Below are 56,893 nucleotides of genomic sequence, written 5' to 3'. Positions count from 1 at the left end.
CCAGCGTCGCGGCCAAGGCTGCAAGGTCGGCTCGGGCCTTGTCGTAAAGGCCGCTGTGGAAGGATTCGATATCGGCGTGGGAAGCCCCTGCCCGCAGCATGGCCTGCTGGAAGGGCTCGGGCACGTGCGCCACGTGCACCAGGCGCACCGCCGCTGACGGGGCGAGCCTGCGTGCAGCCTGCAGGGCCGCTGTCGATTGTGGGGAAAAGTCCATCGCGACAGTCAGCTGCCGATACGGCAACTCGGGCAGGCTGCGCACCACCAGCAGCGACACCGCCAGGCTTCGCACCACGCGGTCGACAGTGGTACCAAGTGCCCGCCCCTTGAGCATGCGCGCTCGAGTGCCCGGCCCCATCACCACCAGGTCCGCGCCAATCGCTTCGACAACGTCCACGATGACCACGTGTGCCGGGCCGAATTCGACCAGGATCTCCGGATCGGCAATGCCGTCAAGCAGGTTGGCAAGCGCTTCGCGCGCCTGGCGCTGCAGCAGTCCGCGCAGGCCATCCTCGGCGCAACCATACGCTGCGGCAGCCTGTCCAAGGCCTTCTGTTTCAAGCACGTGCAACAGCACCAGCCGGGCCGAATGCGCCTGCGCAAGCTGCAGTGCGCGCATCAACACCGCTTCGCTGTCACCTTCCAGGTCCAGCGCAGCCAGGATCGTATCCATGCTTGGAATCCCCATCCCCTGAGCAGGTCAGCGAAATCATTGTGGCGTCAGATCTGCAGGGCGGAAGGAATTGGCGGAGAGAGTGGGATTCGAACCCACGAACGGTTTCCCGTTGCCGGTTTTCAAGACCGGTGCCTTCAACCACTCGGCCATCTCTCCGTTGTTCCTGTCCCTGCCCAGCCTCGGTTCCAGCGGCATGTGCCGTTGCGGTTGTCCGGCGCCTGAGCGCGGCTATTGTCGCACGACAACGCAGTTTTTCTACGCGGCCTGTTCTTCTTCGCCCTTGCAGTTGAGGCTGGACTGTTCGATCAGGCCCGGCATGTATTCGGCGAGGTGATCAATGAACACGCGCACTGCCGGCAGCAGGCCCCGGCGTGACGCGAACACCGCGTGGGCGATGCCCTGCGGAAGGCGCCACTCGGGCAGCACCACTTCCAGCTCACCGTTATGGACGGCGTCCGCACAAACGGTTTCCGGCAGCATGGTGACTCCCAGGCCCTGCTTGGCCAGGCTCATCAGCATGGGGAAATCGAAACCGGAGATCCGCGGTTTGAGATCGATCCGCCGGGTTTCGCCGTTGCGCTGCAGTTCCCAGCGCTGACGCACTTCATCCTCGGCCATGGTCATGGTGGTGTGCTCGGCCAGGTCTTCCGGTTCAGTAGGCCGTCCTGCCCCGTCCAGATACTTGGGGCTGGCCACCAGCAATTCCTGGATCGGGCCGAAGCTGCGCATGATCAGGCTGCCGTCGTCGTCGAACTTCGTGCGCACCCGGATCGCAATATCGAAGCCTTCGTTGATCAGGTCCACGCGCCGGTTGCTGATGTGCATCTGCACGCGCACCTGCGGATTGCGCGCCAGGAAATCCGGCAGCACCTTGGGCATCAGTTCCTGGGCGATATTGACCGGAACGCTGGCCCGCACCACGCCGCGGGGCTCGGCGCTGAGACGGTCGACCACTTCACGTGCGGCCTGGGCCTCGGCCAGCATCGACTGGGTATGGCGGTAGACGCTCTGGCCCACATCGGTCACTGCAAAGCGGCGGGTGGAGCGCTGCAGCAGACGCACGCCCAGCTCGCTTTCGAGCTGGCTGATTCGCCGGCTCAGGCGTGACTTGGGAATGCCGGTGGCGCGCTCGGCGGCGGCGAAGCCGCCATGGTCAACCACCACGGAGAAGTAATAAAGATCATTCAGATCCTGCATGGCGGCCCTTCAAATAGAACGATGCGGTTACTTTAAAGGTTTTTGTCCCGATTTTACAGCGCACGAGCCGCTGTGACCGCCTGACTCCCTTCAGGCGATGCGTTCCTGCCCGCCCATATAGGGCCGCAACGCTTCGGGCACCTCGATGCTGCCGTCGGCCTGCTGATAGTTCTCCATCACCGCTACCAGGGCCCGACCCACGGCAACGCCCGAGCCGTTGAGCGTGTGCACCGGCTCGGGCCGGCCGGAGTCCGGATTACGCCAGCGCGCCTGCATCCGCCTGGCCTGGAAATCACCGCAGTTGGATACCGACGAGATCTCGCGGTACTTGTCCTGCGAGGGCAGCCAGACTTCCAGATCCCAGGTCTTGCAGGCGGAAAAGCCCATGTCGCCGGTGCACAGCAGCATCCGCCGGTACGGCAGACCGAGCTTCTCCAGCACCACCTCGGCGCAGCGCACCATGTGTTCGTGTTCCGCCTGGCTGGTTTGCGGCGCAGCGATCGTTACCAGCTCCACCTTTTCGAACTGGTGCTGGCGGATCATCCCGCGCACATCGCGCCCGTGGCTGCCGGCTTCGGCGCGAAAGCACATGGAGTGGGCGGTCATCCGCAGCGGCAGGCGGTCCGCATCCACGATGTCATCGCGCACGATGTTGGTCAGCGGCACCTCGGCGGTAGGCACCAGATAGCGCTTGCTGTCCCCGACCGCGGTGGCGAACAGATCATCCTCGAACTTGGGCAGCTGGCCGGTACCGGTCATGGACTCGGCGTTGACGATCACCGGCACGTTGGTTTCCTCGTAACCATGCTCGCCGGTGTGCAGGTCAAGCATGAACTGCGCCAGGGCCCGGTGCAGGCGCGCCAGCTGGCCGCGCAGCACGGTAAAGCGGGCCCCGGAGAGCTTGGCCGCGGTATCACCGTCCAGCCAGCCATTGCGCGCGCCGAGATCGACGTGGTCGCGGATCGCGAAATCGAACTGGCGCGGGGTACCCCAGCGGTGCGCTTCGACGTTGCCGTCTTCGTCCGCACCGGTGGGCACGTCATCGGCAGGCAGGTTGGGGATTTCCAGGGCGATCCGTTCGATAGCCTGGCGCTTGGCCTGCAGCGCCTGCTCGTTGGCTTTGAGCTCTTCGCCGAAGCCGGCCACCTCGGCCATCAGGGCAGCCACGTCGCCGCCCTGCGCCTTGACCTTGCCGATCTCCTTGCTGCGGGTATTGCGCAGGTTCTGCAGCTCCTGGGTCCGCACCTGCAGCTGCTTGCGCTCCGCCTCCAGTGATTCGAGTGCACCCACGTCCAGCGTGAAGTCGCGCGTACGCTGCAGGCGTTCGGCAAGTGCGGGGAGGTCGTTGCGCAACAGGTTGGGATCGAGCATGGCGTTGAGGGTTTGATCCAGGGCCGGCCATTATCGCCCGAGAGTGCTCCCGGTGCCGAACCGCCAACGTGGCCTGTGCCAGAATCGCGGCATCTTCAGCTTGCGACGTGCCCATGCCTGATCCAGCCAGCAGCCCCCGCCCCGCGAGACGACGACCGAGCCCGTGGCTGATCGTGCCTGCGGCGGTAGTGGTCGGCCTGCTGCTGTTTGTCGTGGTGTGGCTGGTCCAGCGCGAGCCCGCGGACACGACTGATCCCACCTTGGCCGCGGATACCGCGGCCGAACAGGCTGCCACCGGATCCACTCTTCCAGCGCCGCAGGTGTCGGAAGAGATGACGGCGGACGCGGCGGGCGACGATGACAGCGACGGCGGGGTATTCATCCTGCCTCCTGCACCAGCGGAACCGCCCCGCGGCATCGCCGGCGACCCGCCGGCCCTGCCGGCACCCGCTCTTGAACAGCCCGGCGTTGATCCTGCTGCTGGCGGCCATGCGACCACGATCGGCCCCCGTCCGGTCCACAGCCCTGCGCCCACCTACCCGCGCTCCGCCCTGCGCCGAGGGCTTTCCGGCGAGGTCCTCGTCCGGGCACAGGTGGGCGTGGATGGTCGGCCACGGCAGGTGGAGGTGGCACGCAGCAGCTCCCACCGGGTGCTCGATCAGGCCGCACTGCGGGCGGTGCGCGGCTGGCGGTTCCAACCGGCGATGCAGGACGGACAGCCTGTGGCGGAGCCAGTGGAGATTCCCGTCCAGTTCAATCCATGAACCTGCCTGAAGCGGAACCTGCCACCAGGGCAGCGTCATGACACGATCGCAACATGCGCTGTGGAAGGCTGCACTGATGTGTGCCCAGCTGCAATCAGACCGTGTCCCAGCCGCCAACTGAACCCGCCCCGCAAGGTCAGGCGGCTCCGCCTGCCGGACAGACATCCAGCAGCACCCGATCACTGATCTGGTTACTGCTGCTGATCGCAGTGCTCGCGGCCCTCTGGTATTTCTACGGCCGCACGGAGCAGGGACCGGAAGCCCTGCCCGCCGAAGCGCCGATCGAAACCGTCGTGCCTGCCCCGGTGGCGGATGAAGATGGCGATGAGACCGGCGCAGAGACCGCTGCGGAGCAGTCTGCTCCGCCGCCCAGAGCTCCGGCCAGGTCATCCCCGGCGGCATTACCCGATCGATCCGCCCAGCCCACCCAGCAGGTACAACCGGCCTATCCGGCGGCGGCCCTGCGTGTGCACGAGGAAGGCACGGTATTGCTGCGCGTCGAAGTGGACGCCCAGGGGCAGCCCGCGTCGGTGGAAATCCAGCGCAGCAGCCGCTCCCGGGAGCTGGACCGCGCCGCCCGGGAGGCAGTCAGCGAATGGACCTTCCTGCCTGCAATCGAGAACGGTCAGCCGGTGGCATCCACGGTCACGGTGCCCGTGGACTTCAGGATCGGGGATCCGTAACCAGGCCAAATCCGGCGGCGGTGGCCATCCGGGCAAAATCGGGAAATGACGTCGCCACGTTGGCGGTATCGCCGATGTGTACCGGCCCGCTTGCAACCTGCCCCGCCACTGCGAACGCCATCGCCACCCGGTGATCGCCGTGGGCGATGACGGTCCCGGGCCCGATGCTGCCGCCGTGGATGCAGGCGCCATCAGGCGTTTCATCCACCTGGATACCAAGCGCACGCAGGCCGCTGGCCATCACCGCGATGCGGTCCGATTCCTTGACCCGCAGCTCGGCCGCTCCGCGCACCGTGGTGTGGCCGCGGGCACAGGCAGCGGCGATGAACAGCGCCGGGAACTCGTCGATCATGTCGGCGACGTGTTCGGCTGACACCTCGATGCCCTGCAGCGGCGCGTGACGGACCAGCAGATCGGCCACCGGCTCCCCGCCCTGCTCGCCCGCCGGCGTTTCGGCTATGTCGGCGCCCATGGCGCGCAGCACGTGCAGCAGACCGGTGCGCCGCGGATTCATGCCGACGCGACGAAGACGGAGTTCGGAGCCCGGCACCAGCGTGGCCGCCACAATGAAGAACGCCGCCGAGGAAAAGTCGGCGGGCACCATCACGTCGGTGGCATGCAGGCGGTGGCCACCGGGCAGGCTCGCCTGCCCGGGCTGGAACTCCACCGGCCAGCCAAACGCCGCGAGCATGCGCTCGGTGTAGTCGCGGGTGGGCCGCGGCTCGCGGATCCGGGTAGTTCCGGTGGCATACAGCCCTGCCAGCAGGATCGCGGACTTTACCTGCGCACTGGCAACTTCCGTTTTAATATCAATCGCCTGCAGGTCACTGTTACCGTAAATCCTCAGTGGCGGGAGATCGCCGTCAACGGTATCAATGCGCGCCGCCATGCGTCCCAGCGGCGCAGTCACCCGGCGCATTGGACGTTGGGACAGCGAGGCATCGCCGCTCAATACGCTGTCAAACCGCTGGCCGGCAAGCAGCCCGGCCAGCAGCCGCATGGCGGTGCCCGAATTGCCGCAGTCCAGCACCTGCCGCGGGGGCTGCAATCCATCCATGCCGACGCCGTGGACCACGCGCACGCCTTCCCCGGGCGCGTCGATCCGTACGCCCATTGCGCGGAAGATCTCTTCGGTGGCCCGGGCGTCTTCACTCTCCAGGAAGCCGCTGATCCGCGAGCATCCATCCGCCAGCGCCGCGAGCATGATCGCCCGGTGTGAGATCGATTTGTCCCCGGGCATGTCGAGCTCGCCGCGCAGCGGCCCGCCGGCTTGCGCCACCCAGTGCTGCAGGCCGGCAGGCCCGCTCAAGGCACTGCCACCGGGTAGGAGCCGAGCACGCGGGCTTCGCCGGCAAAGGAGTCGATTTCATCCAGCGCATCGCGCAGCGGCGATTCATCCGCATGCCCGGACACCTCGATGAAAAACGCGTACTGCCACAGCGCACCGTGCGCCGGCCGTGACTCGATCCGATTCATGCTGATCCCGCGCCGCGCCAGCGGCTCCAGGATCCGGTAGAGGGCACCCGGCTGGTCGCGGATGAAGACCAGCAGCGAGGTGCGGTCGTTGCCCGACGGCGGGAACGACGCGCGCCCGATCACCAGGAATCGCGTGGTGTTGTCGTCGCGATCCTCGATTGGGCCCGCCACCACTTTGAGTCCGTAGACATGGGCCGCGTTCTCGCCTGCGATCGCAGCCGCATCGTCCGCATTGCGCGCGCGGCGGGCCGCTTCGGCGTTGCTGGCCACGGCGTGTTTTTCGGCCTCCGGCAGATGCTGGCGCAACCAGCCCTTGCACTGCGCCAGTGACAGGCCGTGCGAATAGACGCGCTCGACATCTTCCACCCGGCCGGTGCGCGAGAGCAGGTACTGATGCACGCGCAGCTCAACTTCACCGCAGATTTTCAGCGGCGAAGTGAGGAACAGATCCAGGGTGGACTGGATGGTGCCCTGTCCGGAGTTTTCCACCGGCACCACGCCGAAGTCGGCGTGTCCCGCCCCCACCTCGTCAAACACCTCTTCCACGCTGGCCATCGGCAGGCCCTTGGCCGAATGGCCGAAGTGCTTGTGCACCGCCTGCTGCGAAAAGGTGCCTTCCGGGCCCAGATAGCCAACCTTCAGCGGCTCCTGCTGGGCCAGGCAGGCGGACATGATTTCGCGGAACAGGCGCACCAGCACTTCGTCCGACAGCGGACCCTCGTTGCGGTCCACCACCCGCCGGAGCACCTGGGCCTCGCGCTCCGGACGGTAGTAATCCACCGCCGCCGCCAGCTTGCCCTTGGCCTGGCCCACCTGCCGCGCCCACAGGGCACGTTCGGCAATCAGCGCCTGGATTTCGCGGTCGATGCCGTCGATCTGCTCGCGCACCGCGGTCAGGTCACCCTTGCCGGGTTCTGCGGCGGTCTGTGTACCGGTCTCTTCAGTCATGGACTTACGCTTACCCTCGGCGCTGCTGGAAATCACACATGAAGTCGGCCAGCGCCTGCGCACCCGCCACCGGCATTGCGTTGTACATCGAGGCGCGCATGCCGCCGAGCACGCGGTGCCCCTTGAGCGAGATGAGGCCAGCGTCGCGCGCCTCGTCAAGGAACACCTGCTCCAGCGCCTGGTCGTGCAGGAAGAAGGCCACGTTCATGCGCGAGCGCACGGCCGGTTGCACATGGTTGAGGTAGAAGCCGTCCGAGCCGTCGATCGCGTCATAGACCAGCCGGGCCTTGGTCTGGCTGCGGCGCGCGAATTCCTCCACGCCGCCCTCGTCCAGCATCCAGCGCACGGTCAGGCCCAGCAGGTACCAGTTCCAGGTGGGCGGCGTGTTGAGCATGGACTCGGCCGCCAGCTGCTTGCCGTAATCGAAGATATCCGCCCGCGGCTGGCCGGCACGCTCAAGCAGATCACGACGCACGATGACCACGCCAATGCCCACGGGCCCCAGGTTCTTCTGCGCGCCGGCATAGATCAGGCCGTAGCGGGATACGTCCAGCGGTTCGGAGGCGATCGACGAGCTGAAGTCAGCGAACAACGGCACATCGCCAACGTCCGGCGTATCGCGGAACTCCACCCCGTGGATGGTTTCATTGGCGGTGATGTGCACGTAGGCAGCGTCCGGTGATAGGCGCCAGCTGTCGCGCGCGGGGATCGATCGGAAGCCGTCTTCTTCGCTGCTGGCCGCAATCCTCAGGTCAACATAGGGCGCGGCCTGCTTGAGCGAGATCTGGCCCCAGTGTCCGGTCACCACGTAGTCGGCCGGCTGGCCGCGCGAGGCGAAATTCAGCGCCATCAGCGCCTGCTGGGTGGTTGCGCCACCAGCGGTGAACAGCACCGCGTAATCGTCCGGAATGCCCACCAGTTCGCGCAGGTCGCGCTCGGTGGTTGCCGCTACTTCCATGAACTCGGGACCACGGTGGCTCAGCTCCACGATGGACGCACCGGCGCCACGGAAGTCGAGCATCTCGCGCTGCGCCTGTTCCAGTACCGGCTGGGGCAGTGCGGCAGGGCCGGCGCTGAAGTTGTAGGCACGGGTCATGGTTTCTCCTTCGCTGTGGCTGAACATTCGCCCAGCTAGTATGCCGCAGTGCAACAGATGCGCCATGCCACCAGGGCAAGCACGCCATGCTGGCATCGCACATGGCAACCGGACATCAAGATGAAGCTGCGAACCGCCCTGAACATTCCCGCCAACGAAATCACCGATGAAGCCGTGTGGCTGCAGCGACGCCGGATGGTGGCGGGCCTGGCGGCCCTTCCCGCGCTGTCCCTGGCCGGATGCAGCAAGGCCGAGCCCCCGCCCCCACCGGCCCCGGCGCCCGCAGCCGGCCAGGTGAGCGAAGGCTTTTCCACCAGTGAGGAATTGACCCGCTGGGAAGACGCCACCGGCTTCAACAACTTCTACGAGTTCGGCACGGACAAGCTGGATCCGTCGCGTGCAGCGCGCACCCTGCGCACCTCACCGTGGCAGGTGGAAGTGGCCGGCGAATGCGAGCGGCCGGGCGTGGTGGACCTGGACGGACTGCTGCAGGGCCTGCTGCCGGAAGAGCGCATCTACCGTCTGCGCTGCGTGGAAGGCTGGTCGATGGTGATTCCCTGGCTGGGCGTGCCACTGGCCAGCGTGCTGCGCCGTTTCGAGCCGAATTCCCGCGCACGCTACGTCGCGTTCACCACGCTGGCTGATCGCGAGCAGATGCCCGGCTTGCAGCGACGCGTGCTGCGCTGGCCCTATCGCGAAGGGCTGCGCATTGACGAGGCCATGCATCCCCTCGCCTTCCTCGCCACCGGCATGTACGGGCAGCCGCTGCCGCAGCAGAACGGAGCGCCGCTGCGCCTGGTGGTGCCGTGGAAGTACGGCTTCAAGAGCATCAAGTCGATCGTCGAAATCCGCTTCAGCGAAGACATGCCTGACACCTCATGGAACCGGATGCAGCCGCGTGAATACGGGTTTTTCGCCAACGTCAATCCAGCGGTGGACCATCCGCGCTGGAGCCAGGCCAGCGAGCGCCGCATTGCCGGCACCACCTCGCGGCTGATCGCCAACCGGATCGACACCCAGCCCTTCAACGGCTATGGCGAACAGGTGGCTTCGATGTATTCGGGACTGGACCTGCGCAAGTGGTATTGAGCCCGGGCCGGGCCTCGCGAACCAGAGCCACTCCACCGTCAATTGTCGCTGCCAAGGCGCTGGTACACGCGCTGGCGCTGGCGCCGCTGGCCCTGCTGCTGTGGCAGGTCTGGCTGGTTGCGAACGGCACGGATATCGACGCGCTCGGCGCCGACCCGGTCGCTGAAATCGAACACCGCACTGGCACCTGGGCATTGCGCATGTTGCTGATCACCCTGGCAATCACTCCGCTGCGCCAGATCACCGGGCTAACTGCGTTCATGCGCTTCAGGCGCATGCTGGGGCTGTACGCATTTTTCTACGCCAGCCTGCACCTGGCCGCCTTCCTGGTACTGGATCTGCGCGGCTGGTGGGCAACGGTATTCGAGGAAATCCTGCACCGGCCGTACATCACCCTGGGTTTCCTGGCCTGGCTGTCGCTGCTGCCGCTGGCGATCACCTCCACCAAGGGCTGGATGCGGCGACTTGGCCGCACCTGGGCGCGACTGCACCGGCTGGTCTACGCAGCGGCGGTACTGGCCGTGCTGCACTTCTGGTGGATCGTCAAATCCGACCTGCGCGAGCCGCTGATCCATGCCGCCATCCTTGCCGCCCTGCTGGGTTGGCGGCTGTGGCACCGATACGCCCGGCGCCGCGGCAGGATTCAGCCTGCGCCGTAGAGCAGCAGCAGGGCCAACAGGCCTGCGATCAACAGCGCAGCCAGCAGCACCAGGGGCAGACGCCACAGCGAGGGCTGGCGGTCATTGCCGCTGTGCGGCGCCTCCGATTCGAACGCCTCGCCCATCAGCAGAGGCTCCTGGGGCGCATCGCGCCTTGGCGCCTCAACGACAAAACGGTACTGGTTGTCGAACACCACCTGGTCGCCCGGCTGCAGCACCGCATCGTGCACGCTTTCACCGTTGACCAGGCTGCCCTCTTCCGTGCCCAGGTCACGCAGCCACACCTGCCCCTCGACGATTTCCAGCCGGGCATGGCGTTCGGCGAACGCCGGATCATCGATCTGGATATCGGCACCCGGAACGCGGCCCACCAGTCGTGGCACATCAAGGGTGAAGCTGCGTCCATGGTGGCGCCCACCGAGCCCGCGCAACACCATCCTCGGGTCAGGCGATCCGCCGCGGGCGGGCGGTCCATCGCGCGGCGGCGACTCAGGTGGATGCGCGCCGACCAGGCGCACCTCGTGGCCGTCCACGAACACAGAATCGCCGACCCGGAGCATGGCAAGGCGGCTGATCTCACGGCCATTCACATGCACGCCGCGCCTGCCATTGCCGACGGTGAGCCACACCCCTCGGCGGTCCACGCAAAGGCAAACGATCGCCTCATCACCCTCGGGCACCGGGCCAAGCCCGGCAGCGACCCGACCCAGATGGTGCATGCCGATCGCGAGTGGCAGGTCCGCCACTGCATCGGATGAAATGAATCGAAGTCTGGCTGCGCTCATGCGGGCAGAATCTATCACGCCACTTACGCATCGGATCGCTAGAATGTCGGATCAGACAGGAAGCTTTGGAAAAATACATGGGCGATATCGATATCCGTCACCCCCATTCGCTGCCGATGCCGCGTGCACATTCGGCGCTTGAGGACGCGATGACACGTCTGTCGGAGAAATTCGACATCACCTATGCGTGGGACGGCGATGCGGTCGATTTCAGCCGGTCCGGGCTGGATGGACGTATCCAGCTGGCGCCCGACGAGTTGCACCTGACCGCAAAGCTCGGCTTCCTGCTATCGGCAATGAAAGGCCCGATCGAGAGTGAAGTCCGTCGGGTATTGGCGGAGCGTTTCACCGCCTGAATCCACCACGCAGCAACGCAGGAGGAGTCATGGCTACCTACAAAAAACCCGAAAAAGGACCCGGCGCCAGTGCCAGGCCCGGCAGTGCCGATGCCGGCACCGTCGAGCAGGCTGAGCGCATGGCACGCGGCCTGGGCGAGTCTGCCCAACAGGTGTGGCTGGCAGGAATCGGAGCCCTCGGGCGCGCGCAGTCCGAGGGCAGCAAGTTGTTTGATGCCCTGGTTGCAGAAGGCGAGCAGCTGGAACAGCAGACGCGCCAAACTGCGGGCGAGCGCGCCAGCGAGGTCAAGGGAGCGGTTGAAAGCAGCGTGGACGGCATGCGCGACCTTGCCGCCGGCACCTGGGACCGTTGGGAGAAGACCTTCGACAATCGCATGCAGCGTGCGCTGGTGCGACTGGGCGTACCCAGCCGCGGCGACATCGCCGAACTCAACCAGCGGGTGGAAGAGCTGACTGCTGAACTGCGCCGGCGGCCTGCCGCCGCACCGCGCAAGCGCGCAAGCCGCAAAGCCGCTGCGCCCAGGAAGACCGCAGCAACCGGCGCGCCTGCCGCTGCAGGTGCAGCTACCTCCACGCCACCCTCGTCCACCGCCCACGCGCCGCCGCCGGATCCGGATCTGAACGACTGACTCACAGCCCTGCTGGCGCCCCCGTTTGCGTTATTCTCCCCGCGACGAAGAACAGGGGATGAAACGTGGGAGCAATCGCACACTGGCTTGTGTCCGTGCTTGTGATGCTGCTGATCGGGGGCGCCGGCACCGCCATCATGTGGGGCGTACTGCGTCCCCGGGATGAAACGGCAGCAGGCATCCGCGCACTTGCCGCGACGTCCTGGCGCGAGTTCATCAACATGGTGCTGGCGGCCCTGGCGGAGCGTGGCTACAGCCGGGTCGTGGACCGTGAAACCGCATCTGGAGATACAGACTTCACGCTGGAGCGCGACGGCTCCCACTGGCTCCTCTCCTGCAAGCACGGCAGCGCTTACGTACTGGGAAAACCGGCAGTGACCGCGCTGGCCAATGACGTCCGCATGGCCAATGCCCGCGGCGGCTTTCTGGTGACCCTTGGCCGGATTCTTGACGAAGCACGCAGGCCCGCCGCCCAGGCCAATATCGAACTGCTGGACGGCCAAGCCCTGTGGCCGAAGCTGCGTGAGCGGATCGGCTCAGCTGAGCTGTCCGCGATCCGCACTGCCACCGCCGCCAGGGCGCGGCAGCGGGTGCTGGCTTGCTGGCTGGTCGGCCTGCTGGCCGGCATTGCCACCTTCATGCTCCTGCCTGCCTCACAGCCACTGACAAGCCCGGCAGCTGAAACTCCAACCGTTTCAAGGACGGCGGAAGTCGATGCCGCCGTGCCGCCTGTCAGCGAGAGGCTGAAAGGCGAGCTGCCTGTCCAGGAGCAGCGCGATACCGTCAGGCGGGCCGCCGCCACCCTGCCGATGGTCAGCCACGCCCTGTGGTCGAGCCAGTCGACGCTGGAACTGCAGCTGCTTGATGCCGGCGAAGATGCCATGCCGGGGGTGTGCCAGCTGCTGGGCTCCTTCCCGGAGCTGTCCAGCTCGCGTATCCAGCTCACTCCTCCAGCGGGAAGCGGCCTGCCGGTCCGCTTCCGCCAGTGCAGTCAGAAGTTGTAACGCAGCGACACGTACCAGTTGCGCTCCCAGCCGTAGTACGCGGTCTGGATATTGCCCACGCTGGAAAACTCCTGCCCTTCCACCTTGTAGACCTTGTCGGTCAGGTTGCGCACGCCCGCGCGCACCTGCCAGTCGTAGCCGGGTGAATCCCAAACGCTGTACAGGCCCACCAGCGTATAGGCGTCCTGGCTGAGCACCTCGCGGTTGTCGACCGACAGCCAGGTATCCCCGCGATAGGACACGTCGCCGCCTACGCTGATCATTCCGCCGTTGGCCAGCGGGAAGCCGTGCTGCAGCGCTACCCGTGCGGTCCAGTCCGGTGAGAACGGCACATGATCGTGGGTCAGGGTCGGGTCGTACAGCGGATAGGCGGGATCCAGGCGGAAGTCCTGGAAGTCCGAATACTTCGCGTCCAGCCAACCCAGCTGCGCACTCAGGGTGGTGGTATCCCCAAGCAGGGCCATGCCCTCGAATTCAATCCCTTTGATTTCGAGCTCCGCCGCGTTGAGCACCGGGAACGTGCTGGCGTCCTGGGTCACCCGTGCCTGGAAGTCCGAATAATCACTCCAGAACGCCGCCACGCTGCCGCGCAGGCGATTATCCGCGGAGCTGGCCTTCATCCCGGCTTCGTACGTCCAGACGAACTCCGGATCAAAGATCGGGTTGGCTGCGTCCAGCGCCGAGTTGGCCCGCCCGTTGAAGCCCCCCGACTTGAAGCCGCGGTTGGCCGACACGTAGCCCATCAGGTTGTCGTTGAACTGCTTCTGCAGGCTGACCGACGGCGTCCAGGCCGACCACGAGGCCCTGTCATCGACGGTGGATTCGGGATCCAGGCTGATGGCCTGGAAAGGTGCACCCCAGAACGTGCTGGTGGTGCGCCAGTAATCCTTGGTGTCCTTGGAGTAACGCAGCCCCAGCGCAAGGGTCCACGTGGGTACGAATTCCCAGTTCACATGGGCGAAGGCGGCGATGCTCTCCGTGGAAAGGTCATCCTCGATGGTGCGCAGGAAGCTGATGGGCGTGCCGAAAACCGCAAACAGGTCATCCGCATAGGCTTCCTGATACGACGGCACATCCTCCTGCATGTAGTACGCGCCGAAGGTGCCCTGCAGGTTGGAGCCGTTGTCGAACTGCAGCTGGAACTCCTGGCTCATCTGCTCCTGGTCGATCGCCACCAGCACATCGCCCAGCTGGTATTCCGAGGCGTCGATGTCAATGAACGAATTGGTCTTCAGCTTGCGCCAGGCACTGATGCTCTTGAACAGCCACTGGCTGTTGATGTCCCACTCCAGCGCCGCAGAGGCGCCGGTGTGCTCCATTGTCTGGCCCTGGCCGGGACGGAAGGATGTTTCCGCGGTGAAGTCGAACTCGCCGCTGGCCGCTGGCAGCAGCTCCACGATGCTGCCCAACCCAAGATCGGTCTGCCACAGCGGTGCCATCGGCCGGCCCATCGACAGCGAAGCCTTCTGCCGGGTGTGATCGAGCGAGAACGTCGCCCGGAAGGTGTCACTGGGGCGCGCGACAAGCTTGCCCCGGACCGCCTTGGTGTCGTCGTTGTTGAAATCACGCTGGCCGGCACGGTCGTCGATGAATCCGTCATGGGTCAGCCAGGCACCGGCGAGGCTGCCAGCCACCACGTCGTTGAGTTCGCCGCCCACGTAGAAACGCCCTTCGGCACGGCCGTGCGAGCCACCGGTCACTTCGATCGCGCCGCCAGTGTCATCGAAAGGGTTGCGCGTGGTCAGCTTGATGGCCCCGCCGGTGGAATTCTTGCCGTACAGCGTGCCCTGCGGCCCGCGCAGTACTTCCACCTGCTGGATGTCGAACAGCGAAAACAGCGCGCCGTTGATGCGCGAGTAATACACATCGTCCACGTACATGCCCACGCCGGGATCAAACGTCTGCAGGGCGTCCGGCTGGCCGATGCCGCGGATGAAAACGTTGACGCTGTTGGCCGAACCGCGGCCCTGGACGATGTTCATGTTGGGCACCGCACCCTGCAGGCCGCCTACGTCGCTGGCCTGGAGGTCCTGCAGTTCGCTCTCGCTGAAAGCGCTGACCGCGACCGGTACGTCCTGGATCGACTCCACCCGCCGACGTGCGGTGACGGTGACCTTGTCCAGCGTGGTCGCATCCGCCTGCTGCGTGCCAGGCGCTGCCGCCGGCTCCTGTGCGAGCACCGGAAGCGATGCCATGCCCAGTACGATCGCCGCGCTCAGTATGCTGCGTTTCATCAACTCTCTCCCCACCGATCTGCAGATAAGGCGCCCCGAGAGACGCGTCCAGGCCCTTCGGCCACGATGACAAGCCTATGGCTGCGCCGGGAGACCGGCACTTGTACCTTCGGACAATGGGAGCGCGCGCGGCGCACGGTGACACTGGCCATCGCCATTTCCGCACCGGAAGAGATCCATGTCCCTGCTGATCGTGCTCGGCGCGCTGAGCTTCCTCATGTACGTCGCCTACCGCGGCCACAGCGTGATCCTGTTTGCGCCCGTCGCCGCCATGGGCGCGGTGCTGCTGACCGACCCCGAGCTGGTCGCGCCGATGTTCACCGGCTTGTTCATGGACCGCATGGTCGGCTTCCTCAAGCTGTACTTCCCGGTGTTCCTGCTGGGCGCGGTGTTCGGCAAGCTGATCGAGATCTCCGGATTTTCCAAGTCGATCGTGGCGGCCACCATCCGCCTGTTCGGGCCCGAGCGGGCGATGCTCTCGATCGTGACCGTGTGCGCCCTGCTCACTTACGGCGGGGTATCCCTGTTCGTGGTGGTGTTCGCGGTCTATCCGTTCGCCGCCGAACTGTTCCGCCAAGCGGCGATTCCCAAACGGCTGATCCCGGGCACGATCGCGCTGGGCGCGTTCACCTTCACCATGATGGCGCTGCCCGGCACGCCACAGATCCAGAACATCATTCCCACGGCCTTCTTCGGCACAGACTCGTGGGCGGCACCGGTACTGGGCACGATCGGCTCGGTGCTGATCCTTGCCGGGGGCATCACCTATCTGGAATGGCGCCGCCGCAGGGCCGCCGCGGCCGGGGAAGGCTACGGCGAAAACCTGCTCAATGAGCCGGAAGCATTCACCGGTGAACATCTGGCCCATCCGCTGGTGGCACTGCTGCCGCTGGTGCTGGTGGGCGTGTCGAACAAGCTGTTCACCGACCTGATCCCGCGTCTGTACGGCGACAGCCACAGTTTCAGCCCTTCCTCGATGGGGGATACCGCGCCGATCCTGCAGGAGGTGTCCAGGGTCGCGGCGATCTGGGCGGTCCAGGGTGCGCTGCTGGTGGGAATACTGGCAGTCCTGTTCCTGGCCTGGCGGCCGGTAACAGCGAAGTTCGCCGAGGGCACCAAGGCAGCCATCGGCGGCGCCCTGCTGGCCTCGATGAACACGGCCTCCGAATACGGCTTTGGCGCGGTGATCGCTGCTTTGCCGGGCTTCATGCTGGTGGCCAACAGCCTGAACGCCATCCAGGATCCCCTGGTGCACGAGGCAGTGACGGTGACCGCCTTGGCCGGCATCACCGGCTCGGCTTCCGGCGGCATGAGCATTGCGCTTGCGGCGATGGCCGACAGTTTTATTGCCAACGCCGAAGCCGCGGGCATTCCGATGGACGTGCTGCACCGGATTGCCGCCATGGCGTCCGGCGGCATGGATACCCTGCCCCACAACGGCGCGGTGATCACCCTGCTGGCCGTGACCGGTCTGACCCACCGCCAGTCCTATGGCGACATCTTCGCGATCACCGTTATCGGGACTTCCGTGGTGTTCGTGATGATCGGGCTGTATTACCTCACCGGCTGGGTCTGAGCCTTCCACCTGCAGCCCGGTCAGCTGCAGCACCACCAGATAGAATGGCCGGTGACGGGTCCACGTGGACCCGCGGGGGATCCACATGGACTCGTTTTTCAATATCTACGTCACCGTGATGTTTGCCGGCCTGCTGATCCTGACCGTCGGATACGCATCGCGTCATCACCGGATCGGTCCGGCGCTGATGGGCACCGGCGTGGTGATCCTGCTGGCGGTGGTGGTCTACTACATCGCGACCGTGCTGGCCTGATCATTCGAACTGCCGGATCAGCTTTCCGGCAGTATCCGCACGGCCAGTACACGACGGAACTGGATCCGCAGCAGGTCGCCCACCTTCAGGCCCTGCAGCGACTCGCGATGACGCGCCTGTTCAACTTCCAGCACGTGGGTGCTGCCGTTGGGAGACTGCACCGACAGGGTATGGGCGTCGGTATCGATCGCGACCAGCGGTGAGAGCACCACAACCACTTCGCGGTCGATGACGCCGGGCCTCAGCGGATCCGGGTGCTGCTCGTCTTCCCAGATGTACGCGCCCGGCTCGGCGCTTCCGGCCGGCTGCATATCGAATACCAGCGAGCGGCGGTAATACACCTGCACCCGGTCGCCCACCTGCATCTGCTCCAGGCGCTGGACCTGCTCTTCGATCCTGAGCGTGCGCTCCGCGCCATCGGCGTCGCGCACGGTGACCAGGCGACCGGCGGCGTCCAGGGCTGTTACCTGCCCTTCCCAAGCCACCTCGGCCTCCAGCACCTGCTCCTGCACATCCGGCTCCGACGCGGCCAAGCTGGCCGGCTCCTGCACCGGGTTCGCTCCCGCGCATGCGGACAACGACAGTGCCAGTCCCAACGCGAGGATGGACGGTGCACAGGCAGGGAACGGCTTCATGGCTTCTCCAAAGGAAGGGGCAAGGTGGCGGGAGTATACCGCCGGCTGGCTCCTGAACGCCCCGAGCTTGGACGACTGGCTACCCGCCCCCTATTCAGGTACAATTAAACCCGTAAATTCAACAACTTGCAAAGGAGTCAATTAAAACAGATGCAGCTCTCTCTTACCCCCCTTCACGCGAACGCAGCTTCCACTTCCACCCAGCCGAGCACCCGTACCTCCGAACGCCGCCGCGCGACGCGCAGCTATCTGCGCAGCTACGCCGCGAATGCCCGGACCAGGCGCTTCCGGGTCCGCTGAGCCCTGTTGCAGCCGAGCGGACGCAAAGAGCGCACTGCGTGGAATGTGAAGCATGGATTGTGAATCGAGAAAAAGGCGGGCCTGGCCCGCCTTTTCTATGTCCGCCCCCCGGCAATTCCGGGACGCAACAATTCCGGGCCACAGCAATGAAAAAAGGCGAGCCGAAGCTCGCCTTTTTCTGTTTCTGGAGGTGTGGCGGAGGTCAGTCCGACACGCCCTCGCCTTCTTCCACTGCCTTCATCGACAGGCGGATACGGCCCTGCTTGTCGACTTCCAGCACCTTGACCTTGACCACGTCGCCTTCCTTGAGGACGTCGCTGACCTTCTCGACGCGCTCGTTGGAGATCTGCGACACGTGCACCAGGCCGTCCTTGCCGGGAGAGATGGTCACGAAGGCTCCGAAGTCCATCAGCTTGACGACCTTGCCCTCATAGATCCGGCCCGGCTCGACGTCGGAAGTGATCTGCTCGATGCGTTCCTTGGCGGCGCGGCCAGCGGCAGCGTCGACCGAAGCGATCGTGATCGTGCCGTCGTCCTGGATGTCGATCTGGGTGCCGGTTTCCTTGGTGATCGCCTGGATGACCGAACCGCCCTTGCCGATCACTTCACGGATCTTGTCGGGGTGGATCTTGATGGTGATCAGGCGCGGTGCGAACTCGCTCAGCTCCGAACGTGGCGCGGTCAGCGCGGCTTCCATTTCCTTGAGGATGTGCAGGCGGCCCTGCTTGGCCTGGGCCAGCGCGACCTTCATGATGTCTTCGGTGATGCCCTGGATCTTGATGTCCATCTGCAGCGCCGAGATGCCATTGCTGGTACCGGCCACCTTGAAGTCCATGTCGCCCAGGTGATCCTCGTCACCGAGGATGTCGGACAGCACCACGTAGTCGTCGCCTTCCTTCACCAGGCCCATGGCGATACCGGCCACCGGGGCCTTGATCGGCACGCCTGCGTCCATCAGCGCCAGCGAGGAGCCGCAGACCGAAGCCATCGACGAGGAACCGTTCGATTCGGTGATCTCGGACACGACGCGGATGGTGTACGGGAACTCTTCCATCGTCGGCATCACGGCGAGCACGCCGCGCTTGGCGAGGCGGCCGTGGCCGATTTCGCGACGCTTCGGACCCATCATGCGGCCGGCTTCACCCACCGAATAGGGGGGGAAGTTGTAGTGGAACAGGAAGTGTTCCTTGTACTCGCCGCCGACCGCGTCGATGATCTGGCCGTCGCGGGCGGTGCCCAGCGTGACGGCAACGATCGCCTGGGTCTCACCGCGGGTGAACAGCGACGAGCCGTGCACGCGCGGCAGCACGCCGACTTTCGAAGCGATCGGACGCACGGTGTCGGGCGCGCGGCCATCAATGCGGACCTTGGTCGACAGGACCGAGTTGCGCATGGTCTGGTATTCCTGCTCGCTGAACACCTTGGACATGTCGCCGGTGTTCCACGCCTTGGCTTCCGCTTCCGGGGCCAGCGCTTCGAGAATGGACTTCTTCAGCTTGGAGATGGCGTCCTTGCGCTCGAGCTTGTCGCTCACCTGGAAGGCACCGGCGAGGCGATCACCAATCGCGGTGCTCAGCGCACTGACGATGCCCTCGTCGGCCTTCGGCGCCGCCCATTCCCACTTCGGCTTGCCGGCTTCGGCAACCAGTTCGTTGATGGTGTTGATGGCGACCTGCATCTGCTGGTGGCCGAACATCACCGCACCCAGCATCACGTCTTCGGACAGTTCCTTGGCTTCGGACTCGACCATCAGCACCGCGTTGGCGGTACCGGCGACGACGAGCTCCAGCTCCGAATCCTCAAGCTCCGACACGGTCGGGTTGAGCAGGTACTCACCGTTCTTGTAACCGACCTTGGCGGCACCGATCGGGCCGTCGAAGGGCGCGCCGGAAAGCGACAGCGCGGCCGAGGCGCCGATCAGGGCAAGAATGTCGCCATCGACCTCGGGGTTCATCGACATCACGGTGGCGATGATCTGCACTTCGTTGCGGAAGCCCTCGGGGAACAGCGGACGGATCGGACGGTCGATCAGGCGCGAGGTCAGCGTCTCCTTCTCGGTGGCGCGGCCTTCACGCTTGAAGAAACCACCGGGGATGCGGCCACCGGCGTAGAACTTCTCCTGGTAGTCGACGGTGAGCGGGAAGAAGTCCTGACCCTCGCGTGCGGTCTTGTTGGCGACGGCGCTGACCAGCAGCATCGTGCCTTCGCAGGAGATCATGACTGCGCCGCCAGCCTGCCGGGCGACCTCGCCGGTCTCGATGGTGACCGTACGACTACCGTACTGGAAGCTCTTGGTAACTTTCGACACGTTGGAATTCCCTTGAAACTCTTGCGATGGACCGCAACGGACCCCTGCCCGGTGCGGGTGGCCGCGACTTTGCAGCGGCGCGGAAAGTTGGTGCGAAAAACAAGCCGCGGCGCATTTCTGCGCCGCGACGGTAAAGCTGGATCAGCGGCGCAGGCCGAGCTTCTCGATCAGCTCGCGGTAGCGCTTGGCATCCTTGCGGTGCAGGTAGTCGAGCAGGCGGCGCCTGCGGTTGACCATCTGCAGCAGGCCGCGCCGGCTGTGGTGATCTTTCTTGTGGGTCTTGAAGTGTTCCGTCAGGTGCGCGATGCGCGCGGTGAGCAGAGCCACCTGGACTTCCGGAGAACCGGTATCGTTTTCGCCACGCTGGTGCTCGGTGATGATCTTGCTGTTGTCGATCGACATGGTTTTGCCTCTTGACGCGCGGCCCGCAGGAACGAGTGTCGAATCAACCCTTTCGGGTTATCGACGACGCACCACAAGGCCCGCCGCTTACTGAAGTGCCACCGCCCGGACGGACGGCGGATTTGCTTGAAAAAGCCTGCAAATTGTAGCCGCTCTGTGGCCTCACAACAAGGATCAGACCGTCTGGCCGCCCTGCGCGACGGCCCAGGAAAACAGCCTGCGCGGGCGCAGCCCCCCGCATTCATCCACGCTTCCCAGGCCCAATGCCCGCCCGGTCGGACCGAATATCGCGACTTCCGCGCCGGATCCGAAATCACCATCCACCGCCTGACCGAATGCCAACCGCCGTGCCTGCGCCGCATCCACCTCAACCCGCGGCCATCCGGTCATTCCTGCCTCGATCGGCAACAGGCAGCCATCCAGCTGTCCAAGTCCGCCCTGGGCGAGCTCCTCCAGCGCTTCCATGGTCCACATCCGGGGCTGGGTGAAGGGCTCAACCCACAGCCTGCGCAGCTCGGCCACGTGGGCACCGCATCCAAGAATTTCGCCCAGATCACGCACCAGACTGCGTACGTAGGTGCCTGAGCCACATTCAACCTGCAGTCGCAGCAATGGCGCCCCGCCGCTGAACAGCTCGCTGCCCGGCAGCAGCTGGAAGCGGACAACCTCCACTTCGCGGGGTTCGACCTCCACCACTTCCCCCCGCCGCGCCTTGGCGTACAGCGGCTCGCCGCCGCGTTTGAGCGCGGAATAGATCGGCGGGCGCTGCTGCAGCCGCCCTGTCAGCGTTTCAAGCGCGGCTTCGATCGTGGCTACGGAGAGATCCGGCACCGGACGCTCCCGCAATGGCTGTCCCATCGCGTCGTCGGTGTCGGTCACCACCCCCAGCCGGGCGACGGTGTCATAAGCCTTGTGGGCGCCGAGCAGGCCGCCGGCGAGTTTGGTCGCCTCGCCAAAACAGAGCGGCAGCAGGCCGGTCGCCAGCGGATCAAGACTGCCCGTATGGCCGCCCTTCTCAGCCTGGAACAGGCGCCGGGCGCGCTGCAGCGCCTGGTTGGAACTGGGTCCCTGCGGCTTGTCGAGCAGCAGGATGCCGTCGAGCTTCCTGAATTTGATCTTTGGGGGTCGTGACATGGGTCGATTGTAGGCGTTCAGGCTCTTGACCTGATCAGCTTGACTTGAGTCAGCTCGCTTGCGTCTGCGTCAGAGCCATACTCAAGGTCCTCGATTCCTGGAGATTCAGATGATGAGAACGTATGCATTGGCCGCCGCCCTGCTGGGCTGCGCGGCTGTCTGGTCCGGCTCCGCTGTCGCCGGCAACACCCCTGCCATGCAGCCTGCGCCGCAGGAAGACTACGTCCCCAGCCTGATCACCGACACGCCGCTGCAGGGCCGCCAGCTGGCCATCACCCTGGTGCGCAAGACGATCGGCTCGATCCAGCGCGATGACGACGCCAAGCGGCGGGTCCGGGAGAAATACGAAGAGGATCCGGAAATGCTGATGCAGGCGGCCGCCATGGTGACCGCCGAATTCCGGATTATTGCCGAAGCCAACAACTACTGGCGCGATCCCCGGCCGGGAAGCCCGCCGGGCGACTGAAGCCGGAAGCCGAAGCTATTCGTCGGCCTGCCCGTCCGGCTGCCCGTCCGACTGACTCTGGGCCGGACGCACGTCGCGCAACAGCGCGTTGATCCTCTCACCACGATCGACGGAGTCGTCGTAGTGGAAGTGCAGTTCGGGCACGTGGCGAAGCTTGACCTGGCGGGCCAGGCGGTAGCGGATCTCGCCAGCCAGCCCGCGCAGGCCCTTGATGGCCTCCTCGGACCGCTCGGCCTGCAGCGCGGTCACGAACACCTTCGCATGGGCCATGTCGCGGGTGACTTCCACGTCCGACACGCTGACCGACGGCAGACGATGTTCGTCCACCGCCGCGCGCACCAGGGTGCCCAGCTCACGGCGGAGCTGGGCGGAGATGCGATCGGTGCGATTGAATGACTTCATTGCTTACAGCGTCCGCTGGACCTCGATGCGTTCGAAGCACTCGATCTTGTCGCCCGGCTGCACGTCGTTGTAGGCCTTCACGCCGATACCGCACTCGGTGTTCTCGCGCACTTCGTCCACGTCTTCCTTGAAGCGGCGCAGCGATTCCAGCTCGCCTTCGAAGATGACCGTGTTGTCGCGCAGCACGCGGATCGGTTTGTTCCGCCGCACCACGCCTTCCACAACCATGGAGCCGGCCACGGCGCCAAACCTGGAGCTGCGGAAGACCTCGCGGACCTCGGCCGTGCCGATGATCTCTTCACGGATCTCGACGCCCAGGATGCCGGATGCCACCTGCTTCACCTGGTCGATCACGTCATAGATGATCGAGAAGTAGCGTAGATCAAGGTTGCTGGTTTCGATCACCTTGCGTGCAGAAGCATCGGCGCGCACGTTGAAGCCGATGATGGTCGCCTTGGCGGTGGCCGCGGCATTGGCATCGGACTCGTTGATACCACCCACGCCGCCAACAATGATGTTGATCCGGATGTGCTCGTTGGACAGGGCCGTCAACGCCTGCTTCAGCGCCTCCACCGACCCCTGCACGTCGGCCTTGATGACCAGGTTGAGCTGCAGCTGCTCGGCCTGGCCCATCTGCGCCATGATGTCTTCCATGCGGCTGCCGGCGGTCTGCACCAGGCGGCTTTCGCGCTGACGCTGCTCGCGCTCCGCGGCCACTTCACGGGCCAGGCGGTCGTCTTCGACCACCACGAAATCGTCACCCGCATCCGGCACGCCGGACAGGCCAAGCACCTGGACCGGAATTGACGGCCCGGCGCTTTCCACGGTCTGCCCGGTCTCGTCGAACAGGGCACGGACCCGGCCGAAATGAACGCCGCAGACCAGGAAGTCGCCGCGGGCAAGCTTGCCCTGCTGTACCAGGACGGTGGCCACCGGGCCGCGTCCCTTGTCCAGCGAAGACTCGATCACCGTACCGATGGCACGGCCCTCGTCGACCGCGGTCAGCTCCAGCAATTCGGCCTGCAGCAGGATCGCGTCGAGCAGGTCGTCGATGCCCAGTCCGGTCTTGGCGGAAATTTCCACCATCTGGATATCGCCACCGAAGTCCTCGGAGACAACCTGATGCTCCAGCAGCTCGTTCTTGATGCGGCTGGGGTCCGCGGTGGACTTGTCGATCTTGTTGATTGCGATGATCAGCGGCACCTCGGCGGCACGCGCATGCTGGACGGCTTCAACCGTCTGCGGCATCACGCCGTCGTCGGCGGCGACCACGATCACCACGATATCTGTGAGCTTGGCGCCACGGGCACGCATCGAAGAGAACGCCGCGTGACCCGGGGTGTCCAGGAAGCTGACCACGCCCTTGTCGGTTTCAACGTGATACGCGCCGATGTGCTGGGTGATCCCGCCGGCTTCGCCAGTGGCGATGCGCGTGCTGCGGATGTGATCGAGCAGCGACGTCTTGCCGTGATCAACGTGGCCCATGATGGTGACCACCGGCGGACGCGCAACGGCGTCGCCGTGAACCTCACCCACGTGGGCAAGCAGCTCGCTCTCGGCGTCATCGGCGCCAGCGCGCACGGCCACATGGCCCAGTTCCTCGGTGACCAGCACCGCGGTGTCATGGTCGATGGACTGGTTGATGGTGGCCATCACGCCCATCTTGAACAGGGTCTTGACCACATCGCCGCCCTTCATAGCCAGCTTCTGGGCCAGCTCCGCGACAGTGATGGCATCGCCCACTTCAACTTCACGCACGACCGGCGCGGTGGGCCTTTCGAATCCGTGTGGACCGGCACCCGAACGGGCCTGACCGACCTGACGGCGCGGACGACCCTTGCGGGCGGTCGAGCGACGGGCCCGATCAGCCGCGCTCAGATGCATCTGGCCGCCGAAGCGCGAGCCACCGTCCTCTTCACCGCCACGAGCCTTGGTGTTCGCGCCACGCGCGGTCTTCGGGCGCTGGCTGGCGCGATCGTCACGTGCGGGAGCAGGCTTGCCGTGCACCGGCTTGCGCACCGGCGCGGCTTCCTCGACAGGCGGTGGCGCTGCGGCTTCTTCGGCTTCCTTGCGGACGCGTTCGACCTCGGCAGCCTCTTCCTGGCGCTTGCGCTCGGCTTCATCGATCCGGCGCTGATCCTCTTCCGCCAGACGCTGCTGTTCCTGCAGGTTCTGCTGCCTGGATTCTTCGAGCTTGCGAAGGATTTCCGCACGCTCGTCATCCCCACCGGCAGCTGCAACGGCTGCGGCGGCGGCAGCGGTCTGCTGCTCGGTCGGCTTGACCAGCGTGACCTTCTTGCGCACGACCACGTCGACGGTCTGGCGGTTACGCCCACCGCCAACCGTCAGCTCCTGCTTGCGGCTGCGGTTGAGCGTGATCTTTTTCGACGCGGTACCAGTACTGCTCGGCTGCGCGCCGGCGCCATGGGTGCGCCGGAGAAAGCCGAGCAGCTTCACCTTCTCGGTGCTGGACACGACCTGGTCGGGATCGCTGAACTCCATGCCGGCCTCGGCCAGCTGTTCCAGCAGTTTCTCGACTGGTGTGTTTACCAGGGCAGCCAGCTTTCTGATGGTGGTTTGTTGCGACATTCGAATTCCGTGTCCAGGGCGACGGCGTTCTGCCACCGCGGGATGGTTCAATTCTAACGGTTGCCGGGAGAATCTTCCGGAGCCCGCCCTTGGGGCGGGTCCGATGCAATCCCGGTTGCCACGGGCCGTCGGCTTATCAGCCTTCAGCCTCCAAACGGGCGATCTCGTCAGCGCGGGCGGAAAGGATCAGCGCAGCTGCGCGCTCCTCATCCAGGCCTTCAATGCCGAAGTCGAGCAGTTCATCGGTGCCCAGGTCCGACAGGTCTTCAACGCTACGCACGCCGTGCGATGCCAGGCCGTAGGCAATCGCTTCTTCCATGCCCTCCAGCGCCTGCAGCTCTTCGGAGGGTGCGTTCTCGTTCAACTCGGTTTCAAACGCCAATGCATCGTTGAGCAGCGACTCGCGGGCGCGGGCGCGCAGTTCCTCAACGATATCCTCGTCGAAGCCCTCGATTGCCAGCAGCTCGCCGACCGGCACGTAGGCGATTTCCTCCACGGTGCCGAACCCTTCGGCCACCAGGATTCCGGCGATTTCCTCGTCCACTTCCAGCTTTTCCTGGAACAGTTCGCGGGCAACGGTCTGCTCGGCTTCGGACTTGGCGACCACCTGGTCCTGGGTCATCACGTTGAGCTGCCAGCCGGTCAGGCGGCTGGCCAGGCGCACGTTCTGTCCGCCCTTGCCGATCGCCTTTGCCAGCAGTTCTTCAGCCACCGCCAGGTCCATGGAGTGCTTGTCCTCGTCAACGACAATGGACTGCACTTCCGCCGGCGCCATGGCGCTGATCACGAACTGCGGCGGGTTGTCCGACCACAGCACGATATCCACGCGCTCACCGTTGAGCTCATTGGAGACCGCCTGGACGCGCGAGCCACGCATGCCGATGCAGGCACCAATCGGATCGGTGCGGTTGTCGTACGCGATCACGGCGATCTTCGCGCGGTCACCCGGATCACGGGCGCAGGCCTTGATCTCAACCAGGCCCTGGCCGACCTCCGGCACTTCCAGCTTGAACAGTTCGATCATGAACTCGGGGGCGGCGCGGCTGATGAACAGCTGCGGCCCGCGCGGCTCGCTGCGCACGTCGTACAGATAGCCGCGGACACGGTCACCGGCGCGGACCACATCGCGGGGGATCGCCTTGTCCTTGGGAATGAAAGCCTCGGCGTTGCCGCCCAGATCGACGAAGACGTTGCCGCGCTCGACGCGCTTCACTACGCCGGTCACCAGCTCGCCAACCCGATCCTTCCAGGCGTCCACAACCTGCGCGCGTTCCGCTTCACGGACGCGCTGCACGATCACCTGCTTGGCAGCCTGGGCGGCGATACGACCGAACTCGGCGTTCTCGACCTGCTCTTCGATGTAATCGCCCACTTCGACGCCTTCCGCTTCGTCGAGCGCGTCCATCAGCCTGAGCTGGCGGTCCGGTGACTCCATCACTTCATCGTCTGCGACCACTTCCCAGCGGCGGAACGTTTCGTAGCTGCCGTCCTTGGGATTGATCGTTACCCGGGTCAGGACATCCTGCTCGGGGAAGCGCTTCTTGGCAGCAGTCGCCAGCGCAGCTTCAATCGCCTCCAGGATCACCGATTCCGGTACGCCTTTCTCGCTGGCGACGGCGTCGATGACCATCAACAGTTCCTTGCTCATTCTGTTACGCCTCTGACTATCTCGGGATTCAGTGCTTGCGCTTTCCGGCACGCTTGCCGCGCCCGGGCCTGTTGTTTTCCGGAACGGCCAAACCAAGTGCCGCCCAGTCGGGCACCAGTCGTGCCCGCTCGATGTTTCCAAATGCGACTTCGAACGGCTGGCCATCAATCTCGATCCGCACGGCTTCCGCGTTCGCAGCCAGAATCGGCCCCTGCAGCCTGCGGCGGCCTTCGTGGGGCAGCTTCAGGAGAATCTTCACCACTTCGCCAATAAAACGCTCGAAGTGTGCAGGGGTGAACAGCGGACGATCCACGCCGGGAGAAGACACTTCAAGCGTGTAATTACCGGCAATCGGATCTTCAACGTCAAGCTGAGCCGACACTTCACGGCTGACCGCCTCGCAGTCATCCACGGTCACGCCCTGCCCTTCCATCTCCGCACCGGCCTCGGCGCCAGGCTTGTCGATATACAGACGCACCAGCGAGCCGCCAGGCGCCGGCAGGTAATCAATACCCAGCAACTCCAAGCCCAGCGCCTCCACTGCAGGCGCCAGAAGCTCTCTGATTGTGCTTGCCTTGTCGGCCAAGAGCGCGTCCTCCGGTTGTCGTTGAAATGCCGGAAAAGAAAAGGGGCCCGGCGGGCCCCTTGTCCGATACCACAGGATTTCGGTATCACAGCGCGAGCAGATGCACTGTGACTCAACCCATCCGCGACTAGACCATATTGAAAAGCTTCTTTGAAGAAGCTTTTCACCAATCGCGAAAAGCTGGTAGCGGGGGCAGGATTTGAACCTGCGACCTTCGGGTTATGAGCCCGACGAGCTGCCAGACTGCTCCACCCCGCAACAGAAGAACTATTATGAAGGCGTTTAACTTTTATTGCAAGCCTTAAAGAGCGGTGGAATCAAAATATCAGGCTCCACTTCCTTCAGCCTGCAAACGCCTGTTGGCACAGGGCCATCAGCGGGCTCCAGAACAACCCCAAGCCCAGCAGTGCGAGCGCATTGATCGCAAAGACGGTGCGTAGTGTACCACCCTGCCTCTGCTCCAGCGGCTCACCGGCCGGCTCATCGAAGTACATCACCTTGACCACCCGCAGGTAGTAGAAAGCGCCGATGACCGCGAAGACCACGCCGACTACCACCAGCCACATGAAGTCGCCTGCCAGTGCAGCCTGCAGCACAGCCAGCTTGGCCCAGAAGCCCAGCAGCGGAGGAACGCCGGCCAGCGATACCATGATCACCAGCACCAGGGCGGCCATCCACGGACTGCGCGCGTTCAGGCCGCGGTAGTCTTCGATCTCGTCGGCCTCGAAGCCCTTGCGCGACAGCATGATGATGGCGCCGAATGCCGCCGCCGACATGATCGCGTAGACAATCGCGTAGAACATCGCGGCCGCGAAGCCTTCGGGCCCGCCGCCGGCGATGCCGAGGAACAGGAAGCCGACGTGCGAAACGGTTGAATAGGCCAGCATCCGCTTCAGGTTGGTCTGCGCGATGGCAACCAGGTTACCGATTGCCAGCGACAGCGCGGCAAGCAGCGCAAGAAGCAGCTGCCAGTTGTCCGCCATCGGGCCCAGGCCCTGCTCAAACAGGCGCCAGGCCAGACCAAACGCGGCCAGCTTGGGCGCGGAACCGATGAACAGCGTGATCGGGGTGGAAGCGCCGTGATAGGTATCCGGAAGCCACATGTGGAACGGGGCCGCACCGAACTTGAACGCCACGCCGACCACCGAGAACACCAGCCCGGCCAGCAGCAGGGTGCGGTCTTCGCCGGTTACGGCGGCCGCGGCTGCATTGATCCCGTCCAGGTACAGCGTGCCGGTCGCGCCGTAGATCAGCGACAGGCCAAAGAGCAGCAGGCCGGAAGACAGCGATCCCAGCACGAAGTACTTCATGCCGGCTTCGGTTGCCAACTTGCTGTTGCGATCCACCGCCACCAGCGCGTACGAACACAGCGCCAGCAGCTCCAGACCCAGGTAGATCATGGTCAGGTTGCCGGCCGACACCAGCAGCATCATGCCGATCACGGCAAACAGCATCAGGATCGGGATCTCGCCGCGATACAGCCCACGCTCGCGCATGAAGGGCCACAGGTACACCAGCGCCAGCGCGGAAATCAGCAGGGTGACGAACTTCAGCGCGTCGGAGGCGGTGTCACGCAGGAACAGGCCCTCCATCACGTTGCCCTGCCCGCCTACTCCCGTGGCGATGAAAGCCGCGGCAATCAGCAGGGTGGCGATGGACAGCGCGTGGGTAATCACGCGGCGGCGATCATCGAGGAAAAGATCCAGCATCAGCAGTCCGAACGCACCGACGACGACCGTCAACTCAGGGAGCAGCGGTGCGAATTCGGTGAAGGTGCGGACTGGGGCTACGAACGTCATCGCGACATCATCCTCAAAGCTTGGTGGCGGTCAGCAGTTCCGCCAGTTGCGCGATGGATGGCTCCATCAGGTTGGTCAGTGGCATCGGCCAGATGCCGATCCCCAGTACGCCGGCGGCAAAGACACCCAGCACAAGGGCCTCGCGGCCATTGATGTCTTTCAGCCCCGCTACGTGGGCATTGGACACCTCACCGTAGAAGATCCGCTTGACCAGCCACAGCGAGTACGAGGCGCCGATGATCAGGGTCAGGGCGGCGGCAAATGCGATCAGCGGGTTGGCCTGGAAGGAGGCCATGATCACCATGAACTCGCCCACGAACCCGGACGTGCCCGGCAGACCGGAGTTGGCCATGCTGAACAGCACGAAGAACGCGGCGAACCAGGGCATCACGGTGGCGACGCCGCCGTAATCACGGATCCGGCGGGTGTGCATGCGGTCATAGAGGATGCCCACGCAGCTGAACATCGCGCCGGAAATGAACCCGTGGCTGATCATCTGCACCATGGCACCCTGCAGGCCAAGGCGGGCCGCGTCGGCGTCACCGCCGCGCACCAGCACGAACGCCAGGAAGATACCCAGGGTCACAAAACCCATGTGCGACACGGATGAATAGGCGATCAGCTTCTTCATGTCGTTCTGCACCAGGGCGACCAGGCCGACATAGACCACTGCGATCAGCGACAGCAGGATCATCAGCCAGGCCCATTCCTGGCCGGCGTCGGGCACGATCGGCAGGGAGAAGCGGATGAAGCCGTAGCCACCGATCTTCAGCATGATCGCGGCCAGGATCACCGAACCACCGGTCGGCGCTTCCACGTGCGCATCCGGAAGCCAAGTGTGCACCGGGAACATCGGGATCTTGATCGCAAACCCGGCCATGAAGGCGAAGAACAGCCACATCTGCTCGGTGGCCGTCAGTGGCAGCGCGTACAGATCGGGAAGCTGCCAGCTGCCGCCCTTCTGGTACAGGTAGATCAGGCCGACCAGCATGAAGATCGAGCCCAGGAACGTGTACAGGAAGAACTTGATCGTCGCGTAGACGCGCCGCGGCCCGCCCCAGACACCGATGAGAATGAACATCGGGATCAGCATGGCCTCGAAGAACACGTAGAACAGCATCGCGTCCACGGCCGAAAACACGCCGATCATCATGCCTTCCAGGATCAGCATGGCAGCGAAATACTGGCTGACCCGGGTGTTGATGGATGTCCACGCGCCGATCAGCACCAGCGCCGTGGTCAGCGTGGTCAGCACGATCAACGCCGCCGAAATTCCGTCGGCACCCAGGTGGTACTGGATGTCGAACGCGGGGATCCACTCCCTGCGTTCCAGGAACTGCAGCCCGGGAGCGGCAAAATCGAAACCGGTCAGCAGCAGAAGGCTGATCAGGAAGATCACCACTGCCGACCCGAGTGCAACCCAGCGGGCAGCGCTCGGCCGTGCGTTGCCGCACGCCAGAGTAAACAGGCCACCCAGGATGGGGAGCCAGATCAGAAGACTGAGAAGAGGCCAGTTCGACACGTATCTGTTTCCGTCAGCGCCAGTAGCGGATAAGCACGGCCAGGAGCAACACCAGGCCAATGATCATCACGAATGCGTAGTGGTAAAGGAGACCGGTCTGGGCACGACGCGACACCGAGGCCACCAGGCCAACGACGCGCACCGCACCATTCACGATCAGACCGTCGATCACTTTCTCGTCGATCCAGCGGGACACCCTGCCAAGCTGAAGGCTGCCACCGGCAAAGCCCTTGATCCACAGATCGTCAGCCCAGTACTTGTTTTCAAGCACCTTGACCGGCAGGCGCAGGACCTGCCTGGCGCGGTCAGCCAGCTCCGGTCGCCACCAGTACATGGCGGTGGCCAGTGCAAACCCGGCCACGACGAGCCAGAACACCGGGGTCACGAAGCCATGCAGCGCGAACGCCACCGGACCGTGCCACATCCGCTCGCCCAGGATTGCCACCGTGTCGCGGGCAGCCGCTAGATCAATGGCACCGGAGAAGAACGGCAGCTGCTCGACAGCGCCGGACCAGTTGGTTCCGAACAGCATCGGCCCGGCGGTGAAGAAGCCGATCGCGATGGACGGGATGGCCAGCAGCAGCAGCGGCAGGGTGACCACCCACGGCGACTCGCGCGGCTCGACCGGGCCGTGGTGGCCGTGGTCGTCGTCATGCGCTCCGTCAGCGTGCGGCACCGCATCGCGGAAACGCTCCTTGCCGAAGAAGGTCATGTACAGCAGGCGGAAGCTGTAGAAGCTGGTGATGAACGCACCCGCCAGCACCGCCCAATAACCGTAAGTCCCCACCCAGCCCATCCGGTCGGAAGCCAGAGAAGCGGCTTCGATGATGGTGTCCTTGGAGTAGAACCCGGAGAAGAACGGCGTGCCGATCAGGGCCAGGGTGCCGATCACCATGGTCCAGAACGTCACCGGCATGTACTTGCGCAGGCCGCCCATGCGGCGCATGTCCTGCTCGTGGTGCATGGCGATGATCACCGAGCCCGCGCCCAGGAACAGCAGCGCCTTGAAGAAGGCGTGGGTCATCAGGTGGAACACGGCGGCCGAGTACGCCGACACGCCCAGCGCCACGGTCATGTAGCCGAGCTGTGACAGTGTGGAGTACGCGACCACGCGCTTGATGTCGTTCTGCACGATGCCGATCAGGCCGGTGAAGAAGGCCGTGGTCGCGCCAATGAACAATACAAACGCCAGTGCCGCATCACTGAGCTCGAACAGCGGCGACATGCGCGCCACCAAGAAGATACCCGCGGTGACCATCGTGGCCGCGTGGATCAGCGCCGAAATCGGAGTCGGGCCTTCCATCGAGTCCGGCAGCCACACGTGCAGCGGCACCTGGGCCGACTTGCCCATCGCGCCGATGAACAGCAGCACGCAGATGACCGTCGCCGCGGACCACTCGACGCCCGGCAGGAATTCAAGGATCTGGCCGCCGCCCACGGTGGCCTCGGCATTGGCGAACACAGTCGCGTAGTCGAGCGTGCCGAACATGTACACCACGGCGCCGATGCCGAGCAGGAATCCAAAGTCACCCACGCGGTTGACCAGGAACGCTTTCATGTTGGCGAACACGGCGCTGGGCTTCTTGAACCAGAAGCCGATCAGCAGGTACGACACCAACCCCACCGCTTCCCAGCCGAAGAACAGCTGCAGGAAGTTGTTGCTCATCACCAGCATGAGCATGGCGAAGGTGAACAGCGAAATGTAGCTGAAGAACCGCTGGTAGCCCGGGTCGTCCTTCATGTAGCCGATGGTGTAGATGTGCACCAGCAGCGACACGAAGGTCACTACCACCATCATCATCGCGGTCAGGCGGTCGACCAGGAAGCCGACGTGGGCCGAGAAGTTGCCCACCTCGAAGTAGGTGTACACGTTCTGGTTATAGGACGCGGCGCCCTGTACCAGCTGCCACAGCACCCAGCCCGAGAGCACGCAGCTGATCGCCACGCCCAGGATGGTGACGGTATGCGCGCCCGCGCGGCCTACCTGGCGTCCGAACAGGCCCGCGATGATCGCGCCCAGCAAAGGTGCCAGGACGATGACCAGCAGGTGGGATGTTGAAAGTTCCATTGCCCGCCTACCCCTTCAGCAGATCGATGTCGGCGACGTTGATGGTCTGCCGGTTGCGGAACAGCGCGACCAGGATTGCCAGGCCGATCGCCGCCTCGGCGGCTGCCACCGTCAGGATGAAAAACACGAACACCTGGCCGGACGCTTCACCGAGCTCGCGCGAGAACGCGACGAAGTTGATGTTGACCGACAGCAGCATCAGTTCGATCGACATCAGCAGCACGATCACGTTCTTCCGGTTGAGGAAGATGCCGGCAACGCTGATGCAGAACAGCACCGCACCCAGCGCCAGGTAGTGGCCCAGGGCCAGGCCCTCGCCAAGAAAACTCATCACTTGTCTCCCCTGTCCGGAGCCTGTCCATCGGCGGGCGCGTCGCCCGTACCGCGGGTCGGGCCCGCCTTCATGCTCACCAGGCGTACGCGATCAGCAGCCTTCGCCCGCGACTGTTCGCCCAGATTCTGTCGCTTGGTGCCATCCCGGCGCGTCAGCGTCAGAGTCACCGCGCCGATCACGGCAACGGTCAGGATCAGCGCCGCGATTTCAAACGGCAGCAGGTAATCGGTAAACAGCGTGTAGGCCACCCATGCCGTGTTTCCGACTTCAGCCGTTTCAGCCTGTGCCGGGAACGGCACGTTGCGGGCGTGCAGCCCGAGCACGGTCAGGATCTGGACGAGCATGGTCACCGCCACCACCAGCCCGACGGGCAGGTAGCGCACGTAGCCCTCCCGCAGTGGTGCGATATCGATGTCCAGCATCATCACCACGAACAGGAACAGCACCATGATGGCGCCGACATAGACCAGCACCAGGGCAACGCCGAGGAACTCGGCACCGATCAGGATCCAGGTGCAGGCGACCGAGAAAAAGGTCAGTACCAGGAACAGCACCGAGTGCACCGGGTTGCGGACGCTGATCACCCCCACCGCCGCCATGACGGCAATGGCGGCAAACGCGAAAAATGCGAGCGTTACGAAGTCCATCGTCTTACCTGTAGGCGGAGTCGGCGGTGCGGCGTTCTGCGATCTCGGCCTCAAGCCGGTCGCCGATCGCCAGCAGCTGTGGCTTCTCGACCACGTTTTCACCGCGGTTTTCAAAGTGGTATTCGTGCACGTGGGTCAGCACGATCGAGTCAACGGGGCACGATTCCTCGCAGAACCCGCAATAGATGCACTTGAACAGGTCAATGTCGTAGCGCGTGGTCCGGCGCGTGTTGTCATCGCGCTTTTCCGAATCGATGGTGATCGCCAACGCCGGGCAGACCGCTTCGCACAGCTTGCATGCAATGCAGCGCTCTTCCCCGTTGGGGTAGCGACGCAGCGCGTGCAGCCCGCGGAAACGTGGTGACTGCGGCACCTTTTCCATCGGGTACATCAGCGTGTATTTAGGGCGCCACAGGTATTTGAAAGTCAACGCCAGGCCACGGAGCATTTCCAACAGGAACAGGCTCCGGAACCAGCTAGCAAAACGGTTCATCGCTGCACTCCTTCCAGGATGCCGAAGTAGGCCATCAGCGCGGTCACCACGATCCAGGCGATGCTGATCGGGATGAACACCCGCCAGCCCAGACGCATGATCTGGTCGTAGCGATAACGTGGGAACGAGGCCCGGAACCACACGAAGCAGCTGGCAAAGAAGAACGCCTTGACGAACAGCCACCACCAGCCATCACCCAGCACCACCGAAAGCACCGGCAGATCGGGAATCCACGCGGCGGGCAGCGGCGACAGCCAACCACCCATGAAGAACGTGGCGGTGAGGAAGCTGATCAACAGCATGTTGGCGTATTCGGCCAGGAAGAACAGCGCGAACGCCGACCCGGAATACTCCACCATGTGCCCGGCAACGATCTCCGACTCGCCCTCGACCACGTCGAACGGCAGGCGGTTGGTCTCGGCCAGCCCGGACACGAAATAGATCACGAACAGCGGTGCCAGCGGCAGCCAGAACCAGCTGAACATGCCCGCCCCGCCCTGCTGCGCCAACACGATGTCGCTCAGGTTCAGGCTGCCGGCGGCGATCAGCACGCCAACCAGGGAGAAGCCCATCGGGATCTCGTAGCTGACCATCTGTGCAGCAGCACGCATGCCGCCCAGGAACGCGTACTTGGAGTTCGACGCCCAGCCGGCAAGGATCACGCCGTAGACGCCGAGCGCGGTCATGGCCAGCAGATACAGCAGGCCCGCATTGGCATTGGACAGCACCAGCTGCACGTCGAACGGCACGACCGCCCAGGCTGCAAAAGCCGGCGCAAGGGTGATCAGCGGTGCCAGGATAAACAGCACCGGGCTGGCCCGCGTGGGCCGGATGATTTCCTTGAACAGGAGTTTGAAGACGTCGGCGAAGGTCTGCAGGATGCCGAAGCCGACGTACTTGGGTCCGTGGCGGATATGCATCCAGCCGATGAGCTTGCGCTCCCACCAGACATAGAAGGCCACGGCAAGGATCACCGGCACGGCGATGGCCAGGATCTTGAGCACGATCCAGATCACCACGCCGATGGCCCCCAGACCGAGCAGGAACTCGTGCAGCGGTGCCGTCCACTGGGTCAGAACTTGCGCGGTGGTCATGCCGGCAGCACCTCCACGCGACCGGCCGCCAGGGCGGCGGTTGCACCGTAGCCGCTTTCAGCCCAGACGGAACCGGCGGCGACGCGATCGCTCACCGAAACCTTCAGGGTGGCGGTGCCGGCATGGTTGGAAACCTTCACCATGGCGTCGTCGGACACTCCAATGCGTTGGGCATCATCAGGATTGATGCTGATTTGAGGACCAAGGGTGAGCGGATGGGCCTGCAGCGCAGCCGCCCTGCGGACCACCGCATCGCTGCGGTAGATCGCCGGAGAGATTGCCAGCTCGAAACCGCTGCCGTTGTGGTCGCCACCCGCGGCCACGTTGGCATCGGCGCCCTTCGACCCGTCACGCTGTGCAACGCCAGCTGCCGTGATCCCGGCGCGAAGGCCTGAAAGTTCGGTGAACTCGAAGCCCGGAAGCTCCAGGTTTCCACCCAGGGCGCGCAGCACGCGCCAGCCGGCACGCGCATCGCCGGGCAGCTTGGCGCCGGCGACGGCCTGCTGTTCGCGACCGTCGAGGTTGGTCAAGGTCGCGTCGATCTCGGGCAGCATGCCCACCGGCAGGATGACGTCGGCCACGGCGCGAGTGGATTCGCAGGCGAAATGGCTGAATGCAACCACCTGGGCGCCCTTCAGTGCCTGCAGTGCAGGTGCCTGGTCGGCAAAATCCAGCCCCGGCTCGATTCCGTACAACAGGTAGGCCGAACGCGGCTCCGCCAGCATGGCGCGGGCATCGCGTGAAGCCGGCAGCACACCCGCATTGGCCAGGCCAAGCGCGTTCGCACCCTGCGGGATCCGGCACAGTGCGGCGCCAGTGGAACCGGTCAGTGCGGTCGCCGCCGAACGGATGCTGGCGGCGTGCGGACCGGATTCGGCCAGCGCGCCAACAATCACCGCGGCGCGGTCGGCATTGCGCAGGATCCCGGCGAGCTCGCCGGATTCGAGCGCGTCAGCCATGCGCGACGGAGCGACGATGCGCTTGCTGGCGATGTCGAAGGTGAACTCGAAATCGACCGGGTTGATCACGTGTACCTGCGCGCCCTTGCGCCATGCCTGGCGCACGCGCTGGTGCAGCAATGGCACTTCGTGGCGCAGGTTGCTGCCCACGATCACCACTACGTCGGCAGTGGAGACATCAGCGACCGGCATGGCGAACGGTTCGGCCGCCCCGGCACCTGCAGCATCCACCTGACCGATGCGGTGATCGATGTTGGCGGTTCCCAGGCCCTGCGCGAGGCGTGCCAGCAGCGCGCCCTCTTCGTTCGAAGTGGCCGGATGCACCAGCATGCCCAGGTCATCAGCGGCGTTGTCTCGCAGGATCTGCGCGGCACGCGCCAGCGCTTCATCCCACGAGGCTTCGCGCCAGGCGTCGCCGTCGCGCAGCATCGGCACGGTGGCGCGATCCTCTGCGTACAGGCCCTGATGCGAGTAGCGGTCGCGGTCGGACAGCCAGCACTCGTTGACTTCTTCGTTGTCGCGCGGCACCACGCGCATGGCTTCGCCACGGCGCAGATGCATAAACAGGTTGCTGCCCAACGGGTCGTGATAACCCAGCGACTCCCTGGCAATCATTTCCCACGGACGGGCGCGGAACTGGAACACCTTGTTGGTCAGCGCGCCTACCGGGCAGACGTCAATCACGTTGCCGGACAGCTCGGTGGTCAGCGGCTTGCCGTCATAGGTGCCGATCTGGCGGTTCTCACCGCGGTACATGGTGCCCAGCTCATGCGTGCCGGCAATTTCCTCGGTCACGCGCACGCAGCGGGTGCAGTGGATGCAGCGGGTCATCTCGCTGGCAACCAGCGGCCCGAGGTTCTCGTCGGCCACGGTGCGCTTGCGTTCCACAAAGCGGCTGACCGAGCGGCCATAACCCATCGACAGATCCTGCAGCTCGCACTCGCCGCCCTGGTCGCAGACCGGGCAATCCAGCGGGTGGTTGATCAGCAGGAACTCCATCACGTTGCGCTGTGACTTGAGCGCCTTTTCGCTGCGCGTGGTGATCTTCATGCCGTCCATCACCGGCGTGGCACACGCCGGCGCCGGCTTGGGCATTTTTTCCACTTCGACCAGGCACATGCGGCAGTTGGCCGCGATTGCCAGCTTGTCGTGGTAGCAGAAACGGGGGATCTGGATCCCGGCCTTGTCGGCGGCCTGGATGATCATCGAACCCTTGGGTGCCGCCATCTCCACGCCGTCGATGAAGACGGTCACGTGGTCCGGTGGCAGGTTTGGATTGACTGGCTGGGCGCTCATGCCACCACCGCCTTGGGCACCACGGTGCCGCTGCGTTCGTCATCGACCAGGAAACGGCCGTTGACGATCCTGTATTCGAATTCGTCCCAGAAGTGGCGCAGGAAGCCCTGCACCGGCCAGGCCGCGGCTTCACCGAAGGCACAGATGGTGTGTCCTTCGATCTGCCCGGCCGCTGCACGCAGCACGTGCAGGTCATCGACCGTCGCCAGGCCATCCACCACGCGGGTAATCATGCGATGCATCCAACCGGTGCCTTCGCGGCACGGGGTGCACTGGCCGCAGCTTTCCATCATGTAGAAACGGGCGATGCGCTGGCACGCACGCACCATGCAGGTGGTGTCGTCCATCACGATCACCGCACCCGAGCCGAGGCCGGAGCCGGCCTTCTGGATGCTGTCGTAATCCATGGTCAGTTCCATCATGGTCTCGCCCGGCAGCACCGGCATCGACGAACCACCGGGAATCACGCCCTTGAGCTTGCGCCCCGGCGCCAGTCCCCCGGCGATCTCCAGCAGCTCGCTGAAAGGCGTGCCCATGCGGATTTCGTAGTTGCCCGGCTTCTGCACATGCCCGGACACCGAGAAGATCTTGGAGCCGCCGTTGTTCGGCTTGCCCAGGTTGAGGAACCACTCCGGCCCGTTGCGCAGGATCGCCGGCACCGAGGCAAAGGTTTCGGTGTTGTTGATCGTGGTCGGCTTGCCGTACAGGCCGAAGTTGGCCGGGAACGGCGGCTTGAACCGCGGCAGTCCCTTCTTGCCTTCCAGCGACTCCATCAGTGCGGTTTCCTCACCGCAGATGTAGGCGCCCGCGCCCAGCGCGTTGATGATGTCGATGTCCACGCCCGAGCCGAGGATGTCCTTGCCCAGCCAGCCGTTGGCGTAAGCCTCCGACAGCGCCTCTTCGATGTGGTCGAAGGGCTCATGGTGGAACTCGCCGCGCATGTAGTTGTAACCCACGGACGAACCGGTGGCATAGCAGGCGATCGCCATGCCCTCGATGACCGAGTGCGGGTTGTAGCGCAGGATGTCGCGGTCCTTGCAGGTGCCCGGCTCGGATTCGTCCGAGTTGCACAGGATGTACTTCTGCATGCCCGAGTCCTTGGGCATGAAGCTCCACTTCAGCCCGGTCGGGAAGCCCGCGCCGCCGCGGCCACGCAGGCCCGACTGCTTGACCATCTCGATCACGTCGGCCGGCGGGATCTTCTCTTCCAGCACCTTGCGCAGCGCGCTGTAGCCACCGGTCTTGAGATAGTTCTCATACGACCAGGGCTTGTCGAAGTGCAGCGTCGTGTAGACAGCCTGATGCTCCTTTGGCGCCGGACCTACCGGCCCGCGACCCTCGGAAATCTTGTTGAAGTAATGCGCCATCGTGCTTCGACTCACTTCAGTCCGTCGAGCAGCTCGTCCACCTTCGCGGTGGTGAGCTTCTCGTGGTAATTGCCGTTGATGAGGAGTACCGGCGCGCCGCAGCATGCGGCCACGCACTCTTCCTCACGCTTGAGGAACACGCGGCCATCGGCGGTGCTCTCACCCAGCTTGCAACCCAGCTTCTTTTCCGCGTGGGCAACCAGCTCGTCGGCCCCATTGAGCCAGCAGCTGATGTTGGTGCAGAAGGCCACGTTGTTGCGCCCGACTTCGCCGACGATGAACATCGAATAGAAGCTGGCCACTTCGTAGGCCCAGACCGGAGGCAGATCAAGGTACCTGGCCACCGCGGCGATGATCTCGTCGCTCAGCCAGCCGCCGTTCTGCTCCTGGGCGGCGAACAGCGCCTGGATCACCGCCGAGCGCTTGCGGTCCGCAGGAAACCGGCCCACCCAATGGTCAATCGTCGCACGGGTGTCGTCGCTGAGCGCCACCATCGGGTCGACATTGCGAGCCTTCTCGAAATTGCCTGTCGCTTTCATCGTCCTTACCTGTCGATCTCGCCGAACACGACGTCATAGGTGCCGATCATGGCCACCACGTCGGACAGCATGTGTCCCCTGACCACCGTGTCCATGGACGACAGGTGGGCGAAGCCCGGCGCACGCAGGTGCACGCGGAACGGCTTGTTGGCGCCGTCGGAAACCAGATAACAGCCGAACTCGCCCTTGGGCGCTTCCACTGCCTGGTAGGTCTCGCCCGCCGGCACGCTGTAGCCTTCGCTGAACAGCTTGAAATGGTGGATCAGGGCTTCCATGTCGTCCTTCATCTCCTCGCGGGAGGGAGGCGCCACCTTGAAGTTGTCCACCATGACCGGGCCCGGGTTGGCCTTCAGCCATGCAACGCACTGCTCGACGATCCGGATCGACTGGCGCATCTCGGCCATGCGCACCAGGTAACGGTCGTAACAATCGCCATTCACGCCCACAGCGATGTCGAAATCGACCTCGGCGTACTTGGCATACGGCTGGGTCTTGCGCAGATCCCATTCCACGCCCGAGCCACGCAGCATCGGACCGGTCATGCCCCAGGCCAGCGCCTGCTCGGGCGGGATCACGCCAATGCCGACGGTGCGCTGCTTCCAGATACGGTTGTCGGTGAGCAGGGTTTCGTATTCGTCGACGCGACCCGGGAAGTCCTTGGCGAAGGCTTCCAGGAAATCCAGCATCGAGCCCTCGCGCCACTCGTTGAAGCGGTTGAGCTTCGCGCCCTTGCGCCACGGCGATTCGCGGTACTTCGGCATCGTGTTGGGCAGATCGCGGTACACGCCGCCGGGACGGTAGTAGGCCGCGTGCATACGCGCGCCGCTGACCGCCTCGTACACATCCATCAGCTCCTCGCGCTCACGGAACGCGTAGAGCATCACCGCCATCGCGCCCAGGTCCAGCGCGTTGCCGCCCAGCCACATCAGGTGGTTGAGGATGCGGGTGATTTCGTCGAACAGGGTGCGGATCCACTGCGCGCGCTCCGGCGCCTCGATCCCCATCAGGGTCTCGATGGAGCGCACGTAGGCGTGCTCGTTGCACATCATCGACACGTAGTCGAGGCGATCCATGTAGCCGATCGAATGGTTGAACGGCTTGGACTCGGCCAGCTTCTCAGTGGCGCGGTGCAGCAGGCCCACGTGGGGGTCGGCACGCAGCACGGTTTCGCCTTCCATTTCCAGGATCAGGCGCAGCACGCCGTGCGCGGACGGATGCTGGGGACCGAAGTTCATCGTGTAGCTGCGGATCTCCCGGTCAGGGGAGTCGATATTCACGTCAGCAGCTCCAGCGCCGGAATTTGACACCGAACTCATTTCACTGCTCCTGCATCGGCCGGGCCGATACCGGGGGTCGGGCTGTAATCAACCTGCTCACCGGCCGAAGTGGCATAGCGGGCGTCGTCACGGATCACCTTGGGCACGGTCACCCGCGGCTCCACCGAGGTCACCGGCTCATACACCACGCGCTTGCGCTCGGGGTCGTAGCGGACCTCGACGTTGCCGATCAGCGGGAAGTCCTTGCGGAACGGATGGCCCACGAATCCGTAGTCGGTCAGGATCCGGCGCAGGTCCGGATGACCCTGGTACACGATGCCGAACAGGTCGAACGCCTCGCGCTCGAACCAGTTGGCCACCGGCCAGATACCGGTCAGCGAGTGCAGCATCGGTACTTCTTCGTCAGGCGCGAATGCCGTCACCCGAAGGCGCAGGTTGTGCTGCACGGACAGCAGCTGCACCACAGTGGCAAAGCGGCGCTCGGGCACCGGCACTGCGCCCTCGCCCGCCGGCTGTTCCAGCTGCTGGCTGTGGGTCTGGCCGAATGCGAAACGCCCGGGTCCGCGACCGACAACGCCGCGGCTGTAGCCGTGCGAGGACACGCCGGTGTCCCACTCATCGGTACCGTATCCAAGGGTGTCCACGCCGCACAGATCGATCAGCTGTTCGAAGCCGAACTCGTCGCGCAGCACCTGGCATGCGGACAGCCACTGGTCGGCCTGCAACATGATTCCAACTTCCGCGCGCGAGCCGGTCACGCTGACCTCGGCGCCGTCGAAGCGTTCGCGCAGGCGCTCTGCCAGCGCCAGATGCCGATCAGCCATTGCGCTGCCCCGTCGGCTCATCACCAAAGTTGCTGGCGCGGCGGATCTTGCGCTGCAGCTGCAGGATGCCGTAGACCAGCGCTTCGGCGGTCGGCGGACAGCCAGGTACGTACACGTCAACCGGGATCACCCGGTCACAGCCGCGAACGACCGAATAGGAATAGTGGTAGTAGCCGCCGCCATTGGCGCAGCTGCCCATGGAAATCACCCACTTGGGGTCGGGCATCTGGTCGTAGACCTTGCGCAGCGCGGGGGCCATCTTGTTGACCAGCGTGCCGGCCACGATCATCACGTCGGCCTGGCGCGGCGACGGACGGAAGATCACCCCGAAACGGTCCATGTCCATGCGCGCGGCGCCGGCGTGCATCATTTCCACGGCGCAGCAGGCCAGGCCAAACGTGACCGGCCACATCGAGCCGGTACGCGCCCAGTTCAACAGGGTGTCGGAGTTGGTGGTGACGAAGCCGCGCTCAAGCAGCGGGTTGTCACCCCCGGGGCGCAGGATGTCATCCAGCCGCGCCTCCGGCTCCGGGTTGCTGGCCATGTCAGCAACCTTGCGGATTGTCTGCGTCACTCCCATTCCAGGGCTCCCTTCTTCCACACGTAAATGAAGCCCAGCAGCAGCAGGCCCACGAAGATGCCCATCTCCACCAGTCCCACCATGCCGAGGTCGCGGAAGACCGTGGCCCACGGAAGGATGAAGATGATTTCAAGATCGAAGACGATGAACTGGATCGCGATCAGGTAATAGCGCACGTCGAACTGCATGCGCGCATCTTCGAATGCTTCGAAACCCGATTCGTACGGTGACAGCTTCTCTGCGTTGGGACTCTTCGGTCCGAGCAGCCGACCGATGATCAGCAGGGCGACGCCAATGCCTGTGGCGACGATCAGGAACAGCAAAGTGGGCAGGTATTCGGCCAGCACGCGTTGTTCTCTCGGCTAGCGGCCGCATCGCGGCCGTCGCTGGGCGCTTTCGCGCCGGGAGACCATCCTTCGCAATGATGGAGGGTCAAAAAAACGGGACCCGGATTATCAGGTCCACCTGTTCAATTGTAACTAATCCTGAACCGGTGAGTAAAGGATTGGAGTTTGCCTGCGCACGTACAAAATACCCCGCGCTGGGCGGGGTTGCGATAATGGCCGGGCAATCACGCCGGCCTGGTTGTTGGTGCCCAAGAGGGGACTCGAACCCCTACGACTCTCGTCGCTACCACCTCAAGGTAGTGCGTCTACCAATTCCGCCACCTGGGCACTGAAACCGCTTTGAACCACCGCTTTGAAACCTTGCGCAACCCGGGGATTGTACCCCCTGTCAGTTGCCTTCTGTCTCCTGTTCGGAGCCTTCCGCCGGAGCCTGCGGCACGGCGGGCACGGAGCCCTCTTCGGCCGGAGCAGTGATCTCGGGCGCCTGGGGCACAGTGGGGTCAGCCACCGGCGCCTGTGGCACCGTCGGGACCGAGCCCATGATGCCCATGTCCTGCTGCATCTGACCCAGGCTGGCGTTGCGGGTGGCAAACCAGGCCATGGCCAGGGTGATGGCGAAGAACGTAATCGCCAGCCACTTGGTCGCCTTGGTCAGGAAGCTGGCCGAGCCACGCGCACCGAAGACGGTGGACGAAGCGCCGCCCCCGAAACCGGAGCCGGCCGCGGCACCGGTGCCGCGCTGCATGAGGATCAGCACCACCATCGAAATGGCGACGATCACGAACAGGATATTGAGTACGTACAGCAGCATCGGATCGGGTCCGTTGGTCAGCGCGCCGCAGCGGCGATGATGGCGAGGAAATCCGCGGCCGCCAGGGAGGCGCCGCCGATCAACCCACCGTCAACGTCAGGCTGCGAAAACAGCGCGGGGGCGTTGTCGGGTTTGCAACTGCCGCCATAGAGGATCGGCAGCAAGCCGGCGATTGTAGCATCCTGTCTGGCCGCCTCGCTACGGATGAATGCGTGCACCTGCTGCGCCTGTTCCGTGGTTGCGGTGCGGCCGGTACCAATGGCCCAGACCGGCTCGTAGGCGACGATCGCCCCGTCCAGCGCCTGCGCGCCGCCGATCTCGAACACCGGAGCCAGCTGGCTGCCGATCACGGCCTCGGTATTGCCCGCTTCGCGGTCCTCAAGGGTCTCGCCAACGCACAGGATCGGCACCAGTCCGGCCGATTTGGCCGCCATGAACTTGCGCGCCACCAGGGCGCTGTCCTCGCCGTGGTACTGGCGGCGCTCGGAGTGTCCCACCAGAGTATGGGTGGCCCCGACATCGGCCAGCATGGCCGCGGAGATTTCACCGGTGTAGGCGCCATTTGGATGCTCGCTCACGTCCTGGGCGCCAAAGGAGAAACCCCGGCCCTTCCAGTTGCCTACCAGTTCCGGCAGGTAGGCATACGGCGGCAGCACGATCGCCTGCACGCCATCAGCCACGCCCACGGCAGTCATGCCCTGCAGCAGCGCATTGGCAAACGCGCGATCACCGTTGAGCTTCCAGTTTCCTGCCACGATCCGTGGGCGCATATCGACTCCAGTTGAAATCATGAGGGGATCAATTCTATCCACTGGTACCGGAAGCATTCCGGCACTGATGGAAGTTGTCAGCTGTTACTTGAGCTTGATTTCCTTCAGCCGCTCGTCCAGGAAACCCTGGGCGGTGATGGGTTCGGGGTAACGGCTCGGGTTGTCGGCGCTGATGCACGAAGGCAGCACGTCGATCAGGAAATCCGGGTTCGGATGCAGGAAGAACGGCACCGAATAGCGCGGCTCACGCGCCTGCTCCCCGGGCGGATTCACCACCCGGTGGATCGTCGACGGGTACACATGGTTGGTCAGGCGCTCAAGCATGTCGCCGATATTGACCACGATGGTGTCGCCCGCGGAAGTGAACGGCACCCATTCGCCCTGCTTGGACAACACCTCAAGCCCCGCGGCGCTGGCGCCAACCAGCAGGGTGATGAAGTTGATGTCGCCATGCGCGCCGGCGCGCACGTTGGGGATGTCGTCGGCGGTGATCGGCGGGTAGTGGATCGGCCGCAGGATCGAGTTGCCGAAGTTGGTCTTGTCAGCGAAGAAGTCTTCCGCCAGACCGATGTGCAGCGCCAGCGCGCTCAGCACGCGCGAACCCAGCGCATCCAGCGCCTGGTAGAGCCCGTAACCATGCTCGCGGAACCCGGGCACTTCCTCCGGCCACTGGTTCGGCGGCATCACATCGCGGTACCTGGAGTCATCGGCAATCTCACGACCGATGTGCCAGAACTCCTTGAGGTCGAAGTGCTTGGAGCCCTTGGCCGTCTCCACGCCAAACGGGGTATAGCCACGCGCACCGCCACCGCCGGGCACGTGGTATTTCCGCTTGGTTTCCTCGGGCAGTGCGAAAAACGCCTTGAACGCCTCGTAGGCGGCATCGATATCAGCCTGCGGAATGCCATGGCCGTTGATGCCGGCGAAGCCCCATTCGCGGTAGGCGGCGCCCAACTCGGCCACGAAGGCCTCGCGGTCGCTGTCGAAACGCCGGATATCCAGCGTGGGAATACGTGAAGACATTTCGATCTCCGTCAGTCGTTCAGGCCGCTGACGCGCGGACTACCGCGGCCAGAGCATCAAGAGTGTTCTGCATGAGCGCATCATCATCGGCTTCCACCGTCACCCGCACCACGGGCTCGGTGCCCGAAGGCCGCAGGAAGGCGCGTCCCCTGCCCTGCACCGCAGACTGGGCGCTGGCCAGGGCCTGCTGCACTTCAGGCGCATCCACCGGCAGCTTGCCGCCTTCATAGCGCACGTTCACGGTTTTCTGCGGGACTTTTTCCAGACCCTGCAGTGCCTCGCTCAGGCTGATGTCGCGGCGCTTGAGTACCTCCAGCACCTGCAGCGCGGCAACGATGCCATCACCGGTACTGGCGCGATCCAGGCACAGCAGGTGCCCGGATGCTTCGCCGCCCAGCACGCCATCGTGCTCGAGCAGGGCCTGGTGCACGTGGCGGTCACCCACCTTGGCGCGGATGAAGTCGATGCCACGCTCGCCCAGGGCGCGCTCGAAGCCGTAGTTGGTCATCAGGGTGCCGACGACCGGCCCTTTGAGCCGACCGGTCTGCTGCCAGTCGCAGGCCAGGATGTAGAGCAGGTCGTCGCCGTCGACGACGCGCCCGCCAGGCGCGACAAACATCACCCGATCGCCGTCGCCGTCAAAGGCGATACCCAGATCCGCGCCCGTTGCCTCAACGTGCTTCACCAGCGCATCGGGATGGGTGGTTCCCACCCCTTCGTTGATGTTCAGCCCGTCCGGATCCACGCCGATGGCATTCACGCGGGCGCCCAGTTCGCGCAGCACCAGCGGACCGACCTTGTAGGTGGCGCCATTGGCGCAGTCCATGGCCACGTGCATGCCATTGAGCTCAAAGCCCCGCTGCAGCGATGACTTGCTCGCTTCCAGATAGCGTCCCACCGCATCGCGGGTGCGCACGGTCTTGCCGATCCTGTCCGAGTCCACGGTGCGGAACGGCTGCTCCAGCGCGGCCTCGATCGCCAGCTCGGTGGCATCGTCCAGTTTTTCGCCTTCGTGGGAAAAAAACTTGATGCCGTTGTCGTGGTGCGGGTTGTGCGAGGCCGAAATCACGATCCCGCCATCGGCACGCAGCGAACGCGCCAGGTGGGCAACGGCCGGCGTCGGCATCGGCCCCATCAGCTGCACGTTCACCCCGGCCGCCACCAGGCCGGCCTCGAGGGCCGCTTCGAACATATAGTTGGAGATGCGGGTGTCCTTGCCGATCACCACCAGCGGCTTGCGACTCCCCTGCCTGGCCTCCACCAGCGTATGGCCATAGGCGTTGCCCAGGCGCAGCACGAAGTCCGCTGAAATCGGCGACTGCCCGACCCGGCCACGGATGCCGTCGGTGCCAAAATACTTCCGGCTCACGCGGCCACCTCGGGATCAGGCGCGGGCTGCGGCTGCTTCATCATCATCGCCAGCAGGCGCGAAATGCGATCGCGCAGCTCGCGCCGGTCACAGATCTGGTCGATCGCACCGTGCTCAACCAGGAATTCGCTGCGCTGGAAGCCTTCCGGCAACGTCTCGCGCACGGTCTGCTCGATCACCCGCGGCCCGGCGAAGCCGATCAGGGCTTCCGGTTCGGCCATGTTGATGTCACCCAGCATGGCGAACGACGCCGAAACACCACCGGTGGTCGGATGGGTCATGACCGAGATGTAGGGCAGCCCGGCGGCGCGCAGGCGGCCCAGCGCGGCGGAGGTCTTGGCCATCTGCATCAGCGAGAACAGGCTCTCCTGCATGCGCGCACCACCGCTGGCGGCAAAGCAGACGAACGGGCAGCCCAGCTCCAGGGCGCGCTCGACGCCGAGGGCGAAGCGCTCGCCCACCACGGACCCCATCGAACCGCCCATGAAGGCGAAGTCGAAGGCGGCGGCCACGATCGGCTGCTGCTTGAGCGTGCCTTCCAGCACCACCAGCGCATCGCGCTCGCCCGTGGCTTTCTGTGCGGCCTTGATCCGGTCGCTGTAGCGCTTCTGGTCGCGGAAGCGCAGCACATCGGTTGGCCCGAGTTCGGCGCCGATCTCGGTGCCGACGCCGGCATCAAGGAAGCCGCGCAGCCGTGCACGCGCGCGGATGGCGCGGTGGGCATTGCACTTGGGGCAGACCTCGAGGTTCTGCTCCAGCTCGGGCCGATACAGGATCGCGCCACAGCGGTCGCATTTTTCCCACAGCCCTTCGGGCACGTTGCGTTTGCGCGGGGCACCGGTTTCGGTGCGGATGGCACCGGGCATCAGTTTTTTCAGCCAGCTCAATTCGTTTTCGTCCGTTGTGATGATCGACGGCGGCGCGCCGGAAATGTCCGGCAGCGCGGATGGGCAAGTCTAGCAGGCGGCCCGACGGGCCAGCATCTGTGACCCGGTGTCCGGAGCTGCCCGCAAGCTGTTGATCGGATAAGCGTTCAGGCGTCCAACGCGGCGCGTAACGGGGCCAGGAAGGCGGCTGCGGCCTGCGCTGCGGCGTCGGGACTGTCGGCTGCTTCCATCGCCGACACCAGCGCGCTGCCGACCACCGCGCCATCGGCGTCGGCCGCCATCGCCCGGGCGCTGTCGGCATCGCGGATACCAAAGCCCACCACAACCGGTACGCCCGCCCGCTCGCGGATCACCCGCAGGCGTTCTCCCGCCGCGCCTGCGTCAAGTCGACCGGAATCCCCCGTCACCCCGGCGAAGCTGACGTAGTAGAGATAACCGTTGGCCAGGGCGCACAGCTTCTCCAGCCGCTCCGGCCCCGTGGTTGGTGAGAGCAGCAGGATCAGGGCGACGCCGGCCTGCCCGAACGCCTCGCGGTATTCGTCGGCTTCTTCCGGCGGCAGGTCCACCAGCAGCACGCCGTCCACACCGGCTTCCGCGGCTTGGCGGGCATAGCGCTCCGGCCCGCGGATCTCGACCGGGTTCAGATATCCCATCAGCACCACCGGGGTATCCGGATCGCGCTCACGGAAAGTCCGCACCGCGTCGAATACGTAATCCGGACCGGCTCCGCGCGCCAATGCACGCTCTGAGGCGCGCTGGATCACCGGGCCGTCTGCCATGGGATCGGAAAACGGCATGCCCAGCTCGATCACATTCGCGCCGGCCGTCACCGAGGCGTGCATCACTGGCACCAGCGCCTCAAGCGACGGGTCGCCGGCGGTGATGAAGGGAATCAATGCCTTGCGGCCACTTTCTGCCAGCTCCGCGAAGCGGCGGTCCAGGCGGCTCATACCTCCACCCCTTCGCGCTCGGCGATGGTGTGCACGTCCTTGTCGCCCCGGCCGGACAGGTTGCACAGCACGATCCCGTCGCGCGGAAGTTCACGCGCCAGCTTGATCGCCTGGGCCACCGCATGACTGGACTCCAGCGCGGGGAGGATGCCCTCGGTGCGGGCCAGCGTGTGGAACGCGGCCAGCGCCTCGTCATCGGTCACGCCCATGTACTCGGCGCGCCCGGTGTCCTTGAGGAACGCGTGCTCGGGTCCGACGCCCGGATAGTCCAGTCCGGCCGACACCGAGTGGGTGTGACTGATCTGGCCATCGTCGTCGCACAGCAGGTAGGTGCGGTTGCCGTGCAGCACGCCCGGCCGGCCGGCGGACAGCGACGCCGCGTGGCGACCGGTGGAAATGCCCTCGCCCGCCGCTTCCGCACCGACGATGCGGACATCGCGGTCGTTGAGGAAGGCGTGGAAGATTCCGATCGCATTGCTGCCGCCGCCCACGCAGGCGGTGACCACGTCGGGCAGCCGTCCGTACTGGTCCTGCACCTGCGCGCGCGCTTCGCGCCCGACCACCGCGTTGAAATCACGCACCATGCGCGGATACGGATCAGGCCCGGCCACGGTACCGATGATGTAGAAGGTGTCGGCCACGTTGGTGACCCAGTCGCGCATGGCTTCGTTGAGCGCGTCCTTGAGGGTCGCCGAGCCGGACTTCACCGGCACCACCTCGGCGCCGAGCAGCTTCATCCGGTAGACGTTGATCTTCTGCCGCTCGATATCGGTCGCGCCCATGTAGACCACGCACTCGAGCCCGAGCCGCGCCGCCACCGTGGCCGTGGCCACGCCGTGCTGGCCGGCCCCGGTCTCGGCAATGATCCGGCGCTTGCCCATGCGGGTCGCCAGCAGCGCCTGTCCGATAGTGTTGTTGATCTTGTGCGCGCCGGTGTGGTTCAGGTCTTCGCGCTTGAGCAGGATGCGCGCGCCGCCGGTCTCTTCACTCAGCCGGCGGGCGTGATAGATCGGACTTTCGCGGCCCACGTAGTGCTTCAGGTCCTGCTCGAATTCGGCAATGAACTCCGGATCCACGCGGGCGGCGTCATAGGCCGCAGCCAGCTCTTCCAGCGGGCCGATCAGGGTCTCGGCCACGAAGCGGCCGCCAAAACGGCCGAAGCGGCCATTCGCATCGGGCCACGCCCGGTAATCAATTGTGTCAGTCATTTCCGTTCCGCGGCTCGTCGCCGATCTCCTGGCAGTCTGCGCGGCGTACCTGTTCAACGAACCGTCGCATCAGCTCGCCGTCCTTGATACCCGGCGCGCTTTCAATCCCACTGGCCACGTCCACGCCCCAGGGCAGGGTCGCCAACGCAGCCGCGTAAATATTGTCCGGGCCGAGCCCGCCTGCCAGCAGGAACGGCATTTCGCTGCCCGTCGGCAAGCGCGACCAGTCAAAGCCGCGGCCGCTGCCCGGCTCCACCTCACTGCCGTGGGCATCGAACAGGAATGCCATCGCGGAAGGCCAGCGCAGCCGCAGCGTGTCCATCTCAACGCGGCTGGCCGCATCGCCCATCGCCACGGCCTTGATATAGGGTACGCCGAAGCTGCGGCAGAAGCTGTCTTCCTCGTCTCCGTGGAACTGCAGCAGCGTGGGCCGCACCTGGCGCACCGCCTCGCGCACCTGGCGCTGGGTGTTGTCACGGAACACCGCGACTGCGCTGACCATCGGGGCCAGCGCCACCCGCAGCGCACGCGCCTCTTCCGGCTCCAGCCTGCGCGAGCTGCCCTCGGCAAACACCAGCCCGATTGCATCCACTCCCAGCTCGCCGGCCAGGCGGACATCGCCGGCGCGGGTCATGCCGCAGAACTTGATCCTGGTGCGGAACAGGGTCCGTTTCACTGGCTGACTTCTCCGGGAAGATTCCAATGTGCAGGGTACAGCGGACCGAGGAAAGTCAGCCCCGCCGCGCGCGCCGTAGGCCCGGCTGCAGTGCGATCGCGGGCCGCCAGCACCTCGCCGATCCAGCCTTCAGGGCGCTCGCCTGCACCCACTTCCAGCAGCGAGCCGACGATATTGCGGACCATGTGGTGCAGGAACGCATTGGCCTGCACGTCCACCAGCACCTCTTCACCACTGCGCCGCACGCTGATCGATTGCAGCTCACGGCGTGCGTGTTCGGCCTGGCAGTGCACGGTGCGGAAGCTGGAAAAATCCTGTTCCCCCAGCAGCAGTTGGGCAGCGCGGTGCATGGCGTCGGCGTCCAGCGGCCTGCGCTCCCAGGCCAGGTATTGGCGCTGCAGCGCCGCGCGCACCGGCCGATTGATGATCCGGTAGCGGTAGCGGCGCGCACGGGCGGAGAACCGCGCGCTGAAATCATCGGCGACCGGCACGCACCAGCGCACCGCGACGGATGGCGGAAGATTCGCGCTCGTGCCGAGGACCCAGGCCCGCGGCTGGCGCGGCACGTCGCTGTCAAAATGGGCCACCTGGCAGATGGCATGCACGCCGGCGTCGGTACGCCCGGCGCACACGGTGGCCACCGGCGTGTCCGCCACCCGCGACAACGCCTGCTCCAGCGCACTCTGGATCGTCGCAGGCCCGGGTTCGCCCGGCTGGCTCAGCCGCTGCCAGCCGTGGAAATCGCTGCCGTCGTATTCAACGCCTATCGCAAAACGCATGGGGGAAATTCCGGGCCCTGGTGCAACCGGCGGTCAGGCCAGTTCGACCAGCAGGCGCTCAGCTTCGGCGGCCTCACCCGGGGTACCGGATCCGACCACTTCCCGCAGCAGGTCGCGGGCGGTGTCGATATCGCCCAGCTCGACGTAGGCCTTGGCCAGTTCCAGCCGCTCTTCGGCGCCGGCAAGCAGGTCGTGGCCGGAGGGCTCATCCGGGTCTGCGTCCAGCGAGGGAGTCTGGGCCGTGAAGGTTTCAGGCTCGGGTGCGACCGTGGGCGCAACTGGAGGGAGCGGGTCTTCCCGGACCGGCTCGGCAGGCCGGACATCTGCAGGCCCGACATCTGTTTCGGCGGCGACTACCGTCCCGCCGGATTCATGGCCGGTGTCCTGGTCGGTCTCAGTGGCTGCAGTCGCCGCGCCATCTTGCCTGGACACCGTGTTCGCCGGCGTCGCACCAGCCACCGCACCTGCGCCGCCCGCGTGCCAGGCCGGCGTGCCGGCGGATCGGCGGTGGCCGCCCGCGCCGGCCGGACCGGCTGAGCCGGCTGGCCCGCTGGTCGATTCATCTTTGCGCCGGCTCCTGAGCCAGGCCACGACCGCGGCCAGGATCAATACGAATCCCAGGCCGATCCACAGCCCGGCACCGCTGCCGCCCTGGGCCGTTTCGGGCGCACTGGCGCCGGATTCGTTGGCCTGGGCCAAGGTGGGCGCCGCTTGCTGATTGGACTCGGCCAAGCGCTGCTGCACGGCGGCCAGCTCGCTGTCCTTGAGTTCAATCAGCTGCTGCTGTTTGCCCTGCAGCTGCTCCAGATCGGCCAGGCGCATCTTGAGCTCATCGACCTCCGCATCGCGCGCGGCCAGCGTTTCCCGGGTTTCCTGCAGTTCCTGTCGCAACATCTCACCCTCGCCACCGGCGGCAATGCCGGATCGTGTTCCCGCCTGGCCGCCATCCGCTGAGGACGAGGGCGCGATTTCAAGCCGTGCATCGGCAGTCTGCGTGCCGGACGGCGCCTGCTGATCTCCTGCGACTTCTTCCGCAGCCTGGTCCGTCGTATCCGAGGCAGCAGCCGAAGCCATCGGCTGGGGCCGGGGCGCGGACATTTCGCGCCAGCGGGCCACGTGGCTGCGCACTTCGGCGGTCGCTTCCGCAGTCGACTGCTGCAGCACATCCTCACGATCGGGAATGCGCAGCACCGCGCCTTCGCGCAGCAGGTTGATATTGCCGCCGATGAACGCACCCGGATTGGTGCGCAGCAGCGCAAGCATCATCTGGTTGGTGCTCACGCCCTGATCGCTGGCAAGGCGCTGGGCGATGGTGCTGAGCGCGTCACCGGCCTGGACCGGTGCGAGCTCGCCTGTTGCCGAAGCAGCCGGCGAAGAGCTCGGAACAGCCGGGGCAGCAGCAACCGCAGGAGCCGGTTCGGACGCTGGAGCCGGCTGTGCCTGCGCGGGATCGTCAGCCTCGACCAAGGAATCAGGCGTCGAGACGGTCTCCGGGTCCTCCGCTTGCTGTCCCTCCGCAGCGGCGGACGCGGGCGCTGTCTGCGCGGGTCGGATGATCCTGTCGCCAGCATCGGCCACGGGTGCCTGGATCGACGGCTGCGCGGGCGCGGCAAGGGCGTCCGGGACGTCCAGCAGCGCGGAGTATTCACGCACCAGCCGGCCCTGCCCCCAGTCGGCTTCGATCAGGAAGGTCAGCAGCGACTGGTCAACCGGCACGCCGCTGGTGACCCGCACAACCGGCCGGCCGGACGCGTCCAGCGCCACGTTGAACTGCAGGTCGCGCACCACGCCCTGCGGCGGCTGCAGGCCGATGCGGGCAAACGTTTCGGGCGAAGCAAGGCTGACGCGCAGCTGGCGCAGCTCATTGGGATCACTGGAAACGATGGGGATTTCCGCGAGCAGCGGCTCCCCGTGCTGGGAGCGCACCTGGATCTGACCCAGCCCAAGTGCGAACGCGGGGCTGGCCATAAGCGCCAGCACCAGCGTCCACGCGAATCTCCATCTCATCAGCATGCCTGTCCCCCTTTTGCGCGTTCCGACTCTAGCCGCCTGCAGCGCCGGTCCGCAATGTCTCACAGCCGTGCGGCAACCAGCTCGGCAATCTGTACCGCATTCAACGCGGCGCCCTTGCGGATGTTGTCGGATACGACCCAAAGGTTCAGCCCGCGCGGATGCGACAGGTCTTCGCGGATGCGGCCGACGTAGACCTGATCATCGCCGGATGCGTGGGTGACCGGCGTGGGATAGCCGCCCGGCGCCCGCTCGTCCACCACGGTGACGCCGGGTGCGGACTGCAGCAGCTCCCGGGCCCTGGCCGCGTCGATCTTGTCGCGGGTCTCGATGTGGACCGCCTCGGCGTGCCCGTAGAACACCGGCACGCGCACCGCGGTGGCATTCACCTGGATGGATTCATCGCCCAGGATCCGCCGGGTTTCCCACACCAGCTTCATCTCCTCGCGGGTGTAGCCGTTGTCCAGGAACTCGTCGATATGCGGAATCACATTGAACGCGATCTGCACCGGGAACCGTTCCGGCACGGCGCCCTGGAAGTTGAGCAGCGCGCCGGTCTGGCGCCCCAACTCCTCCATGGCCGCGCGACCGGCGCCGGACACGGACTGATAGGTCGCCACGTTGATGCGTTCGATGCCCACCGCTCGGTGGATCGGTGCCAGCGCCACCATCATCTGCATGGTCGAACAGTTGGGATTGGCGATGATCCCGCGCGGCCGATGGGCCAGGTCGTCCGGATTGACCTCGGCGACCACCAGGGGCACGTCCGGGTCCTGGCGAAAGGCCGAGGAGTTGTCGATCACCGCCGCTCCGGCGGCAGCGAACCGCGGCGCGTGCTCCTGCGAGACCGCCCCGCCGGCTGCAAAAAACGCAATGTCGATGCCTGCCGGATCAAACGTGGCGAGATCCTGCACCACCAGCTCGTCCTCAACGCCGAAGTCGATAGTGCTTCCTGCCGAGCGCTCGCTGGCCAGGGCCACCAGCCCTTCAAGCGGAAACCTGCGTTCGGCCAGGATGGAGAGGATCGTTTCGCCCACGGTGCCTGTCGCGCCAACCACCGCCATCTTCAGCGGCCTTGCCGTGTGCTGCTTGCCGGCCTGCTCATTCATTGCCATTGCCCTCTGGGACAGAAGCCGCGATCCGCGGCGCCATCCCGTCCACATCACCGCACTGCGCCCGGTGGCGCAGCGCCTGGTCCATCAATTCCAGCGCCATCATCGCCTCACAGATAGGCGTGGCACGGATGCCGACGCAGGGGTCGTGGCGACCGGTGGTCACGATGTCCACCACCTCGCCCGTTTCATCCAGCCCCTCCACCGGAAGCCGCAGGCTGGAGGTCGGCTTGAACGCCACGCTGCACACCACCTGCTGCCCGCTGCTGATGCCGCCCAGCACGCCGCCGGCATGGTTGGAACGGAAGCCATCGGGCGTCATGACATCGCGGTGCTCGCTGCCCTTCTGGGTCACCGCGTCGAAGCCGGCGCCGATCTCCACGCCCTTGACCGCGTTGATCGACATCATCGCTGCGGCCAGGCCAGCATCGAGCTTGCCGTAGACCGGCGCGCCCCAGCCGGGCGGCACGCCGTCAGCCACCACCCGCACTCGACCGCCTACCGAATCGCCGGACTTGCGCAGCGAATCCATGAAGGCCTCCAGCTCGGACACCTGGGAGGCATCCGGCCAGAAGAACGGGTTCGCCTCCACCACCGTCCAGTCGTGGCTGCGCGGAACGATGTCGCCGATCTGCGCCAGGTGGCCGCGCACGCGCACACCATGACGCTCGGCCAACCACTTCTTCGCGATCACCGCGGCAGCCACGCGCATGGTGGTCTCGCGCGCCGATGCGCGGCCGCCGCCGCGCGGATCGCGGATGCCGTATTTGTGCCAGTAGACATAGTCCGCATGCCCGGGCCGGAACTGCCCGGCGATGCGGTCGTAATCCTTGCTGCGTGCATCCGTGTTGCGGATCAGCAGGGCGAGCGGCGTCCCGGTGGTGCGGCCTTCGTACACGCCGGACAGGATCTCCACCGCATCCTCCTCGCGCCGCGCCGAGGTGTGGCGGCTGCGCCCGGTGGCGCGGCGCGCCAGATCGACGCTGAAATCCTCCACTGCAATGGCGATGCCCGGCGGACAGCCATCGATCACGCAGCCGATCGCCGGCCCGTGTGATTCACCGAAGGTGGTGACCCGTAGCAGCTGGCCGAAGGTGTTGGACACGGAACTCAGAACAAATCCGCGCCGGAGCCTGCCGATGTGCGGGATGCCTCCGGCTCACGCGCGGCGGCCAGCTCGCTGATCCGGGCGTTGTGATGCACCAGGTCACGCCTTTCGGCCACGAACACGCCCATCTGTCCGACCTTGAAATCGACCCACGCCAGCGGCAGTTCCGGCAGCAGTGCGACCACGGCGCGCTCGGAATCGCCCACCTCGCACACCAGCACGCCGTCCTCGCTCAGGTGCAGCGGGGCGTCGCGCAGGATCTTCAGCACCAGGTCCAGGCCATCGTCGCCGGCACGCAGGCCCATCTCGGGCTCGTGCACGTATTCGGGCGGCAGCGCGTCGGTTTCATCGTTGGTGACGTACGGCGGGTTGGTGACGATCAGGTCGTAGCGCTCGCCATGCAGGCCTTCGAACAGGTCCGATTCCAGCAGGCGGACGTTGTGCACGTTCTGGCGGGCCACGTTCTCATGGGCCAGCGACAGCGCTTCCGGACTCAGGTCAACCCCGTCCACGTGCCAGTCGGGGTTGTAGTGGGCCATGGCGATGGCAATGCAGCCCGAGCCGGTGCACAGGTCCAGCGCCCGGCGCACGTCGCGCCCGCCCATCCACGGCTCGAACCCTTCCAGGATCAATTCGGCGATCGGCGAGCGCGGCACCAGGGCCCGCTCGTCGCTCTTGAACGACAGGCCGGCGAACCAGGCCTCGCCAGTCAGATAGGCGGCGGGTACGCGCTCCTCGATGCGGCGCAGGAACAGCGCCAGCACGTCTTCCTTTTCGGCCAGGGTGACCCGCGACTGGCCGTACACCGGCGACAGGTCGTGCGGCAGGTGCAGGGCGTGCAGGGTGAGCTGGGTGGATTCGTCCAGGGCGTTGTCGTAACTGTGTCCGAACGCCAGCCCGGCCGCGTTGAAGCGGCTGGCACCGTAGCGGATCAGGTCGATGATGGTACGGAGTTCATCGGTCATGGCAGCGGTGTCCGCGGCGGCAATGGAACCGGGAAGTATATCGGCCACGCGGGTATGATGGACGCCGCCCAAGTGGAATGAACAATGTTCAATCGCACCACGCTCATCATCCTCGTCGTCGCCCTGGCCGCTGGCCTGGGCCTGCTGACCGCCCAGAAGATCCTTTCCGGCCCCGGCACCACGGGCGGCCAGCCCGAAACCCGGGCGATCAGCCTGTTCCCACAGCCACGCGAGCTGCCTGATTTCGCCCTACAGCAATCCGACGGCACCCAGCTGCTGCCGGGTGAGCTGCACGGTCACTGGACCATCGTGTTCATCGGCTTCACCTTCTGCCCGGATGTGTGCCCCATGACCCTGACCCAGCTGGGCCAGGCGCAGCGCCAGTGGGAGGACATTCCGGACGGCGTGCGCCCGCGCGTGCTGTTTGTTTCGGTGGACCCGGAGCGCGACAGCCCCGACCGGATCGGTGATTACATCTCGGCCTTCCACCGCGACACCCTGGGGGCCACGGCGGACATTCCCGCACTTGAAGAGCTCACCCGCTCGCTGTCGCTGGTGTTCATGAAGGTGCCGGCGCCGGATGGCGTGCCGGAAGACCAGTACAGCATTGATCATTCCTCGGCGATGGCAATCCTCGACCCGCAGGCCCGCATGGCCGGTGTGCTGCAGGGCCCGCTGGATCCCGAGGCGATTGCCGCCGATCTGCGCATGCTCACCGAAGCCTCGCGCAACTGACGACCAGAGCTTCCTGATGGATCCGATTACCGCACTCACCTGGGTGCTGCCGCACCGGCTGCTGTCTTCCCTCGCCCGGCG

At 65.3% G+C, this 56,893-nt stretch carries 55 protein-coding genes and 3 tRNA genes (2 of these 58 only partly in view); 12 read left to right on the top strand and 46 right to left on the bottom strand.

The annotated features are described in order from the left end of the window. From WCE59_RS01290 to serS, 4 genes are all read right to left on the bottom strand, one after another. On the bottom strand, positions 1-670 hold the 5' portion of the coding sequence (locus WCE59_RS01290; RefSeq protein WP_343256888.1) for a universal stress protein. It extends 197 nt beyond the left edge of the window; only the first 670 of its 867 coding nucleotides appear in the window; the start codon lies at positions 668-670; its stop codon lies beyond the left edge, outside the window. Positions 671-741: 71 nt separating this feature from the next. Beyond that, positions 742-829 (bottom strand) — tRNA-Ser (locus WCE59_RS01285). A gap of 99 nt (positions 830-928) precedes the next feature. Next, on the bottom strand, positions 929-1,870 hold the full coding sequence (locus WCE59_RS01280; protein ID WP_343256887.1) for a LysR family transcriptional regulator: 942 nt from the start codon (positions 1,868-1,870) through the stop codon (positions 929-931). A gap of 90 nt (positions 1,871-1,960) precedes the next feature. After that, the gene (gene serS, locus WCE59_RS01275) at positions 1,961-3,241 is read right to left on the bottom strand and encodes a serine--tRNA ligase (protein ID WP_343256886.1); all 1,281 of its coding nucleotides are present in this window, start codon (positions 3,239-3,241) and stop codon (positions 1,961-1,963) included. A gap of 173 nt (positions 3,242-3,414) precedes the next feature. Between serS and WCE59_RS01270 the strand changes: the two genes are divergently transcribed. Both WCE59_RS01270 and WCE59_RS01265 read left to right on the top strand, forming a co-directional pair. Beyond that, positions 3,415-4,005, top strand: coding sequence for an energy transducer TonB (locus WCE59_RS01270; RefSeq protein WP_343256885.1), 591 nt, complete (start codon positions 3,415-3,417; stop codon positions 4,003-4,005). Between the two features lie 209 nt (positions 4,006-4,214). Further along, the gene (locus WCE59_RS01265; RefSeq protein WP_343256884.1) at positions 4,215-4,688 is read left to right on the top strand and encodes an energy transducer TonB; all 474 of its coding nucleotides are present in this window, start codon (positions 4,215-4,217) and stop codon (positions 4,686-4,688) included. Here WCE59_RS01265 and aroA read toward each other — a convergent pair. Genes aroA through serC form a run of 3 tightly spaced genes read right to left on the bottom strand, consistent with a single transcriptional unit; the run spans position 4,669 to position 8,208 of the window. Continuing rightward, positions 4,669-5,997 carry a 3-phosphoshikimate 1-carboxyvinyltransferase gene (gene aroA, locus WCE59_RS01260; RefSeq protein WP_343256883.1) on the bottom strand — a complete coding sequence of 443 codons (1,329 nt, stop codon included), beginning with the start codon at positions 5,995-5,997 and terminating at the stop codon, positions 4,669-4,671. The two genes, WCE59_RS01265 and aroA, sit on opposite strands and share 20 nt — an antisense overlap. Then, positions 5,994-7,112: a prephenate dehydratase gene (gene pheA, locus WCE59_RS01255; protein ID WP_449284069.1), complete on the bottom strand. Its 1,119-nt coding sequence runs from the start codon at positions 7,110-7,112 to the stop codon at positions 5,994-5,996. The genes aroA and pheA overlap by 4 nt, the downstream gene beginning before the upstream one ends. A 10-nt stretch (positions 7,113-7,122) precedes the next feature. Further along, a complete protein-coding gene (gene serC / locus WCE59_RS01250; RefSeq protein ID WP_343256882.1) occupies positions 7,123-8,208 on the bottom strand; it encodes a phosphoserine transaminase in 1,086 nt (361 codons plus the stop codon). Positions 8,209-8,328: 120 nt separating this feature from the next. Here serC and msrP point away from each other — a divergent pair, with 120 nt between their 5' ends. Further along, positions 8,329-9,297 carry a protein-methionine-sulfoxide reductase catalytic subunit MsrP gene (gene msrP, locus WCE59_RS01245; RefSeq protein ID WP_343256881.1) on the top strand — a complete coding sequence of 323 codons (969 nt, stop codon included), beginning with the start codon at positions 8,329-8,331 and terminating at the stop codon, positions 9,295-9,297. Further along, positions 9,294-9,956: a protein-methionine-sulfoxide reductase heme-binding subunit MsrQ gene (locus WCE59_RS01240; protein WP_343256880.1), complete on the top strand. Its 663-nt coding sequence runs from the start codon at positions 9,294-9,296 to the stop codon at positions 9,954-9,956. Before msrP ends, WCE59_RS01240 begins: the two co-directional genes overlap by 4 nt. Here the strand turns inward: WCE59_RS01240 and WCE59_RS01235 are convergent. After that, on the bottom strand, positions 9,941-10,741 hold the full coding sequence (locus tag WCE59_RS01235; RefSeq protein ID WP_343256879.1) for an FHA domain-containing protein: 801 nt from the start codon (positions 10,739-10,741) through the stop codon (positions 9,941-9,943). The genes WCE59_RS01240 and WCE59_RS01235 overlap by 16 nt on opposite strands. A gap of 77 nt (positions 10,742-10,818) precedes the next feature. Between WCE59_RS01235 and WCE59_RS01230 the strand changes: the two genes are divergently transcribed. The 3 genes from WCE59_RS01230 to WCE59_RS01220 all read left to right on the top strand — a co-directional run bounded on the left by WCE59_RS01230 (position 10,819) and on the right by WCE59_RS01220 (position 12,730). Beyond that, entirely contained in the window at positions 10,819-11,097 is a 279-nt protein-coding gene (locus WCE59_RS01230) for a polyhydroxyalkanoic acid system family protein (RefSeq protein ID WP_343256878.1), read from the top strand. Positions 11,098-11,126: 29 nt separating this feature from the next. Continuing rightward, complete coding sequence (locus tag WCE59_RS01225; protein WP_343256877.1) at positions 11,127-11,726, top strand: phasin family protein; 600 nt, start codon at positions 11,127-11,129, stop codon at positions 11,724-11,726. Positions 11,727-11,791: 65 nt separating this feature from the next. Further along, positions 11,792-12,730, top strand: coding sequence for a restriction endonuclease (locus WCE59_RS01220; protein WP_343256876.1), 939 nt, complete (start codon positions 11,792-11,794; stop codon positions 12,728-12,730). Here WCE59_RS01220 and WCE59_RS01215 read toward each other — a convergent pair. Continuing rightward, positions 12,718-14,964 (bottom strand): TonB-dependent receptor, encoded by a 2,247-nt coding sequence (locus tag WCE59_RS01215; RefSeq protein WP_343256875.1) that lies wholly within the window; start codon positions 14,962-14,964, stop codon positions 12,718-12,720. The two genes, WCE59_RS01220 and WCE59_RS01215, sit on opposite strands and share 13 nt — an antisense overlap. 178 nt (positions 14,965-15,142) lie before the next feature. On the opposite strand from WCE59_RS01215, the gene WCE59_RS01210 reads away from it, so the two are divergent. Both WCE59_RS01210 and WCE59_RS01205 read left to right on the top strand, forming a co-directional pair. Then, positions 15,143-16,540, top strand: a complete 1,398-nt coding sequence (locus tag WCE59_RS01210) for a GntP family permease (RefSeq protein ID WP_343256874.1) — start codon at positions 15,143-15,145, stop codon at positions 16,538-16,540. Positions 16,541-16,625: 85 nt separating this feature from the next. Next, positions 16,626-16,793: a hypothetical protein gene (locus tag WCE59_RS01205; RefSeq protein ID WP_343256873.1), complete on the top strand. Its 168-nt coding sequence runs from the start codon at positions 16,626-16,628 to the stop codon at positions 16,791-16,793. Positions 16,794-16,810: 17 nt separating this feature from the next. On the opposite strand, the gene WCE59_RS01200 is transcribed toward WCE59_RS01205, so the two are convergent. From WCE59_RS01200 to truB, 4 genes are all read right to left on the bottom strand, one after another. Beyond that, positions 16,811-17,428 (bottom strand): hypothetical protein, encoded by a 618-nt coding sequence (locus WCE59_RS01200; protein ID WP_343256872.1) that lies wholly within the window; start codon positions 17,426-17,428, stop codon positions 16,811-16,813. 502 nt (positions 17,429-17,930) lie between these two features. Next, on the bottom strand, positions 17,931-20,036 hold the full coding sequence (gene pnp / locus WCE59_RS01195) for a polyribonucleotide nucleotidyltransferase (RefSeq protein WP_343256871.1): 2,106 nt from the start codon (positions 20,034-20,036) through the stop codon (positions 17,931-17,933). A 141-nt stretch (positions 20,037-20,177) separates the two neighbouring features. Continuing rightward, positions 20,178-20,438: a 30S ribosomal protein S15 gene (gene rpsO / locus WCE59_RS01190; RefSeq protein ID WP_343256870.1), complete on the bottom strand. Its 261-nt coding sequence runs from the start codon at positions 20,436-20,438 to the stop codon at positions 20,178-20,180. A 174-nt stretch (positions 20,439-20,612) separates the two neighbouring features. Continuing rightward, entirely contained in the window at positions 20,613-21,572 is a 960-nt protein-coding gene (gene truB, locus WCE59_RS01185; RefSeq protein ID WP_343256869.1) for a tRNA pseudouridine(55) synthase TruB, read from the bottom strand. A 109-nt stretch (positions 21,573-21,681) separates the two neighbouring features. Between truB and WCE59_RS01180 the strand changes: the two genes are divergently transcribed. Then, positions 21,682-22,038, top strand: a complete 357-nt coding sequence (locus WCE59_RS01180) for a hexameric tyrosine-coordinated heme protein (RefSeq protein WP_343256868.1) — start codon at positions 21,682-21,684, stop codon at positions 22,036-22,038. Between the two features lie 15 nt (positions 22,039-22,053). On the opposite strand, the gene rbfA is transcribed toward WCE59_RS01180, so the two are convergent. The 33 genes from rbfA to prmB form a co-directional block, all read right to left on the bottom strand. Beyond that, positions 22,054-22,440 (bottom strand): 30S ribosome-binding factor RbfA, encoded by a 387-nt coding sequence (gene rbfA / locus WCE59_RS01175; protein ID WP_343256867.1) that lies wholly within the window; start codon positions 22,438-22,440, stop codon positions 22,054-22,056. A 3-nt stretch (positions 22,441-22,443) separates the two neighbouring features. Further along, positions 22,444-25,029: a translation initiation factor IF-2 gene (gene infB / locus WCE59_RS01170; protein WP_343256866.1), complete on the bottom strand. Its 2,586-nt coding sequence runs from the start codon at positions 25,027-25,029 to the stop codon at positions 22,444-22,446. A 136-nt stretch (positions 25,030-25,165) separates the two neighbouring features. Continuing rightward, complete coding sequence (gene nusA, locus WCE59_RS01165) at positions 25,166-26,677, bottom strand: transcription termination factor NusA (RefSeq protein WP_343256865.1); 1,512 nt, start codon at positions 26,675-26,677, stop codon at positions 25,166-25,168. Positions 26,678-26,705: 28 nt separating this feature from the next. After that, positions 26,706-27,263, bottom strand: coding sequence for a ribosome maturation factor RimP (gene rimP / locus WCE59_RS01160; RefSeq protein ID WP_343256864.1), 558 nt, complete (start codon positions 27,261-27,263; stop codon positions 26,706-26,708). A gap of 181 nt (positions 27,264-27,444) precedes the next feature. Further along, a tRNA-Met gene (locus WCE59_RS01155) sits at positions 27,445-27,521 on the bottom strand. Positions 27,522-27,604: 83 nt separating this feature from the next. After that, entirely contained in the window at positions 27,605-29,062 is a 1,458-nt protein-coding gene (nuoN, locus tag WCE59_RS01150) for an NADH-quinone oxidoreductase subunit NuoN (protein ID WP_343256863.1), read from the bottom strand. Positions 29,063-29,075: 13 nt separating this feature from the next. Continuing rightward, positions 29,076-30,584, bottom strand: coding sequence for an NADH-quinone oxidoreductase subunit M (locus WCE59_RS01145; protein WP_343256862.1), 1,509 nt, complete (start codon positions 30,582-30,584; stop codon positions 29,076-29,078). 13 nt (positions 30,585-30,597) lie between these two features. Continuing rightward, positions 30,598-32,652: an NADH-quinone oxidoreductase subunit L gene (gene nuoL / locus WCE59_RS01140; RefSeq protein ID WP_343256861.1), complete on the bottom strand. Its 2,055-nt coding sequence runs from the start codon at positions 32,650-32,652 to the stop codon at positions 30,598-30,600. Positions 32,653-32,659: 7 nt separating this feature from the next. Beyond that, positions 32,660-32,983 carry an NADH-quinone oxidoreductase subunit NuoK gene (gene nuoK / locus WCE59_RS01135; RefSeq protein ID WP_343256860.1) on the bottom strand — a complete coding sequence of 108 codons (324 nt, stop codon included), beginning with the start codon at positions 32,981-32,983 and terminating at the stop codon, positions 32,660-32,662. Beyond that, positions 32,983-33,633 (bottom strand): NADH-quinone oxidoreductase subunit J, encoded by a 651-nt coding sequence (locus tag WCE59_RS01130; RefSeq protein ID WP_343256859.1) that lies wholly within the window; start codon positions 33,631-33,633, stop codon positions 32,983-32,985. The genes nuoK and WCE59_RS01130 overlap by 1 nt, the downstream gene beginning before the upstream one ends. 4 nt (positions 33,634-33,637) lie before the next feature. After that, the gene (nuoI, locus tag WCE59_RS01125; protein WP_343256858.1) at positions 33,638-34,126 is read right to left on the bottom strand and encodes an NADH-quinone oxidoreductase subunit NuoI; all 489 of its coding nucleotides are present in this window, start codon (positions 34,124-34,126) and stop codon (positions 33,638-33,640) included. Continuing rightward, positions 34,123-35,220 carry an NADH-quinone oxidoreductase subunit NuoH gene (gene nuoH / locus WCE59_RS01120; protein WP_343256857.1) on the bottom strand — a complete coding sequence of 366 codons (1,098 nt, stop codon included), beginning with the start codon at positions 35,218-35,220 and terminating at the stop codon, positions 34,123-34,125. Before nuoH ends, nuoI begins: the two co-directional genes overlap by 4 nt. Beyond that, entirely contained in the window at positions 35,217-37,475 is a 2,259-nt protein-coding gene (gene nuoG / locus WCE59_RS01115) for an NADH-quinone oxidoreductase subunit NuoG (protein ID WP_343256856.1), read from the bottom strand. The genes nuoH and nuoG overlap by 4 nt, the downstream gene beginning before the upstream one ends. Continuing rightward, positions 37,472-38,842 carry an NADH-quinone oxidoreductase subunit NuoF gene (gene nuoF, locus WCE59_RS01110; RefSeq protein WP_343257097.1) on the bottom strand — a complete coding sequence of 457 codons (1,371 nt, stop codon included), beginning with the start codon at positions 38,840-38,842 and terminating at the stop codon, positions 37,472-37,474. Before nuoF ends, nuoG begins: the two co-directional genes overlap by 4 nt. A gap of 11 nt (positions 38,843-38,853) precedes the next feature. Further along, a complete protein-coding gene (nuoE, locus tag WCE59_RS01105; RefSeq protein WP_343256855.1) occupies positions 38,854-39,381 on the bottom strand; it encodes an NADH-quinone oxidoreductase subunit NuoE in 528 nt (175 codons plus the stop codon). Positions 39,382-39,386: 5 nt separating this feature from the next. After that, on the bottom strand, positions 39,387-40,697 hold the full coding sequence (locus WCE59_RS01100; RefSeq protein WP_449284068.1) for an NADH-quinone oxidoreductase subunit D: 1,311 nt from the start codon (positions 40,695-40,697) through the stop codon (positions 39,387-39,389). Further along, positions 40,694-41,482 carry an NADH-quinone oxidoreductase subunit C gene (locus WCE59_RS01095; RefSeq protein ID WP_343256854.1) on the bottom strand — a complete coding sequence of 263 codons (789 nt, stop codon included), beginning with the start codon at positions 41,480-41,482 and terminating at the stop codon, positions 40,694-40,696. Before WCE59_RS01095 ends, WCE59_RS01100 begins: the two co-directional genes overlap by 4 nt. Further along, positions 41,475-42,062, bottom strand: a complete 588-nt coding sequence (locus WCE59_RS01090) for a NuoB/complex I 20 kDa subunit family protein (protein WP_343256853.1) — start codon at positions 42,060-42,062, stop codon at positions 41,475-41,477. The genes WCE59_RS01095 and WCE59_RS01090 overlap by 8 nt, the downstream gene beginning before the upstream one ends. After that, complete coding sequence (locus WCE59_RS01085) at positions 42,053-42,409, bottom strand: NADH-quinone oxidoreductase subunit A (protein ID WP_343256852.1); 357 nt, start codon at positions 42,407-42,409, stop codon at positions 42,053-42,055. The genes WCE59_RS01090 and WCE59_RS01085 overlap by 10 nt, the downstream gene beginning before the upstream one ends. A gap of 242 nt (positions 42,410-42,651) precedes the next feature. Next, a tRNA-Leu gene (locus WCE59_RS01080) sits at positions 42,652-42,736 on the bottom strand. 61 nt (positions 42,737-42,797) lie between these two features. Then, complete coding sequence (gene secG / locus WCE59_RS01075; protein ID WP_343256851.1) at positions 42,798-43,220, bottom strand: preprotein translocase subunit SecG; 423 nt, start codon at positions 43,218-43,220, stop codon at positions 42,798-42,800. Positions 43,221-43,237: 17 nt separating this feature from the next. Then, on the bottom strand, positions 43,238-43,990 hold the full coding sequence (gene tpiA, locus WCE59_RS01070) for a triose-phosphate isomerase (protein WP_343256850.1): 753 nt from the start codon (positions 43,988-43,990) through the stop codon (positions 43,238-43,240). 84 nt (positions 43,991-44,074) lie between these two features. Further along, entirely contained in the window at positions 44,075-45,013 is a 939-nt protein-coding gene (locus WCE59_RS01065; RefSeq protein ID WP_343256849.1) for an isopenicillin N synthase family dioxygenase, read from the bottom strand. A 19-nt stretch (positions 45,014-45,032) separates the two neighbouring features. Continuing rightward, positions 45,033-46,382: a phosphoglucosamine mutase gene (glmM, locus tag WCE59_RS01060; RefSeq protein WP_343256848.1), complete on the bottom strand. Its 1,350-nt coding sequence runs from the start codon at positions 46,380-46,382 to the stop codon at positions 45,033-45,035. After that, positions 46,379-47,269 carry an acetyl-CoA carboxylase, carboxyltransferase subunit beta gene (accD, locus tag WCE59_RS01055; RefSeq protein ID WP_343256847.1) on the bottom strand — a complete coding sequence of 297 codons (891 nt, stop codon included), beginning with the start codon at positions 47,267-47,269 and terminating at the stop codon, positions 46,379-46,381. Before accD ends, glmM begins: the two co-directional genes overlap by 4 nt. 146 nt (positions 47,270-47,415) lie before the next feature. Further along, positions 47,416-48,219, bottom strand: a complete 804-nt coding sequence (gene trpA / locus WCE59_RS01050; RefSeq protein WP_343256846.1) for a tryptophan synthase subunit alpha — start codon at positions 48,217-48,219, stop codon at positions 47,416-47,418. Next, a complete protein-coding gene (trpB, locus tag WCE59_RS01045; protein ID WP_343256845.1) occupies positions 48,216-49,427 on the bottom strand; it encodes a tryptophan synthase subunit beta in 1,212 nt (403 codons plus the stop codon). The genes trpA and trpB overlap by 4 nt, the downstream gene beginning before the upstream one ends. After that, on the bottom strand, positions 49,420-50,103 hold the full coding sequence (locus tag WCE59_RS01040) for a phosphoribosylanthranilate isomerase (protein ID WP_343256844.1): 684 nt from the start codon (positions 50,101-50,103) through the stop codon (positions 49,420-49,422). The genes trpB and WCE59_RS01040 overlap by 8 nt, the downstream gene beginning before the upstream one ends. Continuing rightward, entirely contained in the window at positions 50,100-50,882 is a 783-nt protein-coding gene (gene truA / locus WCE59_RS01035; protein WP_343256843.1) for a tRNA pseudouridine(38-40) synthase TruA, read from the bottom strand. Before truA ends, WCE59_RS01040 begins: the two co-directional genes overlap by 4 nt. 33 nt (positions 50,883-50,915) lie before the next feature. Beyond that, the gene (locus WCE59_RS01030) at positions 50,916-52,889 is read right to left on the bottom strand and encodes a FimV/HubP family polar landmark protein (RefSeq protein ID WP_343256842.1); all 1,974 of its coding nucleotides are present in this window, start codon (positions 52,887-52,889) and stop codon (positions 50,916-50,918) included. Between the two features lie 65 nt (positions 52,890-52,954). Further along, entirely contained in the window at positions 52,955-54,001 is a 1,047-nt protein-coding gene (locus WCE59_RS01025; RefSeq protein WP_449284067.1) for an aspartate-semialdehyde dehydrogenase, read from the bottom strand. Next, positions 53,994-55,109 carry a chorismate synthase gene (gene aroC / locus WCE59_RS01020; RefSeq protein WP_343256841.1) on the bottom strand — a complete coding sequence of 372 codons (1,116 nt, stop codon included), beginning with the start codon at positions 55,107-55,109 and terminating at the stop codon, positions 53,994-53,996. Before aroC ends, WCE59_RS01025 begins: the two co-directional genes overlap by 8 nt. A gap of 5 nt (positions 55,110-55,114) precedes the next feature. Further along, entirely contained in the window at positions 55,115-56,077 is a 963-nt protein-coding gene (prmB, locus tag WCE59_RS01015) for a 50S ribosomal protein L3 N(5)-glutamine methyltransferase (RefSeq protein ID WP_343256840.1), read from the bottom strand. A gap of 84 nt (positions 56,078-56,161) precedes the next feature. Here prmB and WCE59_RS01010 point away from each other — a divergent pair, with 84 nt between their 5' ends. Then, positions 56,162-56,812 carry an SCO family protein gene (locus WCE59_RS01010; RefSeq protein WP_343256839.1) on the top strand — a complete coding sequence of 217 codons (651 nt, stop codon included), beginning with the start codon at positions 56,162-56,164 and terminating at the stop codon, positions 56,810-56,812. Positions 56,813-56,828: 16 nt separating this feature from the next. After that, positions 56,829-56,893, top strand: the 5' portion of a protein-coding gene (gene asd / locus WCE59_RS01005) for an archaetidylserine decarboxylase (RefSeq protein WP_343256838.1). It continues 793 nt past the right edge of the window; only the first 65 of its 858 coding nucleotides appear in the window; its start codon is at positions 56,829-56,831; its stop codon lies off the right edge, out of view.

It is taken from the genome of Luteimonas qiangzhengi (assembly GCF_039548515.1).
Lineage (GTDB): Bacteria > Pseudomonadota > Gammaproteobacteria > Xanthomonadales > Xanthomonadaceae > Luteimonas.
The sequence above is the reverse complement of the archived record's forward strand: the minus strand, read 5'-3'. Positions and strand labels throughout refer to the sequence as shown.

Bases quoted from the DNA above. Each gene is read 5' to 3' on its own strand.
- WCE59_RS01280 (WP_343256887.1), bottom strand. From the start codon at position 1,870: ATGCAGGATCTGAATGATCTTTATTACTTCTCCGTGGTGGTTGACCAT.
- serS (WP_343256886.1), bottom strand. From the start codon at position 3,241: ATGCTCGATCCCAACCTGTTGCGCAACGACCTCCCCGCACTTGCCGAA.
- pheA (WP_449284069.1), bottom strand. From the start codon at position 7,112: ATGACTGAAGAGACCGGTACACAGACCGCCGCAGAACCCGGCAAGGGT.
- serC (WP_343256882.1), bottom strand. From the start codon at position 8,208: ATGACCCGTGCCTACAACTTCAGCGCCGGCCCTGCCGCACTGCCCCAG.
- msrP (WP_343256881.1), top strand. From the start codon at position 8,329: ATGAAGCTGCGAACCGCCCTGAACATTCCCGCCAACGAAATCACCGAT.
- WCE59_RS01235 (WP_343256879.1), bottom strand. From the start codon at position 10,741: ATGAGCGCAGCCAGACTTCGATTCATTTCATCCGATGCAGTGGCGGAC.
- WCE59_RS01230 (WP_343256878.1), top strand. From the start codon at position 10,819: ATGGGCGATATCGATATCCGTCACCCCCATTCGCTGCCGATGCCGCGT.
- WCE59_RS01225 (WP_343256877.1), top strand. From the start codon at position 11,127: ATGGCTACCTACAAAAAACCCGAAAAAGGACCCGGCGCCAGTGCCAGG.
- WCE59_RS01215 (WP_343256875.1), bottom strand. From the start codon at position 14,964: ATGAAACGCAGCATACTGAGCGCGGCGATCGTACTGGGCATGGCATCG.
- WCE59_RS01210 (WP_343256874.1), top strand. From the start codon at position 15,143: ATGTCCCTGCTGATCGTGCTCGGCGCGCTGAGCTTCCTCATGTACGTC.
- WCE59_RS01205 (WP_343256873.1), top strand. From the start codon at position 16,626: ATGGACTCGTTTTTCAATATCTACGTCACCGTGATGTTTGCCGGCCTG.
- WCE59_RS01200 (WP_343256872.1), bottom strand. From the start codon at position 17,428: ATGAAGCCGTTCCCTGCCTGTGCACCGTCCATCCTCGCGTTGGGACTG.
- rpsO (WP_343256870.1), bottom strand. From the start codon at position 20,438: ATGTCGATCGACAACAGCAAGATCATCACCGAGCACCAGCGTGGCGAA.
- truB (WP_343256869.1), bottom strand. From the start codon at position 21,572: ATGTCACGACCCCCAAAGATCAAATTCAGGAAGCTCGACGGCATCCTG.
- WCE59_RS01180 (WP_343256868.1), top strand. From the start codon at position 21,682: ATGATGAGAACGTATGCATTGGCCGCCGCCCTGCTGGGCTGCGCGGCT.
- rbfA (WP_343256867.1), bottom strand. From the start codon at position 22,440: ATGAAGTCATTCAATCGCACCGATCGCATCTCCGCCCAGCTCCGCCGT.
- infB (WP_343256866.1), bottom strand. From the start codon at position 25,029: ATGTCGCAACAAACCACCATCAGAAAGCTGGCTGCCCTGGTAAACACA.
- nusA (WP_343256865.1), bottom strand. From the start codon at position 26,677: ATGAGCAAGGAACTGTTGATGGTCATCGACGCCGTCGCCAGCGAGAAA.
- nuoN (WP_343256863.1), bottom strand. From the start codon at position 29,062: ATGACGTTCGTAGCCCCAGTCCGCACCTTCACCGAATTCGCACCGCTG.
- nuoL (WP_343256861.1), bottom strand. From the start codon at position 32,652: ATGGAACTTTCAACATCCCACCTGCTGGTCATCGTCCTGGCACCTTTG.
- nuoK (WP_343256860.1), bottom strand. From the start codon at position 32,983: ATGAGTTTTCTTGGCGAGGGCCTGGCCCTGGGCCACTACCTGGCGCTG.
- WCE59_RS01130 (WP_343256859.1), bottom strand. From the start codon at position 33,633: ATGGACTTCGTAACGCTCGCATTTTTCGCGTTTGCCGCCATTGCCGTC.
- nuoI (WP_343256858.1), bottom strand. From the start codon at position 34,126: ATGAACCGTTTTGCTAGCTGGTTCCGGAGCCTGTTCCTGTTGGAAATG.
- nuoH (WP_343256857.1), bottom strand. From the start codon at position 35,220: ATGACCACCGCGCAAGTTCTGACCCAGTGGACGGCACCGCTGCACGAG.
- nuoG (WP_343256856.1), bottom strand. From the start codon at position 37,475: ATGAGCGCCCAGCCAGTCAATCCAAACCTGCCACCGGACCACGTGACC.
- nuoF (WP_343257097.1), bottom strand. From the start codon at position 38,842: ATGGCGCATTACTTCAACAAGATTTCCGAGGGTCGCGGGCCGGTAGGT.
- nuoE (WP_343256855.1), bottom strand. From the start codon at position 39,381: ATGAAAGCGACAGGCAATTTCGAGAAGGCTCGCAATGTCGACCCGATG.
- WCE59_RS01100 (WP_449284068.1), bottom strand. From the start codon at position 40,697: ATGAGTTCGGTGTCAAATTCCGGCGCTGGAGCTGCTGACGTGAATATC.
- WCE59_RS01095 (WP_343256854.1), bottom strand. From the start codon at position 41,482: ATGGCTGATCGGCATCTGGCGCTGGCAGAGCGCCTGCGCGAACGCTTC.
- WCE59_RS01090 (WP_343256853.1), bottom strand. From the start codon at position 42,062: ATGGGAGTGACGCAGACAATCCGCAAGGTTGCTGACATGGCCAGCAAC.
- secG (WP_343256851.1), bottom strand. From the start codon at position 43,220: ATGCTGCTGTACGTACTCAATATCCTGTTCGTGATCGTCGCCATTTCG.
- tpiA (WP_343256850.1), bottom strand. From the start codon at position 43,990: ATGCGCCCACGGATCGTGGCAGGAAACTGGAAGCTCAACGGTGATCGC.
- WCE59_RS01065 (WP_343256849.1), bottom strand. From the start codon at position 45,013: ATGTCTTCACGTATTCCCACGCTGGATATCCGGCGTTTCGACAGCGAC.
- trpA (WP_343256846.1), bottom strand. From the start codon at position 48,219: ATGAGCCGCCTGGACCGCCGCTTCGCGGAGCTGGCAGAAAGTGGCCGC.
- trpB (WP_343256845.1), bottom strand. From the start codon at position 49,427: ATGACTGACACAATTGATTACCGGGCGTGGCCCGATGCGAATGGCCGC.
- truA (WP_343256843.1), bottom strand. From the start codon at position 50,882: ATGCGTTTTGCGATAGGCGTTGAATACGACGGCAGCGATTTCCACGGC.
- WCE59_RS01030 (WP_343256842.1), bottom strand. From the start codon at position 52,889: ATGAGATGGAGATTCGCGTGGACGCTGGTGCTGGCGCTTATGGCCAGC.
- WCE59_RS01025 (WP_449284067.1), bottom strand. From the start codon at position 54,001: ATGAATGAGCAGGCCGGCAAGCAGCACACGGCAAGGCCGCTGAAGATG.
- prmB (WP_343256840.1), bottom strand. From the start codon at position 56,077: ATGACCGATGAACTCCGTACCATCATCGACCTGATCCGCTACGGTGCC.
- WCE59_RS01010 (WP_343256839.1), top strand. From the start codon at position 56,162: ATGTTCAATCGCACCACGCTCATCATCCTCGTCGTCGCCCTGGCCGCT.